Source organism: Pseudomonas sp. ZL2 (genome assembly GCF_054788455.1).
The window spans coordinates 1-53,039 of record NZ_JBGOGX010000033.1 but is presented as its reverse complement, the minus strand read 5'-3'; the positions used below and the strand labels follow the sequence as shown (position 1 = coordinate 53,039).

Genomic DNA, 53,039 nt, shown 5'->3' with positions numbered 1-53,039 from the left:
CCTGCACTTCGCCCAGGCCTTCCTGGGTGATCTTGCCGGCTTCGATCGACACCAGTTCACCGAGTTCGGCCTTGTGCTTGCGCAGCACTTCGCCAAACAGGCGCACCAGTTCGCCACGGCGCGGCGCCGGCACATCGCGCCAGTGCAAAAAGGCCGCATGGGCGGCGTCGATTCGGCGGGTGACCGCCTCTTTGCTCTCCAGGGTAAGCGCTGCGATCTGGCTGCCGTCGATGGGCGTAAAAACAGCATGAGTGCCGCCGTTATATAAACTTTCGGGCACGCCCAAACGGGTAAGTAGTTCAGCAACCATCTTATTATTCTCCTACAGCGGATACGGGTTGAAATCATTGATGCAGGTCAGTATTAATCTATAGGGCCGCTGCTCACAAACGACCTTTTAGAAGCACATGATTCCGTAACGGAATGACCTTATCTCTTTTTCGCCCGGTTGATCCCGCCCATGTCCAAACGCCTGATGCCCTCCACCACCGCCCTGCAGTGCTTCGAAGCCGCCGCCCGGCACCTGAGCTTTACCCGCGCCGCGCAAGAGCTGCACCTGACCCAGAGCGCGGTGAGCAAGCAGGTCGCGCAGCTTGAAGAGATGCTCTCGCACCCGCTGTTCCAGCGTATCCGCCGGCGCCTGCACCTGACCCCGGCCGGCGCCCTGTACCTGGCCGAGGTGAACAAGATCCTGGTGCAACTGGACATGTCCAGCCGCTACATCCTCAGCTACGGCGGCGAAACCGAGGTGCTGCGCATTGCCACCCAGCCGACCTTCGGCGAGCGCTGGCTGGTGCCCAACCTCAAGGGTTTCGGCGAGCGCCATCCGCGGATCCACCTGGACATTCGTAACGAACTGGAGCCCTTCGACCTGGTCCAGGCCAAGGCCGACATCGCCTTCTTTTTCGGCCAGGGCACCTGGCCCGGGGCAACCTGCATCGAGCTGTTCAAGGAGCAGGTGGTGCCGGTGTGCGCGCCGGAGCTGCTGGCCCGACAGCGTTTCGACAGCGCCGAATCGCTCACCGAACACCGCCTGCTGCAGTGCACCTCGCGGCCCGAGGCCTGGCACGAGTGGTTCCTCGGCCAGGGCCTGCACACGCAGAACAGCTACCACGGCCCGCGCTTCGACACCTTCTACATGTGCATCCGCGCCGCCCAGGCCGGCTGCGGCATCGCCCTGATCCCGCGCTACCTGGTGGCCGAAGAGCTGGCCGAGGGCAAACTGGTGATTCCCTGGAACCACCCCAAAACCAGTGAAGGCTCGCACTTCATCGCCCATGCCGAGCATGCTGCCGAGGTGCCCAAGGTACGTGCCTTTGTCGAGTGGATTGCCGCACGTGTACGCGTGGCCGGGCAAGTTCCCGACTTGAAGGAATGATTGCAATCCTTTATTTCGTTTGCACTCAATTACCGTGCCTCGCTTAGATAATAAGAAACTGCAGCGAGGGCACGGGTAAATGAGTCACGAAACTATCAGCCAGTCTATTTCCGTAGTTCACCCTATTACACTGTCCCACGGTAAAAATGCGGAAGTCTGGGACACCGACGGTAAACGTTATATTGATTTCGTTGGCGGCATTGGCGTGTTGAACCTGGGCCATTGTCACCCGCGGATTGTCGCCGCCATCCAGCAGCAGGCCACGCGTCTGACTCACTACGCTTTCAACGCCGCTGGGCATGAACCCTACCTCGAATTGATGAACCGCCTGGCGCAGTTCGTACCGGTGTCCTACCCGCTCAGCGGCATGCTCACCAACAGCGGTGCGGAAGCGGCAGAAAACGCCCTGAAGATCGCCCGCGGTGCCACCGGCAAGACCGCGATCATCGCCTTCGACGGCGGCTTCCATGGCCGCACCCTGGCGACCCTCAACCTTAACGGCAAGGTTGCGCCCTACAAGCAGCGGGTCGGCGTGTTGCCGGGGCCGGTGTATCACCTGCCCTACCCCAGCCGGGACACCGGCGTCAGCAGCGAGCAGGCGCTTCAGGCCTTGGCGCGGTTGTTCAGCGTCGAGATCGACGTCAACGATGTGGCTGCATTCATCTTCGAACCGGTGCAGGGTGAAGCCGGCTTCCTGGCAATGGAACCAGACTTCGCCAAAGCCTTGCGCAGCTTCTGTGACCAGCACGGCATCCTGATCATCGTCGATGAGATCCAGTCGGGGTTTGGCCGCACCGGCCAGCGCTTCGCCTTCCCGCGCCTGGGCATCGAGCCGGACCTGCTGTTGCTGGCCAAGAGCATCGCCGGCGGCATGCCGCTGGGCGCAGTGGTCGGCCGCAAGGCGCTGGTCGACAACCTGCCCAAAGGCGGCCTTGGCGGCACCTACTCCGGCAACCCGATGGCGTGTGCGGCAGCCCTGGCGACCCTGGATGAAATGAGCGACGCCAACCTTTCGACCTGGGGCGAACGCCAGGAAGCCGCACTGGTCAGCCGCTTCGAGCGCTGGCAGGCCAGCAAGCTCTCGCCTTACCTGGGCCGCCTGACCGGCACCGGGGCCATGCGCGGCATCGAACTGCTCAAGGCCGACGGCACACCGGCCACCGAGCAGCTGACGCAACTGTTGGCAGCGGCCAGGAGCGCCGGCCTGCTGCTGATGCCCAGCGGCAGGGCCCGGCACATCATCCGTTTGTTGGCGCCACTGACCATCGAGCCTGAAGTGTTCGAAGAGGGCCTGGACATCCTCGAACGCTGCCTCGCCGAGCTGGGCTAGTCCTGCAGTAGCCCCGGCCACTGTTCGACACCCTGAAGATAGTGCCGCGCCCTGAAGCCCCCGGCTTTCAGGGCCGTCACCGCATCACGGGAAAACACGCACCAGGGCCCGCGGCAATACGCGACCACTTCGTGGCTGGCCGGCAACTCGCCCAGGCGCTGCTGCAGTTCAGTGAAGGGAATGTTGATCGCCCCCGGCAAATGCCCCTGGGCAAACTCCTCGGCCGGGCGCACATCGAGCAGGGTCACGCTGTGATCCTGCAAACGCTCCAGCAGCTCTTCCCTGCTGATCGCCTCCAGGTGCTCGGGCGCGCTCACGCTATCGCTCATCAGCTCACGGATCGCCGCGCGGTTGAACGCCGCCAACTGGCCGAGCGCCGCCAGCACTTGCGGGATCGGCCCGGGACTGAGCCGGTAGAACACGCGCTTGCCATCGCGGCGGGTCTGCACGAAGCCGGCGCGACGCAAGTGCTGCAGATGCTGGGAAGCATTGGCCACCGACAGCTCGCACTGCTGGGCCAGTTGCTCGACGGCAAGCTCGCCGGCGGCGATCTGTTCGAGCAGGTTGAGGCGATGGGCGTGGCCAAGGGTCCGCGCCAGTTCGGCGATGTGCTGGTGCTGCTGGGTTTTCATATCGGTCATTGACAGGAAGGTAGCATTGGCCAATCATTCAATCAATCTATTGAATGATGACAACTGGAGCACGCCATGCTTGAAGGATTAACCCTAGCGGTACTGATTGGCCTGACGGCCACCGCCCTGGCCGACCTCTGGTCGCTGTTCCAGCAGCGCGTGCTGGGCATGGCCGGGCCGAATTGGGGTTTGGTCGGACGCTGGATCGGCCATATGCCACAGGGGCAGTTCACCCATCAGAGCATCGCCAAGGCGCCGGCACTGGCCAATGAACGGCTGATTGGCTGGAGTGCGCATTACACCATCGGGGTGATTTTCGCCGCGTTGCTGCTCGCCCTTTGTGGGCTGGAGTGGGCGCAGCAGCCACGCTTTGTGCCGGCGTTCGTGCTTGGCCTGGCGACCGTAGCGGCGCCCTACCTGATCATGCAGCCCGGCATGGGCGCGGGCTTCTTCGCCTCGAAAACCCCCAAGCCAAATGCGGCGCGGGGCCGCAGCCTGCTGGCTCATGGGGTGTTCGGCGTGGCCTTGTACCTGGCCGGGTTGTTCTGGGCTGCTGTGCTGTAGCCCAACGGATTACAGGCCCAGTTCTTGCGGAGTAAGCATGTCGCATTCAAAGGCGATCCAGCCGCCTTCCAGCTCGGCATGGCCGTTAACGATCGGGCCGTAGTAGCTCAGGCCGTTGTCGAGGGTCACGCAGATGTGCGTCGCCTTGTCCGGAGCGGCCAGGGCACCGACAAAGTGGACCTTCTTCAGCGACTCGGTAACGGCTTCAAGACCCACCCGAATCGCAACGTTTTCCACGGCTTCAACGTCTGCATGCAGGTCGTCGCTGACGGTCACGGTGGCTGTGTAGTTGTACATGGTCGAACTCCAACGACAATTCTATCGGCGTCTGCTGACGCTCACGGGCGCATAGGGTAATGGAGCAGCACGGAAAAAGCCCGCGCCCTTCGACGAGGCGACGCACGAAGGTACCCTCGGCCCGCCCCGGCTGGTATTGTGCCCCCCGGTAAAAACCTGTCAGAGGAATGACATTGAGTGCTGAACAGAACCTGACCTCGGACATGTTCGAGGTCGACAAGCGCCTGGGGCTCAAGCCCGTGGTGGATTTCAACAACTACCTGGGCAAAGCCTTCGGTGATGGTCCGTGCACCTGCATCCGCTGCCGCACCAGCGGCGGTGACGAAACGGGCTACGAGTACCAGCATACCTTCGTCCTTGACGGCCAGACCCTCAACCGCCGCTTTGCCAACACGGCGGGCAGCGATGTGCTCAATGCGTTGAAGAAAGCCTGGCTCTCGTACACCAAGGCCGACCTGCCGGCGCTGGGTGCGCTGGACCTGACGGCAGTGAAAGGCTTCGTCGAACCGCAGCTGCACAAGCGCTTGCTGCCGTTGTTCCTGGCCAGCGGCCTGGTGCGTGAGGTTGACGGGCAATGGATGCTGCAGGTGCAGGCCGGCGATTGAGTACCCGGGGCTGCTCTTCGCAGCCCATCGCCGGCAAGTCCGGCTCCCACAGTTCTGTGGCACCTGTGGGAGCTGGCTTGCCAGCGATTAGGCCTGTCCTGCCAAATGCGCCCTCACCCGCCCACCGCCAACGCAAACGGCCCCTCAGCCAGTTGCTCACGCAAGAACGCCACGCAACTGCGCACCTTCGCCGAACGGCTCGAACGCGCCGCCGTCACCGCCCAGACATCCGCAGGCTGGTGATACGCCGGCAGCACCCTCAGCAATGAGCCCTCCTGCAAGCTGCCAGCCACGTCCCAATACGAGGCCATGATGATGCCGTGCCCGTCCATGGCCCACTGGCGCACGATATCGCTGTGGTTGGCGGCCATGGGCCCGGTAACCTTGACCGTTTCCGGCCCGCCCGGGCCAACCAGCCGCCACACGCCGAAACGATCGTCGCGGCTGCGAAACAGCAAGCAATCATGCTGGGCCAGTTCCGCCGCTACCCGCACCGGGCCGCGCCGGGCCAGGTACTCCGGCGATGCCGCCAGCACCCGCTTGTTCTCGGCAATGCGATGGGCGATCAGGTGTTTTTCCTGCACCTCACCGACGCGAATGTCGATATCGAAATTTTCGCCAATCAGGTCAACCCGCCGGTCGAGCAGCTCCAGCCAGATATCCAGGGTCGGATAACGCTTGCGCAGCAGCGACAGGATCGGCGCGATGTGCTCACGGCCCAGGCGCAGGCTGGTGCTGATGCGCAAGGTGCCGCGCGGCTCGCTGTGCGCCCCGGACAGCGACTCGAGCATCGACTCGACGTTCTCGAGAATCTTCTGCGCCCAGATGAACACCGCCTCGCCATCGCTGGTGATGTTCACCCGCCGCGTGGTGCGGTTGAACAGCTTGACCCCGAGCAACGTCTCGAGGGTGGCGATGCGCTTGCTGACGTGGGCCGGCGACAGGCCGATCTCGGTAGCCGCGGCGATGAAGCTGGAGCGCCGCGCCACTTCGCAGAACAACTGCAGGTCGCGCAACAGCGGTTCATTATTCGCTAGTAGCGCATTCTGAATCTTCATCTGCCCCGATTATCTCCTGGGATTTTTTTATTAGCCTCTCACAAAACCGCTGTCGCGGTCCGCATAACAATAATGAGAGCGCCATGCACAAGATTCGTATTGCCGTCGCCGGTGCCGGCCTGATCGGCCGCCGGCATATCGAACTGATCCAGGCCAGCGCCGAGTGCGATCTGGCCGCCCTGGTCGACCCGGCCCCGGCCACCGCCGAATTGGCTGCCGCCCACGGCGTTGCCCTCTACCCTTGCCTTGAGCAGTTGTTCGCCGAGCAACGCCCGGACGGCGTGATCCTGGCCACGCCCAATCACCTGCATGTCGAAGGCGCCCTGGCCTGCGTTGAACACGGTGTCGCCGCGCTGATCGAAAAACCCGTGGCCCACACCCTGGAGGAAGGCAAGCGCCTGCTGGCCATCGCCGAGCAAACCGGGGCGCGGCTGCTGGTCGGCCATCATCGCGCCCACAGTGCGATCCTCGCCAAGGCCCGCGAAGTGATCGACGAGGGCCTGCTCGGCAAGCTGGTGGCGGTCATGGGCAGCGCGCTGTTCTACAAACCCGACGACTATTTCGACGCTGCGCCCTGGCGCCGCCAGATCGGTGGCGGGCCAGTGTTGATCAACATGATCCACGAAATCGGCAACCTGCGTTCGCTGTGCGGCGAGATCGTCGCCGTGCAGGCCCAGGCTTCCAGCACCACCCGCGGCTTTGCCGTCGAGGACAGCGTCGCCATCAGCCTGCGCTTTGCCAGCGGCGCCCTGGGCACTTTCATGCTGTCCGACACCGCCGCCTGCGCCCGCAGCTGGGAACAGACCGCACGGGAGAACCCCGATTACCCCAGCTACGCCGACGAAGACTGCTACGTGATCAGCGGCACCCAGGGCACGCTGTCAATCCCGACCATGCGCCTGAAGTTCTACGAGCAGCGGGCCGAGCGCTCGTGGTGGAAGCCCTTCAGCACTGCCGTGGCGCCGCGGCAAAACGCCGACCCGCTGGCCCGCCAGCTGGCGCACTTCTGCCAGGTAATTCGCGGCGAGCAACAACCGCTGGTAACCGTGCGTGACGGTCTGCGCAATTTGCAGATCGTCGAAGCCATCAGCAGCGCCGCGCGCAGCGGCCAGATCGTCCACACCGCCAGCCTCTGAGCCCTTTTTACCCGCCTACGACGCCCTGTGCGCCAACACCCTGACTGGAAACCTGCACCATGAAAACCCTGCTCGTGCTCAATGGCCCCAACCTGAACATGCTCGGTATGCGCCAACCGGAGGTCTACGGCCGCGAGACCCTGGCCGACGTCGAAAGCCTCTGCCAGCAGGCGGCCAGCCGGCTGGAACTGAAGCTGGAATTCCAGCAGACCAACCACGAAGGCCAGCTGATCGACTGGATTCACCAGGCCCGGGGCCGGGTCGCCGGGATTGTCATCAACCCCGGGGCCTGGACCCATACTTCGGTGGCGATTCATGACGCCTTGATTGCCGCCGAGGTGCCGGTGATCGAGGTGCACATCTCCAACGTCCACCGCCGTGAAGCCTTCCGCCACCACTCCTATGTGTCGCTGGTGGCCAAGGCAGTGCTGGCCGGCTTCGGCAGCCACGGCTATGTGCTGGCGATCGAACATTTTGCCCGCGAGCTCACGCCATTGGCACGCCTGTGCACGACGGCCGAGGTCAGCTGAGCACACACCCCTGCAACCACTCAATCATCACCCGCAAGCGCAGCGGCAAAGGATCGTGCGGCGGATGCACCAGGTAATAGCCCTGCCCCGGCGTCTGGCTGAAGCCGACCAGGGGCAGGATCAGCGCGCCCTGATCAAGCAACGGCTGCACCAGGCGCTGGCGCCCCATGGCCACACCGGCATGGTGGCTGGCGGCGGCGCTGCACAGGTCGGAGCGGTCGAAGGTCAGGTGGCTGGCGGGCAGGTGCTGCTGCACGCCCTGCTCGCGGGCCCAGCGTTGCCACTCGGCGTCAAAGGCGGCGTGTTCCCAGGCCAGGGCATCGTGCAGCAAGGTGCACTGGGCCAGACGCTCGGGGTGGCCGATCAGGCCGTGGCGTTCGGCGTACTTCGGGCTGCACACCGGGGCGACCCGCTCGTCCATCAACAATTGGCTGACCAGCCCCGGAAACTCGCCGTCGCCATACAGCAAGGCCAGGTCCACCGGACGGGTGCGAAAATCCACCGGGTCGTTGCCGGTGCGTATGTCCAGGCTGACCTGCGGATAGCGCTGCTGAAAATCCGCCAGGCGCGGCACCAGCCAGTGCTGGGCCACCGAAGGCCGCACATAGAGGCTCAGGGATCCGCTGACTTCCTGCGTCGAAGGCTGCAGGGCTTCCTGCAGTTGCGCTTCGAAGCCTTGCAGCACCTGATAGAGCCGCTCGCCTTCGACGGTCAGGCGGATGCGCCGGGTCAGGCGTTCGAACAGGCGTAGCGCCAGGGCCTGCTCCAGGCGGGCGATACGATGGCTGACGGCGCTGGCGGTCAGGCACAGCTCCTGCGCCGCCAGGCTGAAGCTCAGGTGCCGGGCGACCGCGAGGAAGGTGTGCAGATTGGCGAACTGGGCGCCGCTCAAGCGGGTGCCGAGGCGATCGGGCAGGTTGAGCATGCTCAATTGCCGGCCAGCACGGCGCGGCCCTTGGCCAGGTAGCGGTCCATCTCGTCGCGCGGCACCATGCTGCCGCCGGTGCCCCAGACCAGGTGGGTGGCGCGGGCCATGCGCTCATCGCTCAGACCCAGACGCTGACGGTAGCCTTGCTGCTCTTGCAACACGCTGAACATGCCCGCCAGCCCGGCCAGTGCCGACGGTTCCAGCTCGATGCCTTCACACGCCTGCATTTGTGCGAGCTGGCGGTACAGGGTGGCATCGCTGACGGTGTAGTAGCCGTCGATCAGGCGCTGCAGCGAGCGCCCGACAAAGCCCGAGGGCCGCCCCACCGCCAGGCCGTCGGCGGCAGTCTGGTTGTCGATGCCGAAGTCATACACCGACACACCGTCGTGCAAGCCGGTGTACACGCCAAGGAACATGCACGGTGAATGGGTCGGCTCGGCGAACAGGCAATGCACCGCATCGCCGAAGATATGCTTGAGACCGAAGGCCACGCCGCCAGGGCCACCGCCGACGCCACAGGGCAGGTAGACGAACAGCGGATGCTCGGCGTCGACCTGTATGCCCTGCGCTGCCAGCTGGCGCTGCAGGCGCTCGGCCGCCACGGCGTAACCGAGGAACAGGTTCAGCGAGTTTTCATCATCGACAAAATGGCAGTGCGGGTCGGCCTCGGCCTCCTGGCGCCCCTGCTCCACCGCCACGCTGTAGTCGGCGCTGTACTCACGCACCTCGACACCGCAGGCGCGCAGGCGATCCTTCTTCCACTGGCGGGCATCGGCGGACATGTGCACCGTGGCCTTGAAGCCCAGGCGCGCACTGATGATGCCGATCGACAGGCCCAGGTTGCCGGTGGAGCCGACCGCCACACTGTACCGGCTAAAAAAGGCCCGGGCCTGATCGCTGTCGAGCTTGGCGTAGCTGTCGCCCGGCTGCAGCAGGCCACCGGCCAGGGCCAGGTCTTCGGCGTGCTTGAGCACTTCATAGATGCCGCCGCGGGCCTTGATCGAGCCGGAAATCGGCAGCAGGTTGTCGGCCTTGAGCCACAGGGCGCCGGTTGGCGGCAGTTGCTGTTCGGCACAGAGCACCGCCTGCAGGGCATGCAGCGGCAACAACGGCGATTCGATGATGCCGGCAACGGCTGCGGTCTCGGGGAAGGCCGAGGCGATGAACGGGGCAAAGCGTTCGAGCCTGGCGCTGGCCTCGTGAATATCTTCAGCGCTCAGCGCCACATCACCCAGGGCTTCGGCGCTCGGCGCCAGGGCCGGGTTGAACCAGCTGGTCGGGCGCAACGCCACCAGTTCGGCGATCAGCGGATGGCTCTGGCACCAGGCGTTCACGGATTTTTCCAGCGGCATTGTCGTACTCCAGCAGGCATCGAATAGAACGATTAAGCGTCAGCACCACTGGCTTTACAACCGATGGTTACTCAGGCCATGGATGAAGCCTGTTCAGCCATGCCGCGCCGTGCAAGCCGGCGCACTTCTGCTACCTTGGGAGTACCCTCTTCATCCGCATCACACACAGGTGACCCCTCATGGCGCGCACCACCCCCATCGAGCTGTACCGCAACATCGGCATCGTCGCCCATGTTGACGCCGGCAAGACCACGACCACCGAACGCATCCTGTTTTACACCGGGGTCAACCACAAGATGGGCGAGGTGCACGACGGCGCCGCGACCATGGACTGGATGGCCCAGGAGCAGGAGCGCGGCATCACCATCACCTCGGCGGCGACCACGGCGTTCTGGCAGGGCTCAAGCAAACAGTTCGCCGACAAGTACCGCTTCAATATCATCGACACCCCCGGCCACGTCGACTTCACCATCGAGGTGGAGCGCTCGCTGCGCGTGCTCGACGGCGCAGTGGTGGTGTTCAGCGGCGCCGACGGCGTCGAGCCGCAATCGGAGACGGTCTGGCGCCAGGCCAACAAGTACCATGTGCCGCGCCTGGCCTACGTCAACAAGATGGACCGCCAGGGCGCGGATTTTCTGCGCGTGGTCAAGCAGATCGACCAGCGCCTGGGTCACCACCCGGTGCCGATCCAGCTGTCGATCGGCGCCGAGGAACACTTCGCCGGGCAGATCGACCTGGTGAAGATGAAGGCCATCTACTGGAACGAAGACGACCAGGGCACCAGCTACCGCGAAGAAGAGATTCCGGCCGACATGCTCGAGCTTGCCAACGAGTGGCGCGCGCACATGATCGAAGCTGCTGCCGAGGCCAATGACGAGTTCATGGAGCTGTACCTCAACGGCCAGGAGCTGAGCAACGAACAGATCAAGGCCGGCCTGCGCCAACGTACCCTGGCCAACCAGATCGTGCCGGCGATCTGCGGCTCGTCATTCAAGAACAAGGGCGTGCCGCTGATGCTCGACGCGGTCATCGACTACCTGCCGGCGCCGTCGGAAATCCCGGCGATCAACGGCACCGACCCGGACCACGAAGACAAGCACCTGGAGCGCCACGCTGACGACAACGAACCGTTCTCGGCGCTGGCGTTCAAGATCGCCACCGACCCCTTCGTCGGTACCCTGACCTTCGCCCGGGTCTACTCCGGCGTGCTCAGCTCCGGCAACGCCGTGCTCAACTCGGTCAAGGGCAAGAAGGAACGCATCGGCCGCATGGTGCAGATGCACGCCAACCAGCGCGCCGAGATCAAGGACGTATGCGCCGGCGACATCGCCGCGCTGATCGGCATGAAGGACGTCACTACCGGCGACACCCTGTGCGACATCAACCAGCCGATCATCCTCGAACGCATGGACTTCCCGGACCCGGTGATCTCGGTGGCGGTCGAGCCGAAGACCAAGGCCGACCAGGAGAAAATGGGCATCGCCCTGAGCAAGCTGGCCCAGGAAGACCCGTCGTTCCGGGTGCGCACCGATGAAGAGACCGCGCAGACCATCATCTCCGGCATGGGCGAATTGCACCTGGACATCATCGTCGACCGCATGCGCCGCGAGTTCGGCGTCGAGGCCAATATCGGCAAGCCCCAGGTGGCCTACCGCGAGAAGATCCGCAACACCTGCGAGATCGAAGGCAAGTTCGTTCGCCAGTCTGGCGGGCGCGGCCAGTACGGCCACTGCTGGATCCGCTTCGCCCCGGGCGAGGAAGGCAAAGAGGGCCTGGAATTCGTCAACGAAGTGGTCGGCGGCGTAGTGCCGCGCGAGTACATCCCGGCGATCCAGAAAGGTATCGAAGAGCAGATGCAGAACGGCGTGCTGGCCGGCTATCCGCTGATTGGCCTCAAGGCCACGGTGTTCGATGGCTCGTACCACGACGTCGACTCCAACGAAATGGCCTTCAAGGTCGCGGCGTCAATGGCCACCAAGCAACTGGCGCAAAAAGGCGGCGCGGTGCTGCTGGAGCCGGTGATGAAAGTCGAAGTGGTGACTCCCGAGGAGTACCAGGGCGACATCATGGGTGACCTGAGTCGCCGGCGCGGGATGATCCAGGAAGGCGGCGAGACCCCGGCGGGCAAAGTGGTACGCGCCGAGGTGCCATTGGGCGAGATGTTCGGTTACTCCACCCAGATGCGCTCCATGACCCAGGGCCGCGCCAGCTACACCATGGAGTTCACCAAGTACGCCGAAGCGCCGGCGAGCATCAGTGAGGCGATTATCAAGAAACAGGGCTGATACGGCGACCGCTTCGCGGTCGATCGCCGGCAAGGCCGGCTCCCACAGGATAGCGGCGCACTCGAATCCTGTGGGAGCCGGCCTTGCCGGCGATGGGGTGCGCAGCAGCCCCACCTCGAACAAAAGCCGATTGAACTCCCAGCCCTGCCGCCCAATCCCAATGCTTAGGACCCGTCCAAAAGCCGCAGGACACCGCCATGGCCAAGCCGTTGCAGGAGTACGCGCGCAAGCGCAATTTCGACGCCACACCGGAGCCGGCTGGTAACCCTGTCCGAGGCAAAAAAACCGCCCACGCCCTGCAATACTGCATCCAGAAACACGACGCCAGCCACCTGCACTACGACTTTCGCCTGGAGCTGGACGGTACCCTGAAAAGCTGGGCCATCCCCAAGGGCCCGTCGCTGGACCCAAAGGTCCGGCGCCTGGCCGTGCACGTCGAAGACCACCCGCTGGACTACGCCAACTTCGAAGGGCAAATCCCCGAAGGCCATTATGGCGCCGGTGACGTGATCGTCTGGGACCGTGGCGTGTGGATCCCCGAAGAAGATCCGCACACGGCCTATGCCAAGGGCAAGCTGCGCTTTCGCCTGCAGGGCGAGAAACTCTCGGGGATCTGGAACCTGTTTCGCACCCACCTGGCCGGCAAGCAGGAGCAGTGGCTGCTGATCAAGTCCGACGACGCCCAGGCGCGCCCGCAGGCGGACTACGACATCCTCGAGGCCGAACCGGACAGCGTGCTCAGCGAACGTACGCTGATCGCGCGCAAACCCAAGGCCGCGACGAGCAAAGCCACAAGCAAGGCCAGGCCCGCGAGCAAAACCGAACTCAGCGGCGCCAGGAAAGCCGCCCTGCCCGATTCGCTCAAGCCGGAGCTGGCGACCCTGGTGGAAACTCCGCCCGAGGGCGACTGGCGCTACGAAGTGAAATTCGACGGTTACCGCATCCTCGCCCGCATCGACGGCGACGCGGTGCGCCTGTTCACCCGCAACGGCCATGACTGGACCGCCAAGCTGCCCAAACAGGCCAAGGCCCTGGCCAAGCTCGGCGTGCAATCGGCCTGGCTCGATGGCGAGATGGTGGTGGCCAACGAACATGGCGTGGCGGATTTCCAGGCCCTGCAAAATGCCTTCGACCAGGCCCGCGACGAGCAGATCCTCTACTACCTGTTCGACCTGCCGTACCTCAACGGCATGGACCTTCGCCAGTGCCCGCTGGAGCAGCGCCGCGCGGCGCTGGCGAAGGTGCTGGAGAAAGCCGATGAAAAACGCCTGCGCTTTTCTGCCGACTTTGACCAGACCGTCGAGTCGCTGCTCGACAGCGCCTGCAAGATGGCGCTGGAGGGCCTGATCGGCAAGCGCCTGGGCAGCAGTTATCTGAACCGGCGCAGCAGCGACTGGATCAAGCTCAAGTGCAAGCAGCGCCAGGAGTTCGTGATCGTCGGCTTTACCGACCCCAAGGGTTCGCGCGAGGCCTTCGGCGCACTGCTGCTGGCCCTGCACGATGAGCGTGGCGAGCTGCGCTATGCCGGCAAGGTCGGCACCGGTTTCAACAGCGCGACCCTGGCGCAGATTCACCAGCGCCTGGCGCCGCTTGAAGTCGCCAAGCCGCAGTTCCGCAGGCCGCCAACCGGCGCCGAGGCCAAAGGTGTGCACTGGCTCAAGCCAACGCTGCTGGCCGAGGTCGCCTATGCGCAGATGACCCGCGACGGCGTGGTGCGCCATTCGGTGTTCCATGGCCTGCGCGACGACAAACCGGCCAAGGCCATCGGCCTGGAGCAGCCCGTGAAAACCCCGGCAAGCCACCCCTCCAACCTGCACCTGACCCACCCGGAACGCGTCATCGATGCCAGCACCGGCATTACCAAGCGCCAGGTGGCCGAGTACTACGCCCAGGTCGCCGAGTGGATCCTGCCCCATCTCAAGCGCCGCCCCGTGGCCCTGGTACGGGCACCCGATGGCCTGGCCGGCGAGCTGTTCTTCCAGAAGAACGCCGCGCAACTGAACATCCCCGGCCTTGAAAGCCACGACAAGGCCGAAGCCGGCCAGGCGCTGATGATCATCGACCAGGCTGAAACCCTGCTGGGCGCAGTGCAGATGAACACCCTCGAACTGCACACCTGGAACGCCACCGCCAAGGACTTCGACAAGCCCGACCGGCTGATCCTCGACCTCGACCCGGACCCGGCGTTGCCGTGGAAGGCCATGCTCGAAGCCACCCAACTGACCCTGGCGCTGCTCGACGAACTGGGGCTGCAGTCCTTCCTCAAGACCAGCGGCGGCAAGGGCATGCACATTGTCGTGCCGCTGACCCGCCGTGCCGGCTGGGACGAGGTCAAGGGCTTCAGCCAGGCCATGGTCCAGCACCTGGCCGGGCTCTTCCCCGAGCGCCTGTCGGCGGTGTCCGGGCCGAAGAACCGGGTCGGACGAATCTTCATCGATTACCTGCGCAACGGCAAAGGCGCGACCACGGTCTGCGCCTATTCAATCCGCGCCCGCGAAGGCCTGGCGGTGTCGGTGCCGATTCGCCGGGAAGAGCTGACCGCGCTCAAGGGCGCCAACCAATGGCACCTGCTCAACCTCGGCGAACGCCTGGCCGAGGGCGATGACCCCTGGGCCGACTACGGTCAGGTACGCCAGTCGATCAGCAAGGACCTGCGCCGCCGCCTGGGGCTTGAATAATGGACGACCTGGACTGGATCGACCTGCTGCAATGGCCGGCCATGTTCGCAACGATCCTGGCCGCCTGGTGGATCGGCTCGCGTCAACCGCGGCGGCGGCGGATCGGCTTTGTCTGCTTCATCGCCAGCAACCTGCTGTGGGCAGTCTGGGGCTGGCACGCCCAGGCCTGGGCGCTGATCGTGCTGCAGGTATGCCTGTGCGCGATGAACCTGCGCGGCCTGAAAAAGAACACCAACGGCACCCCCCCTTCGCCCCGGGAGTCGACTTCATGAACGATGCTCACCTGGGCCGGCAATTGAGTGCAGCACCCGACGGAGGCTGGCAGCTATGACCCTGCAGCAATCGCAAAATCCGATGCGCGCACCCGGTACGCCGCTGGTGCACTGGCAATCCTCGGCGACGCTGCAGGCAGTGCCGGCCATCACCCATGCTCAACTGGTACCGGTTGGCCGCCGCCTGGTGGTGGTCGCCCCACACCCGGATGACGAGGTGCTCGGCTGCGGCGGCGTGCTGGCCGGCATGCGTGGCCGCGAGCAGGATCTGCTGCTGATCTCGGTCAGCGATGGCGAAGCCAGCCACCCTGATTCGCGCCACTGGACCAGTGAACGCCTGCGCCAGCAACGCCCGCGGGAAAGTGCCGACGCCCTGCGTCGCCTGGGCCTGGATCTGACCCGCTTGAACTGGCTGCGCCTGGGCCTGGCTGATAGCGCCGTGGCCAACCATGAACGCTGGCTGGCTGAACGCCTGGTGCAGCTGTTAAGCGCCAGCGATCAGGTACTGACCACCTGGCGCCTGGACGGCCATTGCGATCATGAGGCTGTGGGCCGCGCCTGTGCCCGGGCCTGTGAAACCGTCGGCGCGCGCTTGATCGAGGTGCCGGTCTGGGCCTGGCACTGGGCCCGTCCGAGCGATCCGCGGCTGCCCTGGCAGCGCGCCCACAAGCTGTTTCTCGACCGCGCGGTGCTGGCCCTCAAGCAGCAGGCCATCGCTGCCCATACCAGCCAGCTGCAGGCCGACGAGCAGACACCGCCGGTACTCGACCGCGAGGCGCTGGCACGGCTGCAGCAACCTTTCGAGCTGGTATTCACATGAGCGTATCGGCGAGCTATTTCGAGCAACTGGGTGATCCGACCCAGGCGTCGTGAACAGCACAGCGTAGAAGCCATAACCGCGCGGTGCACTTCTTCACAAAATCCCTCAGGTTAAAAACCATCATAACCATTATGATTTTTTCGCTTGCCTGACGCCTGTCCGACGGTTGCGCAGCATTGAACCGACACGACAGGCAGCAGGTTGAAGTTTCTCAGGTTGTTAACCAACGACCTGCAATTCTGATCGTTGCACCTGTAAAAAATCGTAAGGGAGAACACCATGGATGTCAGTTGGCTGTTTCTGAGTACGCCGGCAGCCGAACATTTTAGCCAGGTGGTTCAGACCACACCTGCGCAAGTCAAAAACGACATGGGCCGAATTTTCAAGGAGCTCTCCAGAAAAGCTGGCCCAGGTTGTGTGTTCAGTGCCGAGAAAGAGAATGCCTTTGTCATACAAGGCGCGACAGGGTTTGCTGACATCGAGAAGAAAAAGCCGCTGACTGCAGATTCGGTATTCAACCTCGCGTCCGTGTCCAAGCAATTCACCGCGTTTGCCATTCACCTCTTGGCCACTGAGAAAAAACTGTCGCTGGATGACTCTGTTCGCCAGTACGTTCCTGAACTGGGCAGCTACGCCGATCCGGTGACCCTGCGCCATTTACTCCATCACACCGGTGGCCTGCCAAGCTACGAGGACGCGGCCGAGGCGCAAGGCATACCTGATACCAAGCCACTGAGCCAGGCCACGGCATTGCAATTGCTGGCAGCGGAGAAACAACCGTTATTCGCTCCCGGCACCCGGTTTTCGTACAGCAATACCGGCTACTTCATGTTGTCGCTGGTGGTCGAGAGGGTCAGCGGAAAAAGCATTCGCCAGTTCTCCGAACAGGCCATCTTCAAGCCGCTGGAGATGAACCACACCCGGATCGTCGACACCTACCCTTTGACCTTCGAGGTCGCCCGCGGCTACAAGCGCTCGTTCTGGGGGAGCGCTCGATTGTATGAAAGCCCGTGGGAAGTGACCGGCGACGGACAAGTGCACTCCACCGTCGGTGACTTGATGAAATGGGGCGCCAATCTGCAAAACGGTACTGTCGGTGGCCCCAACCTGTTGGCCGTCATGTCCAGAGCCGGCCCACGGGTCGCCATCGATCATGAGGATTATGCGATGGGCTTGTCGCCCAAACTGTACAAAGGGACGCGGCTGCTCGAACACTCAGGCGGCTGGGCCGGTTACTCGACTCAGTTCCTGGATTTCCCCGACGCCCATATCACCGTCGCAGTCCTGTGCAACGCAGAAGACCTCGATGCCGCAACCTACAGCGAGAAAATCGCCGATGTACTGGCCGTGGAAAAGTGGGCCAGCGCGCGTTAAGCAGGCGCCCTGAATCTGTTGCTCAGCCATGAACCGCCGGCCTGCCACGCCTTGTGGCAGCTCGGCGGCTGATTACCTGCCCCGCCCCCAGGCCGTCAGGGCCGCTGCCAGCCTTGCCGTTTGACCATGGCCCTTGCCGGCCGGCTTGAGATGTTTGGCCTGCTGCTTGCGCAAAACATAATAACCGTTATGATCTTTTTCGTTGAGCCGTGTTGTCCATCCACAGCGGAGAACGCCATTGACCCCTCACCCGAGATTTGCCCGCATCGGCCGCATCACCCTCGCCTACGAGACCCTCGGGCCCGAACATGCGCCACCGGTGCTGTTGGTCCATGGCCTTGCCCAGCAGCTGACCGCATGGCCCGACGCGCTGGTACACAGCCTTGTCAAAGCGGGCTTTCGGGTGATCCGTTTCGACAACCGCGACATCGGCAAGTCCAGCCGCATGTGCGGTACACCGCACCTGGCCTGGCACTACCTGAACGCACAGGTTGGCCGCCGCAGCCGCGCGCCCTACTCGCTGGATGACATGGCCCATGACACGCTGGGCTTGATCGACAGTCTCAAGCTGGGCCCGGTGCACCTGGTCGGCGCATCGATGGGCGGCATGATTGCCCAGATCGTCGCCGCGCGTTTTCCCTATGCGGTGCGTTCACTGACCTCGATCATGTCCAGCTCCGGTGATCGACGCCTGCCCAACGCCCGTGCCGACGTGCGCAAGCTGTTGCTCAACCCGGTGCGCCAAACCTCCTTGCAGCGCGAGATCGACCATAACCTGCAGCTTTGGGAGCTGATCGCCAGCCCAGGCTACCCGACACCACGCGAACAATTGCGAGCGCGGCTTGAAGACGATCTCAGGCGCAACGCACCTGCGGCCGGAGGCATCGAACGACAGTTCGCCGCGATCCTGGCCTCGGGGTCGCGCGTGCCGTTGCTGTCGCAGATCGACACCCCCACCCTGGTGCTGCATGGCCTGGAAGACCCGCTCATACCTTTCGAGGCCGGACGCAGCACCGCCGAGCACATCCCCGGTGCGGTGTTCGAAAGCATCGCCGGAATGGGTCACGACCTTCCAGCGGCACTCCTGCCGACACTGGCTGAGCGCCTGCTCAAGCATTTTCGCCAAGCCGTTCGCGCACAGCTGCCCCCTCTGCAGTCGCGGCAGTGCGCCAAGCCCCTGACCTACAACAAAACCAACTGACAGGAACACGACCATGAAGGTGATTGCATTAGGCGGCTGTGGCCATATGGGCCGGCACTTTGTCGAGACGGCGATCCAGCTCCAGGCCTTTTCCTGGCTGACGGTAGCCGACCGCAACGCCGAGGAGGCGCTACGCTACGTGGCCAGCCTGGGCCGATCGAACATTGATGCGTTGCAGGTCGATGCGCGCAATCCCGAGGCCCTCACCCGGGTCTTGCGCAACTACGATGTGGTGGTCTCGACCATCGGGCCTTACTACCTGTTTGGTACGACGGTGCTGCAATGCGCCATCGACGCGGGCTGTCACTACATCGATATCTGTGATGACCCCGAACCCACCCTGGCAATGCTCGACCTCGATGCGCGTGCACAAGCCGCGAACATCACCGCCATCGTCGGCATGGGCGCCAGCCCAGGCGTGGCCAACCTGCTGGCCAGCAAAGCCATCCGCCAGGTCGGTGCCCCGCACCGCGTGGTCACCACCTGGGGCAGCGCCTCGCGTGCCAAGGAAGCAGCCAGTCACGATACCGACATGGGCGCGGCACTCGATCACTGGGTCGAACAACTGACCGGCAACATCCCGGTGTTTCGCGGTGGTCGCATCGCCAGCGGCCTGCCATTGACCGAAATAGACCTGCTGGTGCCCGGCATCGGTGCGGTGCGCGCCCATACGGTGGGGCATCCGGAACCTGTGACCTTGCCGACGACTTTCGCCTCGATCCGCGAATGCGCCAACGCGATGGTGTTTTCCAACAGCCTGATCAGCCTGCTGAAGTTGATCCAGGCCCGCGTCGACCAGCGCGGCCACAGTGTCAGCCAAGCGGCGTCCGAATTGCGCAAAGTCGCGCTGAACAACGACCTTTCGGGCCTGAGCCTGGGTGAGTCCCTGTCCCTGCTAGTGGGTTCGGCAAAAGAAAGTCTGTTTGGCCGGCGCTACATTCCAGCGGAAATGTCCGCTATCGCCGAAGGCCTGAGCCAGGGCCGGCGACATGTGTGCAGCGCCTGGATCAATGGCGAAATCCCCGGCGGCATGGGGCCCAACACCTGCATTCCGACGGCAGTGGCCCTGCTCATGCTGGTGCAGGGCAAAATCAGCCGCAAAGGTGCGTTCGCCCCCGAGGCCGGCATCGATGCCGACCAGTTTTTCACCTTGCTGCAGCCCTTCATCAAGGCCGAGGATACCCAGCAACCGGTGATCACGCTGCGTGAGGTCGTACTGTGAAAGGCGCGCCGCCGGGGCTGGTGTTGACCCGCGAACGCCAAGCCATGCTGACGGAGCTTGAACAACTGCTGGGACAGCCGGTGCACGCCTATGTCTGGGCCTTTCGCCAGATCCACCCCGGCTGGCTACTGTTCGTCAGCTTCATGACTTCACAGGTCATCAACGAACTCATCATCTACGAGCTTTTCGAGGCGCGTGGCCGCTACGGCATCGAGCGCACCCTGTTTGAAATCATCTCGCCGCTGCTGCTGTGGTTTCTGCTCGACACGGCCATCCAGCTCGCCTTGACGCTGGCCGGCCGTGGCCATCGCCTGCTGGTACAGACGTTGAATGGTGAACTGCTGGTGTTTCATCGCCGGCTCTTCAGCGCCAGGCCCGAACGCCTGGAGCGGCGCATCAAGGGTTCATTGGCGCTGAATGCGCAACTGATGGGCTTTGCGATAGACCGCCTGGACACCGACATCGGGCGCTTCTACGTGTGGGGCCGTTGGCGCGACGTGCGGGTGCTGATGCGGCCTGCCAGGGAGGCTTGCGATGCGCACCACTGAAGCGTACGCCTCAGGCCTGTGGGGTGAGAAACGCCGCGATGTGGCGCTTGACCAGCATGCGCTGCTGCTCAGGGTCAAAACGCTCGGGATCGATGACTCGCCCAACGCCCAGGCCGTCGGCCAGGGCAACCATGGCATCGGCTTCGAGCTTCAGGTCGAGGCCGGCCCGGATCGCCTTTTGCGCCTGCAGGCGGGTCAGTTCGTCGACCAGCGCACTGCGCATGAAGGCATACCGCCGTTGGTGTTCGGCACCCAGTTTTTCATTGCCCACGCACGTACGCAGGAACGCCAGCCAGATACGCCAGGCAGTTTCACCGGCCTCATCGAGCGGCAACGAGGCGTGCAGGATGCACTCCAGGCGAGCGATACCCTCGACACCTTCAAGGCACTGGGTCACCTCCTCGACCATGCCGGTAATGAGGTGGTCCAGCGCATACAGAAGCACTTCGTCCTTGGTCCTGAAGTAGTGCACGACCGCCCCGGTGGTGGCCTGCAGTTCACCCGCTATCTCGCGGATCGTGACATTCTCGACCCCCACACGAAGAATCGCTCGCCACGTGGCCTCCAGCACCTCCTGGCGCTTGCGTTCATTGTTGGAAACCGCAGCGCCCGCCTTGCGTCGGGTGCGGGCCGGGGCTTCTCGGGATATCGCCATGGGCATTGATCTCGCTGTTGGCAGGTTCGACTCGTCGCACATCATAACAATGATGATCAAACAATAAGATGCTCGATAACGGAGAACGCTGTGATCAATCAACCAAGAGCCAAGCTTTCGACGGAACTGGACGCCGACGTGATCATCGTCGGCAGCGGCTTCTCCGGGCAGTGCATGGCGATCAAGCTTCGCCAGGCCGGTTTCCACTCCGTATTGCTTCTGGAGCGCGGCGCCACGGTGGGCGGCACCTGGCGTGACAATCACTACCCCGGCGCAGCCTGCGACATCCCTTCGCACCTGTATTCCTTCTCGTTCATGCTCAACCCGAACTGGTCACGCACCTATCCGGGCCAGGCCGAAATCCTCGGTTATCTGCATGCCACTGCCGAACGGCACGGGTTGCTCGAACACATGCGTTTCAACACCCTCGTCAGCGGCGCAAGCTTTGATGCGGGCCGCCTGACCTGGCAGGTAGAAACCGACGGTGGGCCACTACGCTGCCGCTTCCTGATCCTGGGTACCGGCGGTTTGAGCGAGCCTGTGGTACCCCGCCTGGCGGGGCTGGACACCTTTGCGGGACGCACCTTCCACTCGGCGCGCTGGGACCACGACTATGCCCTGCAAGGCAAGCGCGTGGCGGTGATCGGCAGCGGAGCCAGCGCCATCCAGTTCGTGCCGCAGATTGCGCCGCGCGTCGAGCGGCTCAGTGTGTTCCAACGCACCCCGGCGTGGATCGTACCGCGCCAGGACCGCCCGTTCAGCGCCTTGCAAAAAGCGCTTTACCGCTACCTGCCGGGGGTGATGCGGCTCAAGCGCTGGGGCATTCACTGGCTGAACGAAGTGCAGGCCCTTGGCACGGTGGTTGACCCCAAGTACATGGCCCTGGGTGAGAAAATCGCGCTTCAACACCTGCACCGGCAAGTCGCCGATCCCCAGCTGCGGGCCCGCCTCACGCCCGACTATGTGATGGGTTGCAAGCGCATCCTGATCTCTGATGACTGGTACCCCGCCCTGCAACGGGCCAATACCTCGCTGGTGAGCGATGCCATCGAACGCATCACCCCCACCGGCGTCTTGACCTGCGATGGCCGCTTGCACGAGGTCGACGCGATCATCTTCGGTACCGGCTTCCAGGCCACCGAAGCGCTCGGCAAGCTGCGTATTCGCGGGCGCCTGGGACGTGAACTGAACGAGGTCTGGGCCCAGGGTGCCGAAGCCTATGTCGGCGCCAGCGTCAACGGCTTTCCCAACCTGTTCCTGATCACCGGGCCGAACACCGGATTGGGGCATAACTCGATGGTGTTCATGATCGAGGCAAACGTGGCACACATCGTCGGTGCGCTGAAAGCTGCCCGGCAAGCCGATGCCCAGGTAGTAGAGGTCAAGCGTGAGGTCCAGGCGCGCTACAACCAGAATCTGCAGCGGCGCCTGGAAAAATCGGTCTGGGTGACCGGCTGCAAGAGCTGGTACCAGGACAAGGCCAGCGGCAAGGTCACCACGCTCTGGCCTGGTTTCAGTACTCAGTATTGGGCAATCGCCCATCGCTTCAAGGCTGACGACTACCTGCTGCTGGCAGCAGGTTCGCCTCAGGCCCCCGCGCCCGTTTCGGCGAGGTAAGCCTTGATGAAATCGATCCAGGCACGGACCTTGCGCGGTACATGGCGGCTTGCCGGATACAACGCGTAGACACTTTGTCGGGCGAAGCGGTAAGCGGGCAACGCATCGAGCAACTGTCCACTCGCCAGGTCATCGGCCACCAGCCATTCCGGCAGCAAGGCGACACCCGCACCCTGCACGGCGAAAGCACGCAGGATTGACGCGTTATCGGACACCAGCAAGGGCGTGCTGTGCGTCTCAAACACCGCACTGCGGCCAGCGTCCCCCTGCAGTTCCCAGCGGCTGTTCTGCTCGAAGCGGCTGTGCACCAGCTGCGCCACGGCGGCCAGGTGCGAAGGTGAGTCGATGATCTGCCGGCCATGGGCGGCCAGCAGGCTGGGCGCCAGCACCAGGCGCACGTCGTAAGTGGCCAGGCACACGCCACGGTAGCTGGAGTCCTGGGCCTGGCCCAGGCGGATGGCGACATCGAAACGCTCGCGCACCAGGTCGACCTGGGACGTGTGGGTTTCCAGGCGCACGCTCAGGTCAGGGTGCAACCGGCAGAACGCCTGCAACGCCGGGGCGAGGGCTTTCAGCCCGTACTCGACGGTGGAGGTAATGCGCAGGCTGCCCTGCAAGCCAGCATGCTCGGCGCGCGCCTCGTCGATGGCGAAGCGCGCATCTTCGACCACCTGCAGGCAGCGCTGATAAAAGCGCTCGCCGGCATCAGTGAGGGCAATTCGGCGGGTGGTGCGGGTCAGCAAGGTCACGCCCAGTTCAGCTTCCAGCTGCTTGATGCTGAAGCTGACGGCGGCGCGGGTTTGCTGCAGGCGCTCGGCGGCGCCGGTGAAGGAGCCGGCCTGGACCACCGCGCAGAACAGTTCGAATCGGTCGAGACTGACCATGCAATGCCTTCGCCATTGTCAAAATAATTTGACCAATCTGCCGGTTTTTTGCGTCTTATTCAAGCACCTGCAAGCCTCTAGACTGCGCCTTTCTCCGGCCCGTCGAACTGCTCATGCCCTATCGCTCGAAAGTCACCCTGATCTATTTGCTGGGTTTCACCCTCGACCTGCTCAACATGTTCGCCCTCAACGCCGCCTACCCGGCGCTGGGCCAGGAACTGCACGCCTCGGTGGCGCAACTGAGCTGGACCAGCAACCTGTACATGCTCGGCCTGACCCTGGTGATACCGCTGGGCACCTGGATGGCCGCGCGGCTGGGCGAACGCCAGACACTGCTGCTGTCGCTGGCGCTGTTCGGCCTGGGCTCGGCACTCGCCGGCAGCGCCGGCACCATCGACAGCCTGCTTGGCTGGCGGTTGTTGCAAGGGCTCGGTGGTGGCTTGTTGATTCCGGTAGGCCAGGCCATGGCTTATCGCTTGTATGCGCCTGAGCAACGCCACCACCTGACCTCGCTGGTAATGATGGTAGCCCTGCTGGTACCGGCCTTGTCGCCGGCACTGGGTGGCGTGGTGGTCGATCAGGGCTCGTGGCGGTGGATCTTCTTTGCCATGCTGCCGCTGACGTTAATGGCTGGCGTACTGGTGCTGGCCTGGCTGCCTGCAAACCAGCCGTTACCGGCCCCTCAGCCAATCCTTGACCTGCACCTGCTCGGCCAGCCGCTGCTGCGTACGGCGATGCTGGTCTACCTGTGCGTGCCGGGCGTGTTCATCGGCGCCAACCTGGTCGCAGCCCTGTACCTGCAACAACGCCTTGGGCTTAGCGCCACGGCCACCGGAGCGCTGATGTTGCCCTGGTCGCTGGGCGCCCTGGGCGCCATTGCTTTTGTGCGCTGGCGTTTCAACCTGACCGGGCCCAAGTGGCTGCTGAGCGCCGGCATACTGATCCAGTGCGCCGCACTCCTGTGGCTGGCCTTGCCCTGGGTAGCCGCGCATCACGCCTGGCTGGCGCTGATCTTCGCCCTGCTTGGCCTGGGCAGCAGCCTGTGCAGCAGCAGTGCGCAAAGCCTGGCGTTCCTGGCCATAGCGCCGGAGCAGATGGGCCAGGCCAGTGCCCTGTGGAACCTCAACCGGCAACTGAGTTTCTGTCTCGGTGTGGCCGTGCTCGGCGCTGTGCTCAATCAGCTGCCGCCGGCGCCGCAAGCGTTTGCGCACACGTTCATCCTGGCCGCGCTGCTAACCCTGCTACCGCTGCCAATGGTTTTCAAACTGCCCGGGACTCGCGCCCTGGGGCTTATCACCCGCACTCACTGAGACCTGCCCATGAGCCAACGCAACCCCGCCTTCAAGGAAGTCCTCGACGCCCACGTCGCCATCCAGCAATGGTTGTCCGGCACTGCCCCGGCCGATCGGTTCGATGCGCTGATGGCGCGTTTCAGCCCGCTGTATTCGATGATCACCCTGCCCGGCCAGGTGCTCGATTACCAAGGCCTGCGCGCGCTGTTTCAGCAAGCCCACGGCAAGCGTGCAGGTCTGGAAATAAGCATCGATGAACTGCACCTGATCGCCGAAGGCCCGAGCCTGGCGGTGGTCGGCTATCGCGAGTGGCAGGCCGATGCGGCAGGCAACCGCTCAGTACGCCGTTCGACCGTGGTGTTTGAACGCGCCAATGGCGCCTTGCGCTGGCGCCATCTGCACGAAACGCAGGCATCCGGCTGATCAGGCCTTTTTGCGCGGCTTGCTGGTGCCCGCCGGCTTTTTCGCCGCTGGCGCCGCTTTCTTCGCCGCCGGCTTGCGCCCACCCAGGCTGCGTTTGAGCAGTTCGGTGAGGTCGATGATGTCGGCGCTTTTCTGTTCGCCTTCGCCTTCCAGCGGCTCGACCGTGGCGATCTTGCCCTGGCTGGCTTTTTCTTCGACCAGGCTCATGATGGTGTCCTTGAAGTCATTGCGGTAATCCTCCGGCGTCCAGTGCCCGCTCATGTCCTCGACCAAGCGCTTGGCCATCTGCAGCTCGCGCTTGTCGATACTCGCGTCGCGCACGCTGGCATCCAGTTCCAGGCTGTCCAGACCACGCACTTCCTCAGGCCAGCGCAGGATGATCATCACCATGGCATCCTCCAGCGGGCGCAGCAGCGCGAGGTGCTGCTGGGTGTGCAGCACCACCTTGGCCAGGGCGACCTTACCGGTGCTCTCGAGGGTTTCGCGCAGCAACGCGTACACCTTGCCGCCGCGACGGTCGGGGCTCAGGTAGTACGGGGTAGCAAACTGCTGCAGGGGGACTTCGCCGCTGTCGACGAAAGAAAAGATATCGATGGTCTGGGTCGCCTCCGGCCGGGCCTTGCGGATCTCCTCTTCGCTGATCACCACGTACTGGCCCTTCCGGTACTGCACGCCCTTGACGATATGCTCACGGGCGATCTCCTTGCCAGTGACCTTGTTCACCCGCTTGTAGCCCACCGGCTCCATGCTACGCTCGTCGAGCCAGTCGAAGTCGACCCGGTCGCTGCTGATCGCGGTACTCAACGACACCGGGATGTGCACCAGGCCGAAGCTGATTGCACCTTTCCAGATGGCTCTGGCCATGACGTTCTCCCACAGGCAATTGAAAGGCCCTTTGTCAGTCTGACTGCGCCGGGCCGTGAAGGTTTGCCGCAGCCCGCACCAGGGCCACAAGATCCAGACCCGCCAGCTGCCTTTGGAAAAAACCGAATCGGCTGAAGTAAAGGCGTTTGCCCCGCAGATGATCAAGGATCACACTAAAGCCAATCAGCACCTGCTCGATCTTGCCAAACAGCACGATTTCAGCGTCCCGGATGACGCCCATGAACAGGCGGTGCGCCTGTTCGATGAAGAGAGCCGGTCCACCTCGGACCCTGACGAGCAGAACGCGCACCGCCCGAACTGAAGGAGGCCTCTGGTATGAGAAAGGTCAGCCCGGCCTGCCCGACCTGCCTGCAGATCGATTTTGTCCAGGACACGCTGTTCGGCCCCGTGGCCCACAGCGCCGAATGCGAGGTGCAACTGGCGCCGCTGAACATCAACGGCCTGCCGGGTTTGCGCATGCAGGTGCGGGCGCCCGTGCCCGCCAAGCTCGAGCGCTCGCACAGCGTGGCGTTTGTCTGGGAAGGCCGTACCTATCGCGGGATCGTCCAGTATCACCGGCGCTGTGATGACGGCGGCTTGCAGCTGCAGCTGGAACTGCAGTAACCGCTTCGCTGGCAAGCCAGCCACCACAGGTCCGGCTTACACAAACCGATTGTGGGAGCTGGCCTTGCCAGCGATGGGCCCAGCGTGGTCGTCAGCCCTGCGGCTTGGCCGCACAGCCACAACCACTGCCGTTGCACGGCCTGCCGGACAGATGGTGGTCGTCACTTGTCAGTGACCGGACGCTGCGGTGAGTGGTTCAAAAAAAATGAAACCCCAACGCCGCCCAGGCCTCCATAGAACAGGGAGAGGTGTTTCCTGCCCTGCTTACCCGGAGGTCACCATGAGTACCCATCTGGTTCAACTGTTCACCCACCCCGATGACGCCTGGATGGAAATCCGCCAGGAAGAAGAACTGCACCCGCGTCACTACCTGCCGCACCTGCTGCTGATGGCGCTGATTCCCGCCTTGTGCCTGTTCATCGGTACCACCAGCGTGGGCTGGAGCCTGGCCGGTACCGAGCGGGTACGCCTGAGCGTGGCCAGCGCCGCCGAGCTCGGCGTGTTGCTGTACGCCTGCAGCGTGGTCGGGGTGATGATCATGGGCGGGTTCATTCGCTGGATGTCGCGCACCTTCGATGCGCGGCCAAGCCTGAACCAGTGCATCGGCTTTGCCGCCTATACCGCCACGCCGTATTTCGTTGCCGGTATCGCCGGGCTCTATCCCGGACGCTGGCTGGCGCTGATCGTGCTGGGCGCGGCTTCGGCCTATGCGACCTTCCTGCTCTACGTCGGCCTGCCAACCTTCCTGCGCCTGCGCAAGGAAGACGGCCTGTTGTATTCGACCAGTGTGTGGGCGGTCGGGCTGCTGGTGCTGGTGACCATCCTGGTGTCGATGATTCTGTTCTGGTTCAACGTGCTCAGCCCTGAATACCTGCGCCCGGCCAGCCTTGGCTAACCGGTGGCAGACTGCGTGGTTCAGGCCATCGCCTGGGGTTTGAACGGAATCTGGCTACGCCCCAGGCGCTGTTCTTCGCGCACCTGGGCAACCAGGGTGGCAAGCTCGTGGCAGGTGGTCAGGCTGTGCACATGGATACCTGTGACGGTCAGGCAATCGCCCAGGCTATCGCCCTGCCCCAATTGAATGGTCAGGTGCTCGCCATCGGCGCAGGATACGACACAGCGATCAGGCAGGAACGCCTGTTCGATCAGATGGCACAACTCAAGGGTGGAAACTCCAATCAGTGACATGCTGCGATCCTCGTATCGGAGGGCCCGACTATTGAGTTAGTACCCAGCCAGTCCTCGATGCCAATTGAATTTGCCGATGCCGCGCCGTTGCCCCCATGCAGTGCAGCAATGATCTCTCGGAAGAGCCGTCTGCCCTTGGCCAAGTTCCAGGTATTCGGGCCTGTGGCAGATGAACGGCATGCCTTTACCGTTCGTCTCGCATCGCTGAAATATTTAAAACTTTGCCCACGGCGGCCGCCTCCCAACCTGTGTAAGGCAAACGCCTTGCGAATATTCACAAGAGGAAGAGAATCATGGCTAACAAAGGCACTTCGAATCCCGGGAATTTCGCTAACGACAAGCAAAAAGCGTCTGATGCCGGGAAAAAAGGTGGCCAGGCCTCCGGCGGTACCGCAGGTGGCCAGACCCGCAAGCCTGACATGGACAAAGACCAGGCCCGCAAACCAAGTGGTGGCGGCCGTAGCTAACGGACGAAAGACCGGCGCACTGCACGTGCGTCGGTCCTGAGGCACTGCAATGAGCCAACAGGTGATCCACTTTCATTGCCAGATCGACCAGGACACCACCGAGCGCTTTCGCGACCGGTGCCTGCAGGCCGTCGATGACGGTGCTACCTCGTTGCTGCTGTTTCTCTCGACCACTGGCGGCAGCACCAACTTCGGATTCTCGCTGTACAGCTTTCTCAAGTCCTTGCCGGTGCCGCTTTGCGCAGTCAATGCCGGCAACATCGAGTCCATGGGCATCATCATGTACCTGGCCGCCGCCGAGCGTGTCGCCGCTCCCCATTCTCGCTTTCTCATCCATCCCATGACCTGGCACTTCAGCCAGAGCGCGGTGGACCATTCGCGCCTGCGTGAATACCTGTCGAGCCTGAACAACGACCTGGAGCGCTACGTGCGTATATTCGAACTGGAGACCGCCCAGGCCGAGCGCAAGCTGGACATCTTTCATTGCCTGTCGACCGAAGAAAAGGTCATCCCCGCCTACGACTCGCTGCCCTACGGCATTGCCCATCGCCTGGAGCAGGTGGTGTTTGAAAAGGACGCCCGGCACCTGACCGTCAGCGGCGCCCATTGACCAGGGAAATCCGATGGAATTTTTTCCATCGCCCAGCACTCACTAGAGGCATTGAAGGGATTTTCTTGGTCACTGCTCTGTAAGGATCCTGCCAGCCCCATGAACAACGCAAAACTATTCGTCATCGACTATCAGCTGCACGGCGATCACAAGTCTTTCATCATCCGCGCCGAGACGATGGACAACGCCGAAGCCTGGCACTGGGCAAGCTGCGACGCCGGGCTCGGTCGAATAGGCCGCTACGGCCGCGAGAAGGTCAGGAAAGTCAGCAAGCCCCTGGCCGAGCGCTACGGCATTACCGATGTGAAGTGGCGCCAGTCCAGCTAAGTCAGCTCAATGACGCCCACAGGTGCTGGGCGGCATAGGCGCGCCACGGGCTCCAGGCCTGAGCACGCTGGGCCAGTTTTGCGTCGGCGCCTTCAAGCAGGCGCAAGGCCTTGATCAGGGCCACATCCCCCAGCGGCAAGGCGTCGGCCGCGCCCATCTGGCGCAGGGCCAGATAGTGGGCGCTCCACGGGCCGATGCCGCGCAAGCGGCACAGCCGCTGGACCCAGGCCTCCAGATTGCGCTCAGGGCGTAACAGCTGCGGGTCCTCCAGCAATGCCCGGGCCAGGGTCGACAAGGTCAAGGCCCGCGAGCGCGGCATGCCCAGGCCACTGAGGTCGACGTCTACAATGGCCTCGGCCCTGGGGAACACATGGGTCAAGCCGGGCCACTGCTGGACATGCGCGGGGAGTCGCTGGCCGTAACCCGCCACCAGGCGCCCGGCCAGGGTGATAGCCCCGGCCACACTGATCTGCTGGCCCAGCACGGTGCGCATGGCCTGCTCGAACGCGTCCCAGCCGCGCGGCACACGCAGCCCCGGACGCAGGTTGATCAGTTGCGCCATCAACGGGTCTCGACTGAGCTGTGCCTGGATCTTGTGCAGTTCGGCATCCAGATCAAACACCCGTCGGACCCTGGCCAGCAAACCCGGCAGTGCTCGCGCAGAAGCACCGACCACGGTGACCTTCAGCCGGGACCCACGCGCCTGAGACACCTGGACGATGCCCTGGCCCTGGGCGAGATCAAAACTGCGCGTATACACCCCCGCCGCCACCGTCTCGACCCCGGTGATCGCCCGCGCGGCAAGAAACCCCAGCAGCGATGGCCAGTGCAACGGTGGCTGATAGGGCAGCCAGAAGCTGATGACGCTGCCGGGCCGCACGGTGCGACGATGGCCAGCGAAGGTGGGAGCAGGTTTCATGCGCTGATCATCACCTGCGCAAACGTCACCACACCAGCGGTTTCGCTGAATTTCGGCGCCGCAAAGGTCTGCCCTTCAGGGCGATGTCGAGACGACGACGGCCGGGCTACGCTAGCGCCCGGCCGCCGATCGGTTAACGGCGTTACTTGCCGTTGGTGAGGGTGTTGTAGCTGGTCATCAGGTTGCGGTAGTCGGGGATGTGGTTGGAGAACAAGGTACCCAGGCCTTCGATGTCGTTGCGCCAGTCGCGGTGCAGCTCACAGGCCAGGCCGAACCAGGTCATCAGTTGGGCGCCGGCTTGCGACATGCGATTCCAGGCCGAGTCGCGGGTCAACTCGTTGAAGGTGCCGGAGGCATCGGTGACCACGAACACGTCAAAGCCTTCTTCCAGGGCCGACAGCGCCGGGAACGCCACGCATACTTCAGTTACCACACCGGCGATGATCAGTTGCTTCTTGCCGGTGGCCTTGACCGCCTTGACGAAGTCTTCGTTGTCCCAGGCGTTGATCTGCCCCGGACGAGCGATGTACGGCGCTTCGGGGAACTGCGCCTTGAGCTCGGGCACCAGCGGGCCGTTGGGGCCGGTTTCGAAGCTGGTGGTGAGGATGGTCGGCAGCTTGAAGTACTTGGCCAGGTCGCCAACGGCCAGCACGTTGTTCTTGAACCGGTCCGGGTCGATGTCTCGAACCAGCGACAGCAGGCCGGTCTGGTGGTCGACCAGCAGGACGGCGGCGTTGTTCTTGTCCAGGCGGACGTAGGGCTTGGTCATGGTCTTACTCCTTGCATTGAGACGCCGGTGCCGGGCACCGGACATGAGGGATCAGCGTTGGGAATCGAGCAGTTCGTTGTCGCGTGCGACCTGTTGCGCCTTGAGATAGCTTTCGATCAGCAACTGGTAATGCGGGAACACAGCGCTGTAGGCTTCGGCCCATTGCTGGGCGTCTTCACGGTTCCAGGTACGCTGGACTTCCGAGCACACCGCGGCGGTGTCCATCGGCACCACGCCGGCCTGCATGATGCGCGCCAGGGTGATTTCCTGAGCCATCTTCGAATAGGTGCCGCTGGCATCGATCACCGCAAATACCTTATAGCCCGCATTGACCGCGCTGATGCTCGGGAAGGCCATGCACACACTGGTGATGGTGCCGGCGATGATCAACGTCTTGCGTCCGGTCTGCTCTACCGCGGCAACGAACTCGGGATTGTCCCAGGCGTTGATTTCACCTTTGCGTGCCACGTACCGGGCGTGGGGGGCGGCTTCATGGATTTCCGGGATCAGCGGGCCGTTGGGACCTTGCGGCACGGAAGCGGTGGTGATGACCGGGATCTTGGCGAGCGATGCGATCTTTGCCAGGGTAATGGCGTTGGCCCGCAGCTCGGTCATGGGCATGTCCTTGACCGTCTGGAACAGGCCGCTCTGATGGTCGATCAACAGCATCGCGGCGTCATCGGGGTCGATGCGCGGCACCTGGCCGTTGAAGTTGGCAACGTTGGCAAAAGTACTCATGGCACGTTCTCCTTCGGGATCAGGCTGGGCGTTTTGCGCGCAGCCCGGGTCGAAGGCCGACCCTGCGGCCGACCTTCGGGTTAATGAGACTAGTTGTGGTGTCGCGGACCGGCCTGCCCGCTCATCTGGCCGAAGCGCCCGGCGCGGAAATCGTCGAAGGCTTCGGCGATTTCGGCATCACTGTTCATCACGAACGGGCCGTAACCGACAATTGGCTCATCCAGCGGCTCGCCGCTGAGCAGCAGCACCGACACATCGCTTTGCGCTTCGAGCAGCAGCTCGTCACCGGCGCGGTCGAACAGCACCAGTTGCGCGGCACCGACCTGACGCTCGCCGTTGACCAGCAACTGACCGCGCAACACCACCAGCGCGGTACTGCGCCCGGCGGCACTGGGCAGGCGCACGGGCGCGCCGGCCTTGAGCTGCAGGTCCCAGACATCCATGGGCGAGAAGGTCTGGGCCGGGCCCTGGTGGCCGCGGAACGCACCGGCAATCACCCGCAGGTTGCCGGCACCGTTGCCCAGCGGCACCACCGGGATGTCGGTGCCGAGCAAGGTCTGGTAGCCGGCGGGCGCCGATTTGTCCTTGGCCGGCAGGTTGACCCACAACTGGACCATCTCCAGGGTGCCGCCTTGGGCGGCGAAGGCTGGCGAGTGGAACTCCTCATGGAGAATCCCGCCGGCGGCGGTCATCCACTGCACATCGCCCGGGCCGATCAGGCCGCCGGCGCCGGTGGAGTCGCGGTGCTCCAGTTCGCCCTGGTAGACGATGGTCACGGTTTCGAAACCGCGATGGGGGTGCTGGCCGACCCCGCGACGCGCCGTGGTCGGGGTGAAGTCGTGGGGGCCGGCATAGTCCAGCAGCAGGAACGGGCTGATGTGCTGGGCCAGGTTGTCGTAGGTGAACAGGCTACGGACCGGGAAGCCATCACCCACCCAATGTGGGTGCGGGCTGCTGTAGACGCCTTGGATCTTTTTCATCAGATGCCTCCTCTCGTGCATGGCTATAACCATACGAGCGCAACGACATCGGCGGTAGATCAGTTAAACTGCCTTCAGCGTTCCATATGGAGAACACTGGTGGAAGACCTCAACGACCTTTACTACTTTGCCCAGGTGGTCGATCACGGCGGCTTCGCCCCGGCCGGTCGCGCCCTGGACATGCCCAAATCCAAGCTCAGCCGGCGCATCGCCGGGCTGGAAGAACGCCTGGGCGTGCGCCTGATCCAGCGCTCGACCCGGCACTTCTCGGTGACCGAAATCGGCCAGGCCTACTACCGCCATTGCGTGGCCATGCGGGTGGAAGCCGAAGGCGCCGCCGAGTTGATCGAACGCAACCGCGCCGAGCCGCAAGGCATCGTGCGCTTGAGCTGCCCCACTGCCCTGCTGGATTTCTGGGTCGGGGCCATGCTCACCCGCTTCATGGTCCAGTGCCCGCTGGTGCAGTTGCATATCGAAAGTACCAACCGCCAGGTCGACCTGATCCAGGAAGGTATCGACATCGCCCTGCGCGTACGCGTGCCGCCACTGGAAAGCAGCGACCTGGTGATGAAGGTGCTGGCGCGTAGCACCCAATACCTGGTGGCCGCGCCCTCCTTGCTCGAGCGCCTGCCACAGCGCCCGGTGCCGGCTGACCTGAGCGCCCTGCCCAGCCTGCACTGGGGTTACCCGCAGCGCGATTACCACTGGCACCTGCTCGGCCCCGACGGCGCCCGTGCCAGCCTGCGGCACAACCCGCGGCTGGTGACCGATGACCTGATCGTCTTGCGCCAGGCGGCGGTGGCTGGCGTGGGGGTGGTGCATTTGCCGCTGGTGGTCATACGCGAAGAACTCGAAGCCGGGCGGCTGGTGCAAGCCACGCCGAACTGGGCACCGGAGTGCGGCGTGGTGCACGCGGTATTCGCCTCGCGGCGCGGGTTGCTGCCGTCGGTGCGCAGCTTGCTGGATTTTCTCGCGGCGGAGTTCGAGGCCAGTGATATCGCCTGACTGTGGGGGGCTGGCGTGCCGGCGATCGAGCGCGCAGCGGTCGCAGTCAACGCCCTTTTTGCTACCATCGCGCTTCCCGCTCAACACGGCCCTTGCTCATGTCGCCTGCCGCCCGCCAGGAAAAGCCCATCCTCACCCTGGCCGAAAACTACCGCCACGGCGAACGCATTGCCGCGCACTGCCACAACCGCGCGCAGTTGATCCATGCCCTGAGCGGGGTGATCACGGTCAATTCGCTGCAGGGCAGCTGGGTGGTGCCGCCAGGGCGTGGGGTGTGGGTGCCGAGCGCAGTCGAACACGACCTGAAGATGGCCGGAGCAGTACGCATGCGCACCCTGTTCATCGACCAGAAAGCCCGCACCGACCTGCCACAGGACTGCCAGGTGATCGACATCTCGCCGCTGCTGCGCCAACTGATCATCAGTGCCATGGACATTCCCGCCGACTACCCGCCCGGCGGTCGCGATGAGCGGGTGATGCAGCTGATCCTCGATGAGATCCGCGTGCTGCCGATCATGGCCCTGCATGTGCCCACCCCCCGCGACCCGCAGTTGGCCGAGCTGTGCCAGGCCCTGCGCAATGCGCCCGGTGAAGACTGGAACCTTGCCCGCGCCGCCCGCCTGATCGGCAGCAGCGCCCGCACCCTGACCCGCGCCTTTCAGCGCGAGACCGGCTTGAGCTTCATCCAGTGGCTGCGGCGCATGCGACTGCTGGCCAGCCTCGACTCCCTGGCCGCCGGGCATCCGATTCTTGATGTGGCGCTGGACCTGGGCTACGACAGCCCCAGCGCCTTCAGCGCCATGTTCCGCCGCACCCTGGGGGTTTCGCCCTCGGCCTATTTCGGCAAGGCCCAGGCCTATGGCACGGCACAGCCGGACTGATCAACCGTCCTTCTGGCGCAGCAGCAATGCAGCCAGGGCGCAGACGGCCAGGGCCAGGCAGGCCAGGTAGAAGGCATCCGAGTAGGCCATCAGGTAGGCCTGCTGGCGCACACTGTGGTCAATCAGGCTCAGCGTCTGCATCACCGCCGGCGACTGCACATCGACCAGCCCGTCCGGCAGGCGCTGCTGCAAGGCGCCATCGAACATCGTCAAGCCCTCGCCAATACGCTCGGAATGAAAACGCTCACGCTGGGACACCAGTTGCGTAAGCAACGCCGTGCCCACCGCGCCACCGAGGTTACGCAGCATCGAGATCAGCGCCGAGGCCGAGCCCGCCTGGGCCTTGTCCAGGCCTTTGACCGCCAGCACCGAGAGCGCCACCATGATCAGCGGCTGGCCGATACCGCGCACCACGGTAGAGGGGATGATCACGTTGGCGGCGGCATCGTCCGACAGGTGCGCCCCCAGCCAGCAGCCCAGGGCCATGATCGCGAAGCCACTGGCGACCAGCAGTTTAGCGTTGAGCCAGCGCATCAACCGCGGCAGCAACGGCGCCAACAGCAGCTGGACCATGCCGTAGGCGATCAGGCTGATGCCGATCTCGCGGGCGTTGTAACCCTGCACCAGCGACAAGTAGTTGGGCACCAAAAATACCAGGCCGAACGTCGCCGCGCCGAACACTGCCATGGCCAGGCTGGCGACGCCAAAGTTGTAGCTGGCCAGCAGACGCAGGTTGATGAACGGGCGATCCCCCCATAACTGCCGCTGGATGAACAGCGCCAGGGCAAAACCGGCAACCAGGCTGAAGGCGATGATGAACGAAGAATCGAACCAGTCCTTGCGCCCGCCCTCTTCCAGCACGGTCTGCAACGCCCCCAGGCCCAGGGCCATGGCGGCGATGCCCAGCCAGTCGGCCTGGCGCAGCTTGCGCCGGTCCCCGGCCTGGGCGCCGATCGACCAGGCCACCGCCGCAATCAGCGCCACCCCCGGGAGCAACTGCAACAGGAAAATCCAGCGCCATGAATAAGCGTCGGTGAGCCAACCGCCAATCGACGGCCCGGCCGCCTGGGCAACGCTGTTGGACAGGCTGAACAAGGCCATGCCCAGGGGGATCTTGCTGGCCGGCAGTTCGGTGATGATCAGTTGCATCGACAGCGGAATCAGCACCGCCCCCGAGGCGCCCTGGATGACCCGGATGGCGATCATCGCCTGCAGGCTTGGCGCCAGGGCGCAACTGACCGAACTGAGCAGAAACACCACCGAGCCCACCAGCATTACCCGGCGCAGGGAGAACACCTGCACCAGCCAGGCGGTGAGCGGGATCATGGTAATTTCGGCGACCAGATAGGCCGTTGAGATCCACGAACCTTCCTCGAAACTGGCACCCAGCGCACCTTCGATCTCCGGCAAGGCGGCGCTGGTGACGTGCACGTTCATCCCGGCCATGAAGCAGCCGAACAAGCCGCCGATTACCGCCACCCAGGCGCGTAACGAGACCTTGTCTTCAACTGCCATGGCGAGCCTCGCGGGTATCGACCGTGGCGATCACCGACATGCCGGGCAGCAGTTGCGCTTCACCGGCGGGCGGCGCATCGAGCTGGATGCGTACCGGGAAGCGCTGGACGATCTTGGTGAAGTTGCCAGTGGCGTTGTCGGGCGGCAGCAGCGCGAACACCGCGCCGGAGCCGGGCGACACGCTGTCGACGGTCCCCTGCCAGTGACGGCCAAACGTGTCGACTTCCAGGGTGACCCGCTGGCCGGGGCGCAAGTGCTCAAGCTGGGTTTCCTTGTAGTTGGCGACCACATAGGCCTGAGCCACCGGCACCACCGCCAGCAACGGCAAACCGGGGGTGACGTACTGCTGCTGGCGAACCTTGCGCTGGCCGACCACGCCATCGAAAGGCGCGCGAATCTCGGTGTCGGCCAGGGCATTCTCGGCCAGGCCCAACTCCGCTTCGGCCTGCTCCAGCGCAGCCTGGCGCGAAGCCAGGTCGGCCCGAGCCTGTTGCCGCTGGCTGCTCAGCACCTGTTGCCGCGCCTGCTGGCGCTCAAGCTCGGCAGCGGCCCCGCGTAACAGCGCCTGGGCTTTGACCCGGCTGGCGGTGGCGCTTTCCAGGCGTTGGGCGCTGGCGGCTTGTTGCCCGGCCAGTTGCCGGTAGCGCTGCCAGTCGAGTTGCGCACGCCGGGCCTCGCCTTCACTGGCAGCGCGTTCGGCCTGGGCACGGGCGATGGCCTGGCGCTGCTCATCAAGTTGCGCGCCAAAGGTAACCAGGTGCGCCTGTTGTGCCTGCACTGCCGCTGCGCTGGCGGCCTGTTGCGCGCGGGCCTGGCGCAAGCGCTGCCGGTAGTCGCGATCGTCCAGGCGCACCAGCACGTCGCCGGCCTTGACCCTGGCGTTGTCGGCCACGCGCACCTCGGTGACATAGCCTGCCACCCGCGCGCTGACCGGTGCCCAGTCGGCACGCACATAGGCGTCGTCGGTCTGTTCAAAGAAGCGCGCGCTGCTCCACCAGTAACCGCCATAGGCCAGCACGGCCAACAACCCGGCAGCGCCGAGCACATGGATGGCTTGCCGGCGGCGGGTCAGTTTCACGCTGACAATCTGCGGATCAGGGCTAACGGCCTGGTTCATGGGCGGGCTCCGGTGTGCAAGGCAAGGGATCGAGGGGTGTGGACACGCTGCCAGCCGCCACCGAGGGCACGGAACAGCGCGACCTGGCGCTCCAGCAGGCGCAAGTCGGCTTCGGCCAGTTCGGCCTGCTGGCGGACCAGGGTGCGTTGACTGTCGAGCAGCTCCAGGCCATCCACGGCGCCGGCGTCCAGGCTCAGCCGGGCCAGTTCATAGGCGCGCTGGCTCTGGGCCGTGGCGCGGGCCAATGCCGCGCGCTGCTGGCGTTCTCCGGCATACAGCGCCAAGGCCTGCTCGGTGTCGCGCAAGGCTTCCAGCACCACGCTGTCGAAACCAGCCAGGGCACCCTCGCTGCTCGCTTGCGCTTGCTCGACCCGGGCATGGGCCTGCTCGCGGTTGGGAAAGCGCCAACTGATCAAGGGGCCGATGGCAAAGGTCAGCGCCTTGCTGTCACCCATCGCACCGAAGGATGCCGCTGACGATTCCAGTGCCGCGCCAAAGTGCACCTGCGGATACAGTTCGGCTTTGGCGGTGTCGATCCGTGCCCGAGCGGCGAACAATTGGCGTTCGGCCTGGCGGATATCCGGGCGGCGTTGCAGCAGGCTCCAGGCGTCGCCCACTGGCAATGGCCGGGCAATGCTGGGCAGGCGCTGGCAATGGCTGGCCTGTTGATCCAGGTGTTGCGGCGGCTGGCCGCTGAGTACCGCCAGCTCGAACAAGGCGGCCTGGCGCTGGCCCTGCAACCGGGGCAACAACGCGCGGGTCTGCTCCAGCAGGCTTTGCTGGCGGCTGACATCCAGCTCGGTGAGGACCCCGGCGGCTTGTTGCCGGCGCGTCAGGTCCAGGCTGCTTTGCAGCAACGCCACTGACTGCTGCTGCACCTCGCGGCGAGCGCTCAGGGCACACACCCGCAAATACGCACGCGTGGTTTGCGCCGCGACGCTGACCCGCAACAGGTCACGGGCGGCCTGCGCCGCTTCAGCATCGGCGCGGGCCGCAACGATGCCAGCGGCAACCCGGCCCCACAGATCAAGCTCGTAATCCAGCCCCCATTGCGCTTCATGCTTGAACTGGCTGTCCGCATGGCTGGCGGTGGCGTCTGCCAGGGTCTGGTCATCCCCATCACGGCCGTAGCGGTAGCCATAACCCAGCCGTGTGGTTGGCCAGCGCCCGGCGGCGGCACCACGCAGGCCGCCAAGCAACACCTGCACATTCGCCTGGGCAGCGGCCAGCTCGCGGTTATGCGCAAGGGCTGCGTTTACCAGGCGATCCAGCTGCGGGTCCTGGTACAGCGACCACCAATCCTGCGGTAACGCATCCGCACGCGTACCCTCGGTGCGGCTCAGCTCGACTGCAGGCCCCTGCGCCGCGGTCAGCGCCCGGCCCTCGTCGAAATGACTACACGCACCGCTCAGCACGGCTCCCACGCACAGCAACGGCCAACGCGCCTGTCCCATGCTGCTTCTCCTGTTGTTGTCATTGGAGGAGCAGCTTAGGCAAAGGCGCGCTGTCGTTCGCTCGCGATAAGGCCAGCTATCGTCGCAAAATGGACAACAGCCAGATCAACCCAGCAGGAAAGCCTCGACCTGCTGACTGCACGCCGCCGGATCTTCCTGCATGAAGCAGTGCCCGCCCGGCACCTGGGTCGCGGTCACCTGGCGATTGACCTGGGCCCAGCGTTGTACCGATTGCGGCACGAAGGGATAGGTGGATTCGCCATAGAGCACCAGGCTCGGAGTGGCCACCTGGGTCAACGAAGCCCACATGCGCCGGGGGAAGGAGCTGAAGATTTCCACTTCACGGCTGGGCCGGCACTTGAGCACCACGCCTTCACCGCAATCGCCGATGGCGTGTTCGATATAGGACTGCAACGCCGATTCGCTCCAGCCCTTGAAGATCCCCCGCCCCTCCAGCGACGCCCGTGCCGTGCCGCGATCAGGCCAATGGCTGCGACGGGTGGCGGCCTTGCGTGCCAGGGCATGACGACGGTGCAGGCCGACCAGCGCGGCGGCCCCCATGATGCCCATCATCGCCCGGGTAAACAGCACCGGATCGAGCAGCACCGCGCGCTGGAACAGCTGTGGCTGCTGCGCCAGCATCAAGCCGGTGAGCACCCCGCCAAAACTGTGGCCGACGGCAAAACGCGGCACCTCGCCGTACTCGCCACGGCCCGCTTCGAAGGCCTCGATGGCCAGCTGCGCAGTGCGATTCCAGCCAGCAAACGGGCCGCCATGGTCACTGTCGCCATGGCCCTGGACATCGCACAGCCATAGGTCGAACTGTTCGGCCAGGCGCGCCAGCAACGGCTGGTAGGCCAGGCAGCAAAAGCCGTTGCCGTGCAGAAAATGCAGCAACGGTTTGCCACTGGCCGGGGAGCGCCAGCCGCGCAGGGTGAAGCCAGCACTTGTGTCATGGGACCAGGGAATCAACTGCATGTGCCAGCGTACTCACGTCAGGAAAAACTCGATTCTACAAACAGCAAGGGGTACAGGGATATCACCAGCAGCGCCGCCATCAGCAAATTGAACAGCATCAGCCAGCGCGGGTTCTGCAGCACCGTGCGCAAGGCGCTGCCAAACATCACCCAGACGCACACGCTGGGCAGGTTGACCAGGGCGAACACGGTGGCGATGACGATGACGTTGGTGACGTAGCCCTGGGCCGGGGTGTAGGTGGTAATTGCGCCCACGGCCATGACCCAGGCTTTCGGGTTGACCCACTGAAATGCCGCCGCGCCCCAGAAGCCCAGGGGCTTGCGGCTGGCCGAATCGCTGACCGACAGCGGCCCGGATGTGGCAATCTTCCACGCCAGGTACAGCAGGTAGGCGGCGCCGACATAGCGCAGCACGGTGTAGATCGGCGGGTAGGCCTTGAACACTTCGCCCAGGCCGAAACCCACCGCCAGGACCATGACCATGAAGCCCACGCTGATGCCCAGTGCATGGGGAATCGAACGGCGCACGCCGAAGTTCACTCCGGAGGCCAGCAACATGGTGTTGTTGGGCCCCGGGGTGATCGAGGAAACGAAGGCGAACAGTACGAAGGCAGTGATCAGGTCCAGTGAGCTGAGCATGGCAGGCATCCGGTTTTTTTATTGGGCTGCACTGACACTATCGGAGTCCCGACCCGCCTCGACCATACAGTTAGTGAAAATAATGCCGCTACACTTGACTGTCCTGCTCAGCCCAACGCTTCCACTACAAACTCCAGGCGATCCTGGCCGAAGAACATCTGCTCGCCGACAAAACACGTGGGGGCACCGAACACGCCTCGGCGCACCGCTTCTTCAGTCGCATCCTTGAGCGCGGCCTTGACCTCGGGCTCGGCCGTCCAGGCCTGGTACTGCTCGGGGTCGAAACCGGCCGCTTGCAGCACACCCGCCAATACCTGCAGGTCGCCAAGATTACGCTGCTGCACCCACAGGGCCTGGAACATCGCACTCAGGTAAGCCTCGAAACGCTGCGGTTGATAGCGCTGCACGGCAACGGTGCCGAGCATCAGGCCCAGGGTATTGATCGGAAAACCCGGTGGCAACGCCAGGGTCACGCCATAGCGCTTGGCGTAGCGCTGAAAGTCGACGAACACATGCCGGGCCTTGGCCGGCACCATCACCGGCGAGGCATTGCCGGTGGCCTGAAACACCCCGCCCAGTAACATCGGCCGGTACACCAGTTGCGCATCGTGCCGGGCGCAGAGGCTTGGCAGTTGGGTCCAGGCCAGGTAGCTGGCCGGGCTGCCCAGATCAAAGAAGAATTCGACAGTCTTGCTCATGTGCAGCAGTTCCTTTCTTGTTGTTATACGGGTTGTTGTGAGAGGGCTTACCAGCGTTCCATCCACGGCCGCAGGTCGAGTTCGAAGGTCCAGGCATCGCGGGGCTGGCTGTGCAGGAACCAGTAGCTGTCGGCGATATGCTGCGGGTCGAGAATGCCGTCCTGGTCCTTGAGTGCATAGCGCTCGGGGAAGCTGTCGCGGATGAACGCGGTATCGATGGCTCCGTCCACCACCACATGGGCGACATGAATATTGCGCGGCCCAAGCTCGCGGGCCATGCTCTGGGCCAGCGCGCGAATGCCATGCTTGGCGCCGGCGAAGGCGGCAAACCCGGCAGCGCCGCGCAAGCCAGCGGTGGCACCGGTAAACAGGATAGTCCCGCGCTCACGGGTGACCATGCGCCGCGCGACGGCCTGAGCGGTCAAGAAGCCGGCGAAACAGGCCATTTCCCAGATTTTGAAGTACTTGCGCGCGGTCTCGTCGAGAATGCTGCAGGGCACATTGGCGCCGATGTTGAAGACAAAGGCTTCGATCGGGCCGAGGGTGCTTTCGATCTCCTCAACCAGCGCGGCCACCTCCTCTTCCTTGCGCGCATCCGAGGCAAAACCATGAGCCTCGCCGCCGGCGGCGCGGATCTCGCCCACCAGCGGCTGCAGCTTGTCGGCACTGCGCCGGGTCACACAGGCGACATAACCTTCGCGGGCAAAACGCTTGGCAATCGCGCCGCCGGTTGCATCGCCGGCCCCTACCACCAGTACCACCTTCTTGCCTTGGGTCATCTGTCGCCTCCATTGGTAAACGATCATTTAGTAAACGAACGCTATGCTATGATTCAGGCTTCGTCAAGCCAGCCCTGCGGAGATTGCCGGCGTGCGCTATTCCACCCAGCACAAGGAACAAACCCGGCAAAAGTTGCTGGAGAGCAGCGGCGCCCTGGCCAAGCGCGGCGGCTTCGCTGCCACGGGTGTGGCCGGGCTGATGAAAGCCATCGGCCTGACCGGTGGCGCTTTCTACAACCACTTCCCGTCCAAGGACGACCTGTTCAGCGAAGTGGTACGCCGCGAGCTGTCCCAGAGCCCCATCGCCCAGCAGCCGATGAACCGTGCGCGGCTGGAGCGCTGCCTGGATCAATACCTGAGCATGGCTCATCTGCACAATGTCGAAGGCGGTTGCGCGATACCAACCCTGGGCGCGGAAATCGCCCGTGCCGAGCAACCGGTGCGTGCAGAAGCCGAACACTGGCTGTGCAGCCTGCAGCAAGCCTGGGCGCAAACCCTCGAAGACCCGGGCCTGGCCTGGGCGCTGATCAGCCAGTGCGTGGGCGCACTGGTGATTGCGCGCATGCTCGCCAGCGAGCCGATTCAGGAACAGGTGCTCAAGGCCTCCCGCGACTTTATTGCCGGGGCTTTGCATGAAGCCTCTTGAGTCGCTATTGCTGAGCTTTGCCCTGACTGCCCCGCTCACCGCCCTCGCCGCCTGCCCGGCCGGCCAGTACGAAATCTGCCTGGGCAGTTGCATCTGCTCGCCCATCGACCCGGGCCAGGCCGGCACCGTGCTCGACGACCTCGGGCGCATGGCCAGCAGTTCCCTGGCCCTGGCCTTGCAGCAGGCGCGCGATACCGCGGCGGCCGGCACGGTGCTGCCGATCCCCCTGCACATCCGCGCCCAGCTCGAACCGTTCTATGACTTCCAGGTGCTCGACGCGGCGCGCTACAAGGTCGGCGATCAACAGGCCCTGGACAGCGCCAATGCCCTGCTGCAGAACCCCGACGTCAACGCCGTGACCCTGATCGACATCATCGTCTTTCGCAACGAAGCCGACGCCCAGGACAACGTCGCGCTCTGGGCCCACGAACTGCACCATGTGCAGCAGTACCAGCAATGGGGAGTGGCGGAGTTCGCCCGGCGCTACTCGCGCGACTTCGACGCCGTCGAAACGCCGGCCTACGAAATCCAGGCAAAGGTCAGCAAGGCCCTGCGTGAGCGGGCCTCGGGCCAGGCGCGCTGAATCAGGCCTGGGCCGCGCGCAGTGCGCTTAGTGCCGGTTTGATCATCGCCTGCAGGCGCGCCGTGGCAATGCCGTCGCGGGCCTGGATGGCAATGCCGTGCAGCAAGGTGGCGAACAGGTCGCCCAGTGCCTGCGGATCGGCATCGGCCTTGAGCTCGCCACGGCCATGGGCCTGCTGCAGCAAGTCGATGATCGACTGGGTGCGCTGGCGGCGCAGCTCGCTCATCCAGTCGAGCACGCCGCTGATATCCGGCCCGCCGCTGGCGGTCGATGACACCGCCAGGCAACCGCGCGGGCCGTCCGCCGCGGTGTAGGTGGCGATGGCCTCAAGGAGGATTTGCTCCACGGCCTGGCCCACTGCCAGGTCGCGGTGGATGACCCGCTCGGCAAAGCCGCCCTGCTCGGCCAGGTACAGCGCCACCACTTCGCGAAACAGCTGCTCCTTGCTGCCAAAGGCGGCGTAGATGCGCGCCGAGGCAATGCCCAGGGCACTGACCAGCAGGGCCATCGAAGTGCCTTCGTAACCGTATTGCCAGAAGGTCGCCAGGGCCTTGTGCAAGGCCTGGTCGCGATCGAATTCCCGGGGACGTCCGGCCATGGGTTGTGTGTCCATCAAATAAGGTGTGGCGGATTCTACCCTGCAAAACAGTTGACGCAAGCCTGTTGTCGACCTATTGTTTGTCGATCGACAAACAATAGGAAGTCACCATGCGTACCCTCAAAGGACCCAGCCTGCACCTGGCCCAGTTCAGCGCTGAGCAAGCCCCCTTCAACAGCCTCCCCGAGATCGCCCGCTGGGCGGCCGGCCATGGTTTCAAGGCCTTGCAGGTGCCGGCCTGGGACCGGCGCCTGATTGACCTGGAACTGGCTGCCGAAAGCCAGGGCTACTGCGATGAGCTGCGTGGCATGCTCGCCGAGCACGGCCTGCAGGTCAGCGAGCTGAGCACCCATCTGCTCGGCCAGCTGGTCGCGGTACACCCGGCGTACGACGCCCTGTGCGACAACTTCGCCCCGCCGGCCCTGCACGGCAAACCCCAGGCGCGCACGGCCTGGGCGCTGGAACAATTGCACCTGGCAATCAAGGCCTCGCAACGCCTGGGCCTGACCGACATGGGCACGTTCTCCGGCTCGCTGGCCTGGCCTTACCTGTTCCCCTTCCCGCAGCGCCCGGCCGGCCTGATCGAGGCGGCCTTCGAAGAGCTGGCGCGGCGCTGGCGGCCGGTCCTCGATGCCTGCGAAGACCATGGCATCAACCTCTGCTACGAGATCCACCCCAGTGAAGACCTGCACGACGGCAGCAGCTTTGAACGCTTCCTCGACCTGGTGGATCAGCACCCGCGCTGCAACCTGCTGTTCGACCCCAGCCATTTCGTCCTGCAGCAACTGAACTACCTGGACTACCTGGACATTTACCACGCGCGCATCCGCATGTTTCACGTCAAGGATGCCGAGTTCAACCCAACTGGCCGCCAGGGCACCTACGGCGGTTACTGCGACTGGACCGAGCGGGCCGGACGCTTCCGTTCCCTGGGCGACGGCCAGGTCGATTTCAAGGCGATCTTCTCCAAGCTGGCGCAATACGACTTCCCCGGCTGGGCCACCCTGGAATGGGAGTGCTGCCTCAAGGATCAGGAAGACGGCGCCCGCGAAGGCGCAGCGTTCATCCGTGAGCACATCATCCAGGTCACCACTCGCACCTTCGACGACTTTGCCGGCGCGCCGGTCGACCCGCAACAGATCCAGACCCTGCTGGGCCTGGTTTGAATGCCCTTTTCACATGGAGTGCAACACATGTCAGCAACCCCCGAAACCGACTTCGAACATCGCTACCTGATCCTCGAGCCTGGCCGCCGCCTGCACTGCGTACAACTGGGCAGTGGCCAGCCGGTGCTGCTGATCCCGGGCTGGCCGCAGACCTGGTACACCTGGCGGCATGTGATGAAAGCCCTGGCCCGCCAGGGTTACCAGGCCATTGCCGTCGACCTGCCAGGCACCGGCCTCTCCGACCCGGCCGCCGAAGGCCATGACACCGGCAACATCGCCGCGCTGCTGCACCGGGCCATGGGCCAACTGGGCCACCAACGCTACCGGCTGGCGGGCCACGACGTGGGCATGTGGGTCGGTTATGCGCTGGCCAGCGATTACCCCGACGCGGTCAGCCAACTGGTGCTCAGCGAGGCGGTGATTCCGGGCCTGGCCGAGGCGCCGCCGATCTTTGTCAGCGCCGAGCAGAACATTTTCATCTGGCACTTCTTGTTCAACCAGTTGCAGGACTTGCCCGAAGCCTTGATCAGTGGCCGTGAGGACCGCTACCTGACCTTCATGTTCGAGCGCTGGGCGCACCATGTCGACCGCGTTGCCGTCGATACCTACATCAAGGCCTACAGCAAGCCCGGCGGCTTGAGTGGCGGGCTGGCCTACTACCGCTCGATCAGCCAGACCATCGCCCAGAACCGCCAGCGCGCCGGCAAACGCCTGAACATGCCAGTGCTGGCCATCGGCGCCGAGCATGCTACCGGCGAGGTGCCGTTGCAGACCTTGCAAGCCCATGCCGACAACCTGCGCGGCAGCGTCATCGCCGACTGCGGGCACTTCGTCATGGAAGAAGCGGACGAAGCGTTCAGCGCACAAGTGCTGGCGTTCTTCGAAGCGAACTAGACTTAAGAGTTGCCCCCGCAACACATTGGCCCGAGGTTGCCGGCCCCGCTGGCAACCCCGTTGACGTTGGACTTCTTGCAGGAGAACACGCAATGGACGAAGCCAGACTCAATGACTTCATGGGCAAGCTGGTCACCGACATGGGTGCCGCGGCCATGCTTGCCAACCTGATCCTCGGCGATGAGCTCGGTTTGTACCGGGCCATGGCCGACAGCCAATTCATCACACCCGAACAACTGGCCGACAAGACCGGCTGCAATCCCCGCCTGCTGCGCGAATGGCTGAGCGCCCAGGCCGCTTCCGGCTACATGGAACACAGCGATGGGCGCTTTCGCCTGCCGGAAGAACAGGCCATGGCCCTGGCCATCGAAGACTCACCGGTGTATGTCGCTGGCGGTGCCTCGGTGATTGCCGCGCTGTTTCACGACAAAGACAAACTGGTTGCCGCCATGCGCGGCGATGGTGCCCTGGCCTGGGGCGATCATCACCCGTGCATGTTCAGCGGCACCGAGCGCTTCTTCCGCCCTGGTTACCGCGCCCATCTGGTGGCCGAATGGCTGCCGAGCCTGACCGGCGTGATCGACAAACTGCAGGCCGGGGCCAAGGTCGCCGATGTCGGCTGCGGCCATGGCGCCTCGACGGTGATCATGGCCCAGGCCTTCCCGGCCTCGCGCTTCAGCGGCTTTGACTACCATGGCCCATCGATCAGCATCGCCAGCGAACGTGCTGCCGAAGGGGGCGTGACCGAACGCACGGAGTTTGTCCAGGCCAGCGCCAAGAACTTCCCCGGCAACGACTACGACCTGATCTGCTACTTCGACTGCCTGCACGACATGGGCGACCCGGTCGGCGCCGCCCGGCATGCCTATGAGTCGCTGAAAGCCGACGGCACGGTGCTTTTGGTCGAGCCGTATGCCAACGACACCCTGGATGAAAACAGCACGCCGGTCGGGCGGCTGTTCTATGCCGCCTCGACCTTTATCTGTACGCCGAACTCGCTGTCTCAGGAAGTTGGCCTGGGGCTGGGTGCACAGGCGGGTGAAGGCAGGCTGCGAGCGGTGTTCGAGGAAGCCGGGTTCAAGCGCTTTCGCCGGGCGACCGAGACGCCGTTCAATTTGATCCTCGAAGCGCGCAAGTAAGCGCTGATCGCGGGTCAAGTCGACTCGACTTGCCCCGCGATGCTTTTCTACCTCCCACCCGTCCCCCAGGCAGAGAAATTTGCAGCAAGCCCTTGCGCGTCAAATATTATGGTATACCATCAGACAACAAGACCAACCCACCCTGCACGGGAGCTGCCCATGAGTTTCGAAATCCGCAAGATCGTCACCTACACCGAACAAACCCTGATTGAAGGCGGCAAGGCCACCGACAAGCCGGTGACCATGGTCGGCCTGGCTGTGGTGATCAAGAACCCGTGGCTGGGTCGCGGTTTTGTCGAAGACTTGAAGCCAGAGATTCGCGCCAACTGCTCGGACCTCGGTGCGCAGATGGTCGAGCGCCTGTGCGCGGCCATCGGTGGTGCCGACAAGATCGAGGCCTACGGCAAGGCCGCCGTGGTCGGCGCCGATGGCGAGATCGAACACGCCTCGGCAGTGATCCACACCCTGCGCTTTGGCAACCATTACCGCGAAGCGGTCCAGGCCAAGAGCTACCTGAGCTTCACCAACAAGCGCGGCGGCCCTGGCACCTCGATCCAGATCCCGATGATGCACAAGGACGACGAAGGCCTGCGCTCGCACTACATCACTCTGGAAATGCAGATCGAAGACGCCCCGCGTGCCGACGAGATCGTCGTGGTGCTCGGTTGCGCCGACGGCGGCCGCCTGCACCCGCGCATCGGCAACCGCTACATCGACCTGGAAGAGCTGGCCGCTGAAAAAGCGCAATAACAATAATTACGCCCTAGGAGCGACCGATGATTCAGCCTGTTGCTGAACGCACCCCGGCCGGCACCAGTTACCTGGCGACCGGCCAAGGCCAACCCGTGGTCCTGATCCACGGCGTGGGCCTGAACAAAGAAATGTGGGGCGGGCAGATTGTTGGCCTGGCCAGCGATTACCGGGTCATTGCCTACGACATGCTCGGCCACGGCCAGAGCCCGCGTCCGGCATCCGGCACCGGCCTGCCCGGCTATGCCGCGCAACTGGCCGAGCTGCTCGAGCACCTGCAAGTGCCTCAGGCAACCATCATCGGCTTCTCCATGGGCGGCCTGGTGGCCCGCGCCTTCGCCCTGCATTACCCACAGCGCCTGGCCGCGCTGGTGGTGCTCAACAGCGTGTTCAACCGCAGCGCCGAACAGCGCGCCGGGGTGATCGCACGCACTGCCCAGGCGGCCGAACACGGCCCCGACGCCAATGCCGAAGCAGCCCTGGCACGCTGGTTCAGCCGCGAATACCAGGCGGCCAACCCGGCGCAGATCGCCGCTATTCGCCAGACCCTGGCCAGCAACGATCCGCAGGGTTACCTGACCACCTACGAACTGTTCGCCACCCAGGACATGTACCGCGCCGATGACCTGGCGAGCATCCAGGTGCCAACCCTGATCGCCACCGGCGAATGGGACCTGGGCTCGACCCCGGACATGACCGTGCAACTGGCCCAGCGCATTCCCGGGGCCCAGAGCGTGGTGCTGGCCGAGCAACGGCATATGATGCCGGTAGAGTCGCCGCGCCTGGTCAACCAGATGCTCCTGGACTTTCTCGGGCACGCCCGAACCCTCTCCGATTCAGCCAAGGGGATCGTTGCATGACACTTGTACCCTTCCAGATGTGCATCGACGGCCAGTGGCGCGATGCCGTCAGCGGCAAGACCTTCGACAGCCTCGACCCGTCCACCGCGCAAGCCTGGGCGCAACTGCCCGATGCCGCTGAAGCCGATGTCGAACTGGCGGTACAGGCCGCGCAAAAAGCCTTCGAAAGCCCCGCCTGGCGTGGCATCACCGCCACCGCCCGGGGCAAGCTGCTGCGCCGCCTCGGCGACCTGATCAGCGACAACAAAGAGCGCCTGGCCCAGCTGGAAAGCCGCGACAACGGCAAACTGATCCGTGAGACCCGCGGCCAGGTCGGCTACCTGCCGGAGTTTTTCCACTACACCGCGGGCCTGGCCGACAAGCTTGAAGGCGGCACCCTGCCGCTGGACAAGCCCGACCTGTTTGCCTACACGGTGCACGAGCCGATCGGCGTGGTGGCGGCGATCATTCCCTGGAACAGCCCGCTGTACCTGACCGCGATCAAACTGGCACCGGCCCTGGCAGCCGGCAACACCATCGTCATCAAGCCGTCCGAGCATGCCTCGGCGACCATCCTCGAACTGGCGCGCCTGGCCCTTGAGGCCGGCTTCCCGCCGGGGGTGGTCAACGTCGTCACCGGCTACGGCCCGAGCACCGGCGCCGCCCTGACCCGCCACCCGCTGGTGCGCAAGATCGCCTTCACCGGCGGCGCCGCCACCGCCCGCCATGTGGTGCGCAGCAGCGCCGAGAACTTCGCCAGGCTGTCGCTGGAGCTGGGCGGCAAGTCGCCGAACATCATCTTCGCCGACGCCGACCTGGACAGCGCCATCAATGGCGCGGTGGCCGGCATCTACGCCGCCTCCGGGCAGAGCTGTGTAGCCGGCTCGCGCTTGCTGGTGCAGGACGAGATCTTCGATGAGTTCGTCGAGCGCCTGATCGAACGCGCCAAGCGCATCAAGATCGGCAACCCGCAGGATGAAAGCAGCGAAATGGGCCCGATGGCCACCGCCCAGCAACTGGCCGTGGTCGAAGGCCTGGTAGCGGCGGCCAAGGCCGAGGGCGCCAAACTGCGCCTGGGTGGCCAGCGCGCCGAGGTCGAAGGCGCTGGCTGGTACTACCAGCCGACCCTGTTCGAATGCGACAGCCACTCACTGAAGATCATGCAGGAAGAAGTCTTTGGCCCGGTGGCGGCGGTGATCCGCTTCAAGACCGAGGCCGAGGCCCTGGCCATGGCCAACGATTCGCAGTTCGGCCTTGCCGCCGGCATCTGGACCCGCGACCTGGGGCGGGCCCATCGCCTGGCCCGGGACGTGCGTTCGGGGATCATCTGGGTCAACACCTACCGTGCGGTGTCGGCCATGGCACCGATCGGCGGTTTCAAGAACAGCGGCTACGGCCGTGAAAGCGGCATCGATTCGGTGCTGGCGTATACCGAGCTGAAAACGGTGTGGATCAACCTCTCCACCGCGCCCATGCCCGACCCCTTTGTCATGCGTTAGGAGCGCCAGTCCATGATCGAACCCGGCATTTACAAAGACGTGATGGGCTCCTTTCCGTCCGGCGTCACGGTGGTCACCACCCTGGACGCCGACGGCGGCATCGTCGGCATCACCGCCAGTGCCTTCAGTGCACTGTCGATCGACCCGGCGCTGGTGCTGTTCTGCCCCAACTACGCCTCCGACACCTACCCGATCCTGCGCGACAGCAAGCAGTTCGCCATTCACCTGCTGGCCGCCGGGCAAACCGCCGAAGCCTACGCCTTCGCCGGCAAGGGTAAAGACAAGGCCAAGGGCATCGACTGGCACCTGAGCGAGCTGGGCAACCCGCTGCTAGGCAACGCCACGGCGATCATCGAGTGCGAGCTGTGGCGCGAGTACGACGGCGGCGACCACGCCATCATCGTCGGCGCGGTCAAGCACCTGATCCTGCCCGAGCAACCGGCAACACCGATGATCTACCACAAAGGCAAGCTCGGCGCCCTGCCGCCGCTGGCCTGATTGATTGGGAGCGCAGCGATGAACAACGAGAAGTACGAAAAAGGCCTGCAGATCCGCACCCAGGTGCTGGGCCAGGACTACGTCAACAAGTCGATCGAGAACGCCGATGACTTCAACCGGCCCTTGCAGGAGCTGGTCACCGAGTACTGCTGGGGGCATGTCTGGGGCCGCGACGGCCTGTCGCTCAAGGAGCGCAGCATGATCAACCTGGCAATGATTTCCGCGCTCAACCGCCCTCACGAACTCAAGCTGCATATACGTGGCGCCTTGCGTAACGGTCTGAGTCGTGAGCAAATACGCGAAATCCTGCTTCAAGTCGGTATCTATTGCGGTGTGCCCGCAGCCGTGGACAGTTTCCGGCTGGCCCGCGAAGCCTTCGCCGAGGCCGACTCGGAGCCCACCCGATAACGACGGGCTGTGCAACCGCAACAGCCCTCTGCAGAGCACCGATGATGAAACGCCAGCCCCTCGACGACAGCTTCAAGGTCAACCGCAACCCCGTCACCCTGCGTGAAATCGTCCTCGACAAACTGCGCGGGGCGATCATGAGCTTCCAGTTGCTGCCGGGCGACCGCCTGGTCGAGCGCGACCTCTGCGACCGCCTCGGCGTCAGCCGCACCTCGGTGCGTGAAGCCCTGCGCCACCTCGAATCCGAAGGCCTGGTGGAGTTCGCCGACGCCAAGGGCCCACGGGTAGCCATCATCACCCTCGAAGACGCCCGCGACATCTATGAGCTGCGCTGCGTGCTCGAAGGCCTGATCGTTCAGCTGTTCACCCTGAACGCCAAGGCCAAGGACATCCGCGCCCTGGAAAAAGCCCTGGAAGTGAACCGCAAATCCCTGGAAGAAGGCGAACTGCAACAGGTGATCGACTCGGTGCAGGGCTTCTACGACGTGCTGCTCGAAGGCTCGGGCAACCACGTCGCCGCCACCCAGCTGCGCCAGTTGCAGGCACGCATCAGCTACCTGCGGGCGACTTCGGTGTCCCAGGAAAACCGCCGCGGCGCCAGCAACCAGGAAATGGAAAAGATCGTCGAGGCAATCAAGAGCGGCGACCCGCTGGCCGCCCACCAGGCCTCGGTCGATCACGTGCGCGCCGCCGCCAAGGTGGCGCTGGACTACCTGCGCCTGAAACAGAACGACAACAGCAAGGTGCGCGACATCGCCGCGCCGATTGCCCTCAAAGAACCCCGCATAGGCCGCTGACCATGCCCGCCGCCGTCCCGCGTTACTGCCCGCATTGCACTGCCGAGCTGCACCAGGGACGGCCCAGCGGCGATACCCACGAGCGCTTGCTGTGCAGCGCCTGTGGCTACATCCACTATGTGAACCCGAAGATCATCGCCGGTTGCATCATCGAGCAGGACGGCAAGTACCTGCTGTGCCAGCGGGCGATCCCGCCGCGGCCGGGCACCTGGACCCTGCCGGCAGGCTTCATGGAAAGCGGCGAGACCACCGAACAGGCGGCGCTGCGCGAGGTCTGGGAAGAAAGCGGCGTGCGCGGCGAGATCATCTCGCCCTACTCGATCTTCAGCGTGCCGACCATCAGCGAGGTGTACATCATCTTTCGCGCCATCGCCCTGGAGATCACCGGCCAGTACGGGCCGGAGACCCTCGACTACCGCTTCTTCGCCCCCGAAGACATCCCCTGGGACGAGATCTACTACCCGGCGATCCGGCAGATTCTCGAGCGCTACATCGAAGAGCGCCAGGCCGGGGTGTACGGGATCTACATGGGCAATGACGACACCGGCAAGGTGCATTTCATCCGTTAGCCTTACCCCTGCGCTGTCCGTCGGGCATGTCTGGCGCCGTACCTGGATAGTTTCGTATACCATATCCAGAAATAACTTCGGACGACGCCACCGTGACCGTACCCCGCCTCAACGCCCCGGACCTGGGCAATACGCCTTCGACCTCGGAAATCATCACCCGTCACCTGCGCGATGCCATCATTGCCGGGCACTTCGCCGAAGACGAACCGATCCGCCAGGACGACATCGCCCGCCAGTTCAACGTCAGCAAGATCCCGGTGCGCGAAGCGCTCAAGCGCCTGGAGGCCGAAGGCCTGGTGATGTTCCAGCGCAATCGCGGGGCGATGGTCACGCGCATGTCCGAATCGGAATTGGCGCAGATGTTCGAAGTGCGCATGCTGCTCGAAGACAAGGCCCTGCGCCTGGCCATCCCGAACATGACCGAAGCGACCTTCGCCCGCGCCGAAGGCATCTGCCAGGAGTTCGTCGGCGAGAACGACGTCGGCCGTTGGGCCGAGCTCAACTGGGAGCTGCACGCCTGCCTGTACGAGCCTGCGCAGCGGCCGTTCCTGGTCAACATGATCCGCTCGGTGAACGACAAGCTGGAGCGCTACCTGCGCATGCAGATGAGCCTGTCGGCAGGCAAGGAACGCGCCGACCACGAACACCGCGACATCCTCGACGCCTGCCGGGCCAAGGATGTCGAACTCGCGGTCAGGCTGCTCGACGAACATATCGCCGGTGTCTGCAAGACCCTGTTCGAGCACCTGCCGCCGAGCAAATAATGGGAATCTAATGGACTGGACCTGTGAGAGCTGGCCTTGCCAGCCCGCCTGCCGTACTGAATTTACCGGCCTCATCGCCGGCAACGCCGGCTCCCACAGTGGATCTGCATGCACCAACCTGTGGGAGCTGGCCTTGCCAGCGATCGAGCGCGAAGCGGTCGTAATCCAGACAACACTAAATGTGTTTGATCTACCGGCCTCTTCGCCGGCAACGCCGGCTTGTGTCTTGAGGTAGGAATAGAATCAGAAGTGAGAGC

General features: G+C 64.3%; 60 protein-coding genes. 38 read left to right on the top strand and 22 right to left on the bottom strand.

Features of this window, described 5'->3' with window-relative positions; all coding sequences use genetic code 11:
* A partial coding sequence (locus ABM562_RS19780) for an aldehyde dehydrogenase family protein (protein WP_460423041.1) occupies positions 1-310 on the bottom strand: 310 nt, incomplete at its 3' end.
* 150 nt (positions 311-460) lie between these two features.
* Between ABM562_RS19780 and gcvA the strand changes: the two genes are divergently transcribed.
* Positions 461-1,378: a transcriptional regulator GcvA gene (gene gcvA, locus ABM562_RS19775; RefSeq protein WP_115086913.1), complete on the top strand. Its 918-nt coding sequence runs from the start codon at positions 461-463 to the stop codon at positions 1,376-1,378.
* 79 nt (positions 1,379-1,457) lie between these two features.
* Positions 1,458-2,708: a 2-aminoadipate transaminase gene (locus tag ABM562_RS19770; protein WP_460423039.1), complete on the top strand. Its 1,251-nt coding sequence runs from the start codon at positions 1,458-1,460 to the stop codon at positions 2,706-2,708.
* On the opposite strand, the gene ABM562_RS19765 is transcribed toward ABM562_RS19770, so the two are convergent.
* Positions 2,705-3,340: an ArsR/SmtB family transcription factor gene (locus ABM562_RS19765; protein WP_115087124.1), complete on the bottom strand. Its 636-nt coding sequence runs from the start codon at positions 3,338-3,340 to the stop codon at positions 2,705-2,707. The two genes, ABM562_RS19770 and ABM562_RS19765, sit on opposite strands and share 4 nt — an antisense overlap.
* Before the next feature lie 75 nt (positions 3,341-3,415).
* Between ABM562_RS19765 and ABM562_RS19760 the strand changes: the two genes are divergently transcribed.
* A complete protein-coding gene (locus ABM562_RS19760; RefSeq protein WP_115086915.1) occupies positions 3,416-3,904 on the top strand; it encodes a DUF2938 domain-containing protein in 489 nt (162 codons plus the stop codon).
* 9 nt (positions 3,905-3,913) lie between these two features.
* On the opposite strand, the gene ABM562_RS19755 is transcribed toward ABM562_RS19760, so the two are convergent.
* The gene (locus tag ABM562_RS19755) at positions 3,914-4,201 is read right to left on the bottom strand and encodes a hypothetical protein (RefSeq protein ID WP_115086916.1); all 288 of its coding nucleotides are present in this window, start codon (positions 4,199-4,201) and stop codon (positions 3,914-3,916) included.
* Positions 4,202-4,368: 167 nt separating this feature from the next.
* Here ABM562_RS19755 and ABM562_RS19750 point away from each other — a divergent pair, with 167 nt between their 5' ends.
* Positions 4,369-4,806 carry a hypothetical protein gene (locus tag ABM562_RS19750; protein WP_115086917.1) on the top strand — a complete coding sequence of 146 codons (438 nt, stop codon included), beginning with the start codon at positions 4,369-4,371 and terminating at the stop codon, positions 4,804-4,806.
* 113 nt (positions 4,807-4,919) lie between these two features.
* Here the strand turns inward: ABM562_RS19750 and ABM562_RS19745 are convergent, their stop codons facing one another.
* Positions 4,920-5,864, bottom strand: coding sequence for a LysR family transcriptional regulator (locus ABM562_RS19745; RefSeq protein WP_460423037.1), 945 nt, complete (start codon positions 5,862-5,864; stop codon positions 4,920-4,922).
* A gap of 83 nt (positions 5,865-5,947) precedes the next feature.
* On the opposite strand from ABM562_RS19745, the gene ABM562_RS19740 reads away from it, so the two are divergent.
* Positions 5,948-7,000 carry a Gfo/Idh/MocA family protein gene (locus ABM562_RS19740; protein WP_460423035.1) on the top strand — a complete coding sequence of 351 codons (1,053 nt, stop codon included), beginning with the start codon at positions 5,948-5,950 and terminating at the stop codon, positions 6,998-7,000.
* A gap of 59 nt (positions 7,001-7,059) precedes the next feature.
* Positions 7,060-7,530, top strand: coding sequence for a type II 3-dehydroquinate dehydratase (aroQ, locus tag ABM562_RS19735; protein WP_233674800.1), 471 nt, complete (start codon positions 7,060-7,062; stop codon positions 7,528-7,530).
* On the opposite strand, the gene dsdC is transcribed toward aroQ, so the two are convergent.
* Together dsdC and ABM562_RS19725 are read right to left on the bottom strand one after the other, a co-directional pair.
* Complete coding sequence (dsdC, locus tag ABM562_RS19730; protein ID WP_115086921.1) at positions 7,523-8,455, bottom strand: DNA-binding transcriptional regulator DsdC; 933 nt, start codon at positions 8,453-8,455, stop codon at positions 7,523-7,525. The two genes, aroQ and dsdC, sit on opposite strands and share 8 nt — an antisense overlap.
* Positions 8,456-8,457: 2 nt before the next feature.
* The gene (locus ABM562_RS19725; RefSeq protein WP_134062745.1) at positions 8,458-9,810 is read right to left on the bottom strand and encodes a D-serine ammonia-lyase; all 1,353 of its coding nucleotides are present in this window, start codon (positions 9,808-9,810) and stop codon (positions 8,458-8,460) included.
* 179 nt (positions 9,811-9,989) lie between these two features.
* Between ABM562_RS19725 and fusA the strand changes: the two genes are divergently transcribed.
* The 8 genes from fusA (at position 9,990) to ABM562_RS19685 (ending at position 20,210) form a co-directional block, all read left to right on the top strand.
* Positions 9,990-12,095 carry an elongation factor G gene (gene fusA / locus ABM562_RS19720; RefSeq protein WP_115086923.1) on the top strand — a complete coding sequence of 702 codons (2,106 nt, stop codon included), beginning with the start codon at positions 9,990-9,992 and terminating at the stop codon, positions 12,093-12,095.
* Between the two features lie 197 nt (positions 12,096-12,292).
* On the top strand, positions 12,293-14,773 hold the full coding sequence (ligD, locus tag ABM562_RS19715; protein ID WP_460423032.1) for a DNA ligase D: 2,481 nt from the start codon (positions 12,293-12,295) through the stop codon (positions 14,771-14,773).
* On the top strand, positions 14,773-15,045 hold the full coding sequence (locus ABM562_RS19710; protein WP_115086925.1) for a hypothetical protein: 273 nt from the start codon (positions 14,773-14,775) through the stop codon (positions 15,043-15,045). Before ligD ends, ABM562_RS19710 begins: the two co-directional genes overlap by 1 nt.
* A 55-nt stretch (positions 15,046-15,100) precedes the next feature.
* On the top strand, positions 15,101-15,865 hold the full coding sequence (locus tag ABM562_RS19705; RefSeq protein ID WP_233674796.1) for a PIG-L deacetylase family protein: 765 nt from the start codon (positions 15,101-15,103) through the stop codon (positions 15,863-15,865).
* A 279-nt stretch (positions 15,866-16,144) separates the two neighbouring features.
* Positions 16,145-17,239, top strand: a complete 1,095-nt coding sequence (locus tag ABM562_RS19700) for a serine hydrolase domain-containing protein (protein ID WP_460423030.1) — start codon at positions 16,145-16,147, stop codon at positions 17,237-17,239.
* Positions 17,240-17,477: 238 nt separating this feature from the next.
* A complete protein-coding gene (locus ABM562_RS19695; protein WP_233674795.1) occupies positions 17,478-18,440 on the top strand; it encodes an alpha/beta fold hydrolase in 963 nt (320 codons plus the stop codon).
* Between the two features lie 13 nt (positions 18,441-18,453).
* Positions 18,454-19,662, top strand: coding sequence for a saccharopine dehydrogenase family protein (locus ABM562_RS19690; RefSeq protein WP_115086928.1), 1,209 nt, complete (start codon positions 18,454-18,456; stop codon positions 19,660-19,662).
* Positions 19,659-20,210, top strand: coding sequence for a hypothetical protein (locus tag ABM562_RS19685; protein ID WP_115086929.1), 552 nt, complete (start codon positions 19,659-19,661; stop codon positions 20,208-20,210). Before ABM562_RS19690 ends, ABM562_RS19685 begins: the two co-directional genes overlap by 4 nt.
* 10 nt (positions 20,211-20,220) lie before the next feature.
* Here ABM562_RS19685 and ABM562_RS19680 read toward each other — a convergent pair whose 3' ends face one another.
* Positions 20,221-20,865, bottom strand: coding sequence for a TetR/AcrR family transcriptional regulator (locus tag ABM562_RS19680; RefSeq protein ID WP_233674793.1), 645 nt, complete (start codon positions 20,863-20,865; stop codon positions 20,221-20,223).
* A gap of 90 nt (positions 20,866-20,955) precedes the next feature.
* Here ABM562_RS19680 and ABM562_RS19675 point away from each other — a divergent pair, with 90 nt between their 5' ends.
* The gene (locus tag ABM562_RS19675) at positions 20,956-22,482 is read left to right on the top strand and encodes a flavin-containing monooxygenase (protein ID WP_233674792.1); all 1,527 of its coding nucleotides are present in this window, start codon (positions 20,956-20,958) and stop codon (positions 22,480-22,482) included.
* Here ABM562_RS19675 and ABM562_RS19670 read toward each other — a convergent pair.
* Positions 22,452-23,366 (bottom strand): LysR family transcriptional regulator, encoded by a 915-nt coding sequence (locus tag ABM562_RS19670; protein ID WP_460423027.1) that lies wholly within the window; start codon positions 23,364-23,366, stop codon positions 22,452-22,454. The genes ABM562_RS19675 and ABM562_RS19670 overlap by 31 nt on opposite strands.
* Positions 23,367-23,479: 113 nt before the next feature.
* Between ABM562_RS19670 and ABM562_RS19665 the strand changes: the two genes are divergently transcribed.
* Together ABM562_RS19665 and ABM562_RS19660 are read left to right on the top strand one after the other, a co-directional pair.
* Positions 23,480-24,676: an MFS transporter gene (locus ABM562_RS19665; RefSeq protein WP_460423025.1), complete on the top strand. Its 1,197-nt coding sequence runs from the start codon at positions 23,480-23,482 to the stop codon at positions 24,674-24,676.
* A 9-nt stretch (positions 24,677-24,685) separates the two neighbouring features.
* On the top strand, positions 24,686-25,081 hold the full coding sequence (locus ABM562_RS19660) for a nuclear transport factor 2 family protein (protein ID WP_134062765.1): 396 nt from the start codon (positions 24,686-24,688) through the stop codon (positions 25,079-25,081).
* Here the strand turns inward: ABM562_RS19660 and ku are convergent, their stop codons facing one another.
* On the bottom strand, positions 25,082-25,945 hold the full coding sequence (ku, locus tag ABM562_RS19655; RefSeq protein WP_258577931.1) for a non-homologous end joining protein Ku: 864 nt from the start codon (positions 25,943-25,945) through the stop codon (positions 25,082-25,084).
* A gap of 55 nt (positions 25,946-26,000) precedes the next feature.
* On the opposite strand from ku, the gene ABM562_RS19650 reads away from it, so the two are divergent.
* From ABM562_RS19650 to ABM562_RS19640, 3 genes are all read left to right on the top strand, one after another.
* Positions 26,001-26,267, top strand: a complete 267-nt coding sequence (locus ABM562_RS19650; RefSeq protein ID WP_233674788.1) for a DUF4142 domain-containing protein — start codon at positions 26,001-26,003, stop codon at positions 26,265-26,267.
* 14 nt (positions 26,268-26,281) lie between these two features.
* Entirely contained in the window at positions 26,282-26,569 is a 288-nt protein-coding gene (locus ABM562_RS19645) for a hypothetical protein (protein ID WP_115086936.1), read from the top strand.
* 280 nt (positions 26,570-26,849) lie between these two features.
* A complete protein-coding gene (locus ABM562_RS19640) occupies positions 26,850-27,464 on the top strand; it encodes a Yip1 family protein (protein WP_115086937.1) in 615 nt (204 codons plus the stop codon).
* Positions 27,465-27,484: 20 nt separating this feature from the next.
* On the opposite strand, the gene ABM562_RS19635 is transcribed toward ABM562_RS19640, so the two are convergent.
* Positions 27,485-27,757 (bottom strand): DUF1652 domain-containing protein, encoded by a 273-nt coding sequence (locus ABM562_RS19635; protein ID WP_115086938.1) that lies wholly within the window; start codon positions 27,755-27,757, stop codon positions 27,485-27,487.
* Between the two features lie 293 nt (positions 27,758-28,050).
* Between ABM562_RS19635 and ABM562_RS19630 the strand changes: the two genes are divergently transcribed.
* The 3 genes from ABM562_RS19630 (at position 28,051) to ABM562_RS19620 (ending at position 29,161) form a co-directional block, all read left to right on the top strand.
* A complete protein-coding gene (locus tag ABM562_RS19630; protein ID WP_080764720.1) occupies positions 28,051-28,224 on the top strand; it encodes a KGG domain-containing protein in 174 nt (57 codons plus the stop codon).
* A gap of 49 nt (positions 28,225-28,273) precedes the next feature.
* Complete coding sequence (locus ABM562_RS19625; protein ID WP_115086939.1) at positions 28,274-28,834, top strand: ATP-dependent Clp protease proteolytic subunit; 561 nt, start codon at positions 28,274-28,276, stop codon at positions 28,832-28,834.
* Positions 28,835-28,933: 99 nt separating this feature from the next.
* Positions 28,934-29,161 (top strand): DUF6555 family protein, encoded by a 228-nt coding sequence (locus tag ABM562_RS19620; protein ID WP_115086940.1) that lies wholly within the window; start codon positions 28,934-28,936, stop codon positions 29,159-29,161.
* A 1-nt stretch (position 29,162) separates the two neighbouring features.
* Here ABM562_RS19620 and ABM562_RS19615 read toward each other — a convergent pair whose 3' ends face one another.
* The 4 genes from ABM562_RS19615 to ABM562_RS19600 all read right to left on the bottom strand — a co-directional run bounded on the left by ABM562_RS19615 (position 29,163) and on the right by ABM562_RS19600 (position 32,567).
* Entirely contained in the window at positions 29,163-30,080 is a 918-nt protein-coding gene (locus ABM562_RS19615; RefSeq protein ID WP_233674787.1) for a DNA-3-methyladenine glycosylase family protein, read from the bottom strand.
* 142 nt (positions 30,081-30,222) lie between these two features.
* Positions 30,223-30,849, bottom strand: a complete 627-nt coding sequence (ycaC, locus tag ABM562_RS19610; RefSeq protein ID WP_010223830.1) for an isochorismate family cysteine hydrolase YcaC — start codon at positions 30,847-30,849, stop codon at positions 30,223-30,225.
* A gap of 51 nt (positions 30,850-30,900) precedes the next feature.
* Positions 30,901-31,587, bottom strand: coding sequence for a hydrolase (locus tag ABM562_RS19605; protein WP_115086942.1), 687 nt, complete (start codon positions 31,585-31,587; stop codon positions 30,901-30,903).
* Positions 31,588-31,676: 89 nt separating this feature from the next.
* Entirely contained in the window at positions 31,677-32,567 is an 891-nt protein-coding gene (locus ABM562_RS19600) for a pirin family protein (RefSeq protein WP_460423020.1), read from the bottom strand.
* Between the two features lie 96 nt (positions 32,568-32,663).
* On the opposite strand from ABM562_RS19600, the gene ABM562_RS19595 reads away from it, so the two are divergent.
* Positions 32,664-33,572: a LysR family transcriptional regulator gene (locus tag ABM562_RS19595; protein ID WP_460423043.1), complete on the top strand. Its 909-nt coding sequence runs from the start codon at positions 32,664-32,666 to the stop codon at positions 33,570-33,572.
* 98 nt (positions 33,573-33,670) lie between these two features.
* Positions 33,671-34,453 carry an AraC family transcriptional regulator gene (locus ABM562_RS19590; protein ID WP_134062771.1) on the top strand — a complete coding sequence of 261 codons (783 nt, stop codon included), beginning with the start codon at positions 33,671-33,673 and terminating at the stop codon, positions 34,451-34,453.
* On the opposite strand, the gene ABM562_RS19585 is transcribed toward ABM562_RS19590, so the two are convergent.
* The 7 genes from ABM562_RS19585 to ABM562_RS19555 form a co-directional block, all read right to left on the bottom strand.
* Positions 34,454-35,968, bottom strand: a complete 1,515-nt coding sequence (locus tag ABM562_RS19585; protein WP_460423018.1) for an MDR family MFS transporter — start codon at positions 35,966-35,968, stop codon at positions 34,454-34,456.
* Positions 35,958-37,085 carry an HlyD family secretion protein gene (locus ABM562_RS19580; protein ID WP_115086946.1) on the bottom strand — a complete coding sequence of 376 codons (1,128 nt, stop codon included), beginning with the start codon at positions 37,083-37,085 and terminating at the stop codon, positions 35,958-35,960. Before ABM562_RS19580 ends, ABM562_RS19585 begins: the two co-directional genes overlap by 11 nt.
* Positions 37,082-38,539, bottom strand: a complete 1,458-nt coding sequence (locus ABM562_RS19575) for an efflux transporter outer membrane subunit (protein ID WP_460423016.1) — start codon at positions 38,537-38,539, stop codon at positions 37,082-37,084. The genes ABM562_RS19580 and ABM562_RS19575 overlap by 4 nt, the downstream gene beginning before the upstream one ends.
* A gap of 105 nt (positions 38,540-38,644) precedes the next feature.
* On the bottom strand, positions 38,645-39,517 hold the full coding sequence (locus tag ABM562_RS19570; RefSeq protein ID WP_233674785.1) for an alpha/beta fold hydrolase: 873 nt from the start codon (positions 39,515-39,517) through the stop codon (positions 38,645-38,647).
* Between the two features lie 17 nt (positions 39,518-39,534).
* Complete coding sequence (locus ABM562_RS19565) at positions 39,535-40,164, bottom strand: LysE family translocator (RefSeq protein ID WP_177414870.1); 630 nt, start codon at positions 40,162-40,164, stop codon at positions 39,535-39,537.
* Between the two features lie 98 nt (positions 40,165-40,262).
* Positions 40,263-40,853, bottom strand: coding sequence for a DsbA family protein (locus tag ABM562_RS19560; protein WP_460423014.1), 591 nt, complete (start codon positions 40,851-40,853; stop codon positions 40,263-40,265).
* Positions 40,854-40,900: 47 nt separating this feature from the next.
* Positions 40,901-41,632 (bottom strand): SDR family oxidoreductase, encoded by a 732-nt coding sequence (locus tag ABM562_RS19555; protein ID WP_258577936.1) that lies wholly within the window; start codon positions 41,630-41,632, stop codon positions 40,901-40,903.
* Positions 41,633-41,723: 91 nt separating this feature from the next.
* On the opposite strand from ABM562_RS19555, the gene ABM562_RS19550 reads away from it, so the two are divergent.
* Positions 41,724-42,278, top strand: coding sequence for a TetR/AcrR family transcriptional regulator (locus tag ABM562_RS19550; RefSeq protein WP_115086952.1), 555 nt, complete (start codon positions 41,724-41,726; stop codon positions 42,276-42,278).
* Complete coding sequence (locus ABM562_RS19545) at positions 42,265-42,861, top strand: eCIS core domain-containing protein (RefSeq protein WP_115086953.1); 597 nt, start codon at positions 42,265-42,267, stop codon at positions 42,859-42,861. The genes ABM562_RS19550 and ABM562_RS19545 overlap by 14 nt, the downstream gene beginning before the upstream one ends.
* Before the next feature lies 1 nt (position 42,862).
* Here the strand turns inward: ABM562_RS19545 and ABM562_RS19540 are convergent, their stop codons facing one another.
* On the bottom strand, positions 42,863-43,459 hold the full coding sequence (locus ABM562_RS19540) for a TetR/AcrR family transcriptional regulator (RefSeq protein WP_115086954.1): 597 nt from the start codon (positions 43,457-43,459) through the stop codon (positions 42,863-42,865).
* A 110-nt stretch (positions 43,460-43,569) separates the two neighbouring features.
* On the opposite strand from ABM562_RS19540, the gene ABM562_RS19535 reads away from it, so the two are divergent.
* The 11 genes from ABM562_RS19535 to ABM562_RS19485 all read left to right on the top strand — a co-directional run bounded on the left by ABM562_RS19535 (position 43,570) and on the right by ABM562_RS19485 (position 52,782).
* A complete protein-coding gene (locus ABM562_RS19535) occupies positions 43,570-44,625 on the top strand; it encodes a sugar phosphate isomerase/epimerase family protein (RefSeq protein WP_115086955.1) in 1,056 nt (351 codons plus the stop codon).
* Positions 44,626-44,652: 27 nt separating this feature from the next.
* Positions 44,653-45,519, top strand: a complete 867-nt coding sequence (locus ABM562_RS19530; protein WP_115086956.1) for an alpha/beta fold hydrolase — start codon at positions 44,653-44,655, stop codon at positions 45,517-45,519.
* 92 nt (positions 45,520-45,611) lie between these two features.
* Complete coding sequence (locus ABM562_RS19525) at positions 45,612-46,658, top strand: class I SAM-dependent methyltransferase (protein WP_115086957.1); 1,047 nt, start codon at positions 45,612-45,614, stop codon at positions 46,656-46,658.
* A gap of 159 nt (positions 46,659-46,817) precedes the next feature.
* Positions 46,818-47,408: an amino acid synthesis family protein gene (locus ABM562_RS19520; RefSeq protein WP_115086958.1), complete on the top strand. Its 591-nt coding sequence runs from the start codon at positions 46,818-46,820 to the stop codon at positions 47,406-47,408.
* A 26-nt stretch (positions 47,409-47,434) separates the two neighbouring features.
* The gene (locus ABM562_RS19515) at positions 47,435-48,268 is read left to right on the top strand and encodes an alpha/beta fold hydrolase (RefSeq protein ID WP_460423011.1); all 834 of its coding nucleotides are present in this window, start codon (positions 47,435-47,437) and stop codon (positions 48,266-48,268) included.
* Positions 48,265-49,746, top strand: coding sequence for an aldehyde dehydrogenase (locus ABM562_RS19510; protein WP_115086960.1), 1,482 nt, complete (start codon positions 48,265-48,267; stop codon positions 49,744-49,746). The genes ABM562_RS19515 and ABM562_RS19510 overlap by 4 nt, the downstream gene beginning before the upstream one ends.
* Positions 49,747-49,758: 12 nt before the next feature.
* On the top strand, positions 49,759-50,244 hold the full coding sequence (locus ABM562_RS19505) for a flavin reductase family protein (protein ID WP_115086961.1): 486 nt from the start codon (positions 49,759-49,761) through the stop codon (positions 50,242-50,244).
* 18 nt (positions 50,245-50,262) lie between these two features.
* Positions 50,263-50,652: a carboxymuconolactone decarboxylase family protein gene (locus ABM562_RS19500; protein ID WP_100783306.1), complete on the top strand. Its 390-nt coding sequence runs from the start codon at positions 50,263-50,265 to the stop codon at positions 50,650-50,652.
* A gap of 44 nt (positions 50,653-50,696) precedes the next feature.
* Positions 50,697-51,449: a GntR family transcriptional regulator gene (locus tag ABM562_RS19495; RefSeq protein ID WP_115087128.1), complete on the top strand. Its 753-nt coding sequence runs from the start codon at positions 50,697-50,699 to the stop codon at positions 51,447-51,449.
* Positions 51,450-51,451: 2 nt separating this feature from the next.
* A complete protein-coding gene (locus tag ABM562_RS19490; RefSeq protein WP_134062783.1) occupies positions 51,452-52,018 on the top strand; it encodes an NUDIX hydrolase in 567 nt (188 codons plus the stop codon).
* A gap of 92 nt (positions 52,019-52,110) precedes the next feature.
* Positions 52,111-52,782: a GntR family transcriptional regulator gene (locus ABM562_RS19485; protein WP_258577942.1), complete on the top strand. Its 672-nt coding sequence runs from the start codon at positions 52,111-52,113 to the stop codon at positions 52,780-52,782.
* The last annotated feature ends 257 nt before the right edge of the window (positions 52,783-53,039 follow it).

What these genes read in the sequence shown, in the direction of transcription:
- gcvA (WP_115086913.1), top strand. Translation starts at nt 461, where the DNA reads ATGTCCAAACGCCTGATGCCCTCCACCACCGCCCTGCAGTGCTTCGAA.
- ABM562_RS19770 (WP_460423039.1), top strand. Translation starts at nt 1,458, where the DNA reads ATGAGTCACGAAACTATCAGCCAGTCTATTTCCGTAGTTCACCCTATT.
- ABM562_RS19765 (WP_115087124.1), bottom strand. Translation starts at nt 3,340, where the DNA reads ATGAAAACCCAGCAGCACCAGCACATCGCCGAACTGGCGCGGACCCTT.
- ABM562_RS19760 (WP_115086915.1), top strand. Translation starts at nt 3,416, where the DNA reads ATGCTTGAAGGATTAACCCTAGCGGTACTGATTGGCCTGACGGCCACC.
- ABM562_RS19755 (WP_115086916.1), bottom strand. Translation starts at nt 4,201, where the DNA reads ATGTACAACTACACAGCCACCGTGACCGTCAGCGACGACCTGCATGCA.
- ABM562_RS19750 (WP_115086917.1), top strand. Translation starts at nt 4,369, where the DNA reads ATGACATTGAGTGCTGAACAGAACCTGACCTCGGACATGTTCGAGGTC.
- ABM562_RS19745 (WP_460423037.1), bottom strand. Translation starts at nt 5,864, where the DNA reads ATGAAGATTCAGAATGCGCTACTAGCGAATAATGAACCGCTGTTGCGC.
- ABM562_RS19740 (WP_460423035.1), top strand. Translation starts at nt 5,948, where the DNA reads ATGCACAAGATTCGTATTGCCGTCGCCGGTGCCGGCCTGATCGGCCGC.
- aroQ (WP_233674800.1), top strand. Translation starts at nt 7,060, where the DNA reads ATGAAAACCCTGCTCGTGCTCAATGGCCCCAACCTGAACATGCTCGGT.
- dsdC (WP_115086921.1), bottom strand. Translation starts at nt 8,455, where the DNA reads ATGCTCAACCTGCCCGATCGCCTCGGCACCCGCTTGAGCGGCGCCCAG.
- ABM562_RS19725 (WP_134062745.1), bottom strand. Translation starts at nt 9,810, where the DNA reads ATGCCGCTGGAAAAATCCGTGAACGCCTGGTGCCAGAGCCATCCGCTG.
- fusA (WP_115086923.1), top strand. Translation starts at nt 9,990, where the DNA reads ATGGCGCGCACCACCCCCATCGAGCTGTACCGCAACATCGGCATCGTC.
- ligD (WP_460423032.1), top strand. Translation starts at nt 12,293, where the DNA reads ATGGCCAAGCCGTTGCAGGAGTACGCGCGCAAGCGCAATTTCGACGCC.
- ABM562_RS19710 (WP_115086925.1), top strand. Translation starts at nt 14,773, where the DNA reads ATGGACGACCTGGACTGGATCGACCTGCTGCAATGGCCGGCCATGTTC.
- ABM562_RS19705 (WP_233674796.1), top strand. Translation starts at nt 15,101, where the DNA reads ATGACCCTGCAGCAATCGCAAAATCCGATGCGCGCACCCGGTACGCCG.
- ABM562_RS19700 (WP_460423030.1), top strand. Translation starts at nt 16,145, where the DNA reads ATGGATGTCAGTTGGCTGTTTCTGAGTACGCCGGCAGCCGAACATTTT.
- ABM562_RS19690 (WP_115086928.1), top strand. Translation starts at nt 18,454, where the DNA reads ATGAAGGTGATTGCATTAGGCGGCTGTGGCCATATGGGCCGGCACTTT.
- ABM562_RS19680 (WP_233674793.1), bottom strand. Translation starts at nt 20,865, where the DNA reads ATGGCGATATCCCGAGAAGCCCCGGCCCGCACCCGACGCAAGGCGGGC.
- ABM562_RS19670 (WP_460423027.1), bottom strand. Translation starts at nt 23,366, where the DNA reads ATGGTCAGTCTCGACCGATTCGAACTGTTCTGCGCGGTGGTCCAGGCC.
- ABM562_RS19665 (WP_460423025.1), top strand. Translation starts at nt 23,480, where the DNA reads ATGCCCTATCGCTCGAAAGTCACCCTGATCTATTTGCTGGGTTTCACC.
- ABM562_RS19660 (WP_134062765.1), top strand. Translation starts at nt 24,686, where the DNA reads ATGAGCCAACGCAACCCCGCCTTCAAGGAAGTCCTCGACGCCCACGTC.
- ku (WP_258577931.1), bottom strand. Translation starts at nt 25,945, where the DNA reads ATGGCCAGAGCCATCTGGAAAGGTGCAATCAGCTTCGGCCTGGTGCAC.
- ABM562_RS19645 (WP_115086936.1), top strand. Translation starts at nt 26,282, where the DNA reads ATGAGAAAGGTCAGCCCGGCCTGCCCGACCTGCCTGCAGATCGATTTT.
- ABM562_RS19640 (WP_115086937.1), top strand. Translation starts at nt 26,850, where the DNA reads ATGAGTACCCATCTGGTTCAACTGTTCACCCACCCCGATGACGCCTGG.
- ABM562_RS19635 (WP_115086938.1), bottom strand. Translation starts at nt 27,757, where the DNA reads ATGTCACTGATTGGAGTTTCCACCCTTGAGTTGTGCCATCTGATCGAA.
- ABM562_RS19630 (WP_080764720.1), top strand. Translation starts at nt 28,051, where the DNA reads ATGGCTAACAAAGGCACTTCGAATCCCGGGAATTTCGCTAACGACAAG.
- ABM562_RS19625 (WP_115086939.1), top strand. Translation starts at nt 28,274, where the DNA reads ATGAGCCAACAGGTGATCCACTTTCATTGCCAGATCGACCAGGACACC.
- ABM562_RS19620 (WP_115086940.1), top strand. Translation starts at nt 28,934, where the DNA reads ATGAACAACGCAAAACTATTCGTCATCGACTATCAGCTGCACGGCGAT.
- ABM562_RS19615 (WP_233674787.1), bottom strand. Translation starts at nt 30,080, where the DNA reads ATGAAACCTGCTCCCACCTTCGCTGGCCATCGTCGCACCGTGCGGCCC.
- ycaC (WP_010223830.1), bottom strand. Translation starts at nt 30,849, where the DNA reads ATGACCAAGCCCTACGTCCGCCTGGACAAGAACAACGCCGCCGTCCTG.
- ABM562_RS19605 (WP_115086942.1), bottom strand. Translation starts at nt 31,587, where the DNA reads ATGAGTACTTTTGCCAACGTTGCCAACTTCAACGGCCAGGTGCCGCGC.
- ABM562_RS19600 (WP_460423020.1), bottom strand. Translation starts at nt 32,567, where the DNA reads ATGAAAAAGATCCAAGGCGTCTACAGCAGCCCGCACCCACATTGGGTG.
- ABM562_RS19590 (WP_134062771.1), top strand. Translation starts at nt 33,671, where the DNA reads ATGTCGCCTGCCGCCCGCCAGGAAAAGCCCATCCTCACCCTGGCCGAA.
- ABM562_RS19585 (WP_460423018.1), bottom strand. Translation starts at nt 35,968, where the DNA reads ATGGCAGTTGAAGACAAGGTCTCGTTACGCGCCTGGGTGGCGGTAATC.
- ABM562_RS19580 (WP_115086946.1), bottom strand. Translation starts at nt 37,085, where the DNA reads ATGAACCAGGCCGTTAGCCCTGATCCGCAGATTGTCAGCGTGAAACTG.
- ABM562_RS19575 (WP_460423016.1), bottom strand. Translation starts at nt 38,539, where the DNA reads ATGGGACAGGCGCGTTGGCCGTTGCTGTGCGTGGGAGCCGTGCTGAGC.
- ABM562_RS19570 (WP_233674785.1), bottom strand. Translation starts at nt 39,517, where the DNA reads ATGCAGTTGATTCCCTGGTCCCATGACACAAGTGCTGGCTTCACCCTG.
- ABM562_RS19565 (WP_177414870.1), bottom strand. Translation starts at nt 40,164, where the DNA reads ATGCCTGCCATGCTCAGCTCACTGGACCTGATCACTGCCTTCGTACTG.
- ABM562_RS19560 (WP_460423014.1), bottom strand. Translation starts at nt 40,853, where the DNA reads ATGAGCAAGACTGTCGAATTCTTCTTTGATCTGGGCAGCCCGGCCAGC.
- ABM562_RS19555 (WP_258577936.1), bottom strand. Translation starts at nt 41,632, where the DNA reads ATGACCCAAGGCAAGAAGGTGGTACTGGTGGTAGGGGCCGGCGATGCA.
- ABM562_RS19545 (WP_115086953.1), top strand. Translation starts at nt 42,265, where the DNA reads ATGAAGCCTCTTGAGTCGCTATTGCTGAGCTTTGCCCTGACTGCCCCG.
- ABM562_RS19540 (WP_115086954.1), bottom strand. Translation starts at nt 43,459, where the DNA reads ATGGCCGGACGTCCCCGGGAATTCGATCGCGACCAGGCCTTGCACAAG.
- ABM562_RS19535 (WP_115086955.1), top strand. Translation starts at nt 43,570, where the DNA reads ATGCGTACCCTCAAAGGACCCAGCCTGCACCTGGCCCAGTTCAGCGCT.
- ABM562_RS19530 (WP_115086956.1), top strand. Translation starts at nt 44,653, where the DNA reads ATGTCAGCAACCCCCGAAACCGACTTCGAACATCGCTACCTGATCCTC.
- ABM562_RS19525 (WP_115086957.1), top strand. Translation starts at nt 45,612, where the DNA reads ATGGACGAAGCCAGACTCAATGACTTCATGGGCAAGCTGGTCACCGAC.
- ABM562_RS19520 (WP_115086958.1), top strand. Translation starts at nt 46,818, where the DNA reads ATGAGTTTCGAAATCCGCAAGATCGTCACCTACACCGAACAAACCCTG.
- ABM562_RS19515 (WP_460423011.1), top strand. Translation starts at nt 47,435, where the DNA reads ATGATTCAGCCTGTTGCTGAACGCACCCCGGCCGGCACCAGTTACCTG.
- ABM562_RS19510 (WP_115086960.1), top strand. Translation starts at nt 48,265, where the DNA reads ATGACACTTGTACCCTTCCAGATGTGCATCGACGGCCAGTGGCGCGAT.
- ABM562_RS19505 (WP_115086961.1), top strand. Translation starts at nt 49,759, where the DNA reads ATGATCGAACCCGGCATTTACAAAGACGTGATGGGCTCCTTTCCGTCC.
- ABM562_RS19500 (WP_100783306.1), top strand. Translation starts at nt 50,263, where the DNA reads ATGAACAACGAGAAGTACGAAAAAGGCCTGCAGATCCGCACCCAGGTG.
- ABM562_RS19495 (WP_115087128.1), top strand. Translation starts at nt 50,697, where the DNA reads ATGAAACGCCAGCCCCTCGACGACAGCTTCAAGGTCAACCGCAACCCC.
- ABM562_RS19490 (WP_134062783.1), top strand. Translation starts at nt 51,452, where the DNA reads ATGCCCGCCGCCGTCCCGCGTTACTGCCCGCATTGCACTGCCGAGCTG.